This is a genomic window from Paenibacillus xylanilyticus, assembly GCF_013359935.1.
Taxonomy (GTDB): domain Bacteria; phylum Bacillota; class Bacilli; order Paenibacillales; family Paenibacillaceae; genus Paenibacillus; species Paenibacillus xylanilyticus.
In genome coordinates this window covers 172,861-230,531 of record NZ_JABMCB010000178.1, presented here as the reverse complement: position 1 = coordinate 230,531, position 57,671 = coordinate 172,861, and the positions used below count along the sequence as shown (strand labels likewise).

51 protein-coding genes (1 of these 51 running past the window's edge) are annotated in these 57,671 nt (G+C 49.0%); 31 read left to right on the top strand and 20 right to left on the bottom strand.

Features of this window, described 5'->3' with window-relative positions; genetic code table 11:
* The 4 genes in view from HP552_RS13335 to HP552_RS13320 are tightly spaced (at most 55 nt apart) and all read left to right on the top strand, a layout consistent with a single transcriptional unit that may run on beyond the window.
* A protein-coding gene (locus HP552_RS13335) for an ABC transporter ATP-binding protein (protein WP_175395935.1) crosses the window boundary here: on the top strand, positions 1–393 show its 3' portion. The gene continues 621 nt to the left of window position 1, outside the view; only the last 393 of its 1,014 coding nucleotides appear in the window; its start codon lies beyond the left edge, outside the window; it ends in the stop codon at positions 391–393.
* Between the two features lie 55 nt (positions 394–448).
* Positions 449–1,519, top strand: coding sequence for an ABC transporter substrate-binding protein (locus tag HP552_RS13330; protein WP_175395934.1), 1,071 nt, complete (start codon positions 449–451; stop codon positions 1,517–1,519).
* Entirely contained in the window at positions 1,476–3,284 is a 1,809-nt protein-coding gene (locus HP552_RS13325) for an ABC transporter permease (RefSeq protein WP_246310870.1), read from the top strand. Before HP552_RS13330 ends, HP552_RS13325 begins: the two co-directional genes overlap by 44 nt.
* On the top strand, positions 3,281–4,792 hold the full coding sequence (locus HP552_RS13320) for an MBL fold metallo-hydrolase (RefSeq protein ID WP_175395933.1): 1,512 nt from the start codon (positions 3,281–3,283) through the stop codon (positions 4,790–4,792). Before HP552_RS13325 ends, HP552_RS13320 begins: the two co-directional genes overlap by 4 nt.
* Before the next feature lie 66 nt (positions 4,793–4,858).
* Here the strand turns inward: HP552_RS13320 and HP552_RS13315 are convergent, their stop codons facing one another.
* Together HP552_RS13315 and HP552_RS13310 are read right to left on the bottom strand one after the other, a co-directional pair.
* Positions 4,859–5,422, bottom strand: a complete 564-nt coding sequence (locus tag HP552_RS13315) for a GerMN domain-containing protein (protein ID WP_175395932.1) — start codon at positions 5,420–5,422, stop codon at positions 4,859–4,861.
* Positions 5,423–5,457: 35 nt separating this feature from the next.
* Positions 5,458–6,873: an N-acetylmuramoyl-L-alanine amidase gene (locus tag HP552_RS13310; RefSeq protein WP_175395931.1), complete on the bottom strand. Its 1,416-nt coding sequence runs from the start codon at positions 6,871–6,873 to the stop codon at positions 5,458–5,460.
* A gap of 326 nt (positions 6,874–7,199) precedes the next feature.
* Here HP552_RS13310 and HP552_RS13305 point away from each other — a divergent pair, with 326 nt between their 5' ends.
* Both HP552_RS13305 and HP552_RS13300 read left to right on the top strand, forming a co-directional pair.
* Positions 7,200–8,426 (top strand): anhydro-N-acetylmuramic acid kinase, encoded by a 1,227-nt coding sequence (locus HP552_RS13305; protein WP_175395930.1) that lies wholly within the window; start codon positions 7,200–7,202, stop codon positions 8,424–8,426.
* A gap of 124 nt (positions 8,427–8,550) precedes the next feature.
* A complete protein-coding gene (locus HP552_RS13300) occupies positions 8,551–9,390 on the top strand; it encodes a MurR/RpiR family transcriptional regulator (RefSeq protein WP_175395958.1) in 840 nt (279 codons plus the stop codon).
* A 152-nt stretch (positions 9,391–9,542) separates the two neighbouring features.
* On the opposite strand, the gene murQ is transcribed toward HP552_RS13300, so the two are convergent.
* A complete protein-coding gene (gene murQ, locus HP552_RS13295) occupies positions 9,543–10,448 on the bottom strand; it encodes an N-acetylmuramic acid 6-phosphate etherase (RefSeq protein ID WP_175395929.1) in 906 nt (301 codons plus the stop codon).
* Between the two features lie 22 nt (positions 10,449–10,470).
* A complete protein-coding gene (locus HP552_RS13290; protein ID WP_175395928.1) occupies positions 10,471–11,433 on the bottom strand; it encodes an N-acetylglucosamine kinase in 963 nt (320 codons plus the stop codon).
* Between the two features lie 354 nt (positions 11,434–11,787).
* Here HP552_RS13290 and HP552_RS13285 point away from each other — a divergent pair, with 354 nt between their 5' ends.
* The 7 genes from HP552_RS13285 (at position 11,788) to nagZ (ending at position 19,983) form a co-directional block, all read left to right on the top strand.
* The gene (locus HP552_RS13285) at positions 11,788–13,140 is read left to right on the top strand and encodes an ABC transporter substrate-binding protein (protein ID WP_175395927.1); all 1,353 of its coding nucleotides are present in this window, start codon (positions 11,788–11,790) and stop codon (positions 13,138–13,140) included.
* 49 nt (positions 13,141–13,189) lie between these two features.
* Positions 13,190–14,113, top strand: a complete 924-nt coding sequence (locus HP552_RS13280; protein ID WP_175395926.1) for a carbohydrate ABC transporter permease — start codon at positions 13,190–13,192, stop codon at positions 14,111–14,113.
* Positions 14,114–14,157: 44 nt separating this feature from the next.
* Complete coding sequence (locus HP552_RS13275; RefSeq protein WP_175395925.1) at positions 14,158–14,991, top strand: carbohydrate ABC transporter permease; 834 nt, start codon at positions 14,158–14,160, stop codon at positions 14,989–14,991.
* 234 nt (positions 14,992–15,225) lie between these two features.
* Complete coding sequence (locus HP552_RS13270) at positions 15,226–16,335, top strand: ABC transporter ATP-binding protein (protein ID WP_175395924.1); 1,110 nt, start codon at positions 15,226–15,228, stop codon at positions 16,333–16,335.
* A 49-nt stretch (positions 16,336–16,384) separates the two neighbouring features.
* Complete coding sequence (locus tag HP552_RS13265; protein WP_175395923.1) at positions 16,385–17,095, top strand: hypothetical protein; 711 nt, start codon at positions 16,385–16,387, stop codon at positions 17,093–17,095.
* On the top strand, positions 17,095–18,273 hold the full coding sequence (locus HP552_RS13260; RefSeq protein ID WP_175395922.1) for an exo-beta-N-acetylmuramidase NamZ family protein: 1,179 nt from the start codon (positions 17,095–17,097) through the stop codon (positions 18,271–18,273). The genes HP552_RS13265 and HP552_RS13260 overlap by 1 nt, the downstream gene beginning before the upstream one ends.
* Before the next feature lie 57 nt (positions 18,274–18,330).
* The gene (gene nagZ, locus HP552_RS13255; protein WP_175395921.1) at positions 18,331–19,983 is read left to right on the top strand and encodes a beta-N-acetylhexosaminidase; all 1,653 of its coding nucleotides are present in this window, start codon (positions 18,331–18,333) and stop codon (positions 19,981–19,983) included.
* Positions 19,984–20,116: 133 nt separating this feature from the next.
* On the opposite strand, the gene HP552_RS13250 is transcribed toward nagZ, so the two are convergent.
* On the bottom strand, positions 20,117–21,541 hold the full coding sequence (locus HP552_RS13250; RefSeq protein WP_175395920.1) for a serine hydrolase domain-containing protein: 1,425 nt from the start codon (positions 21,539–21,541) through the stop codon (positions 20,117–20,119).
* A 235-nt stretch (positions 21,542–21,776) separates the two neighbouring features.
* On the opposite strand from HP552_RS13250, the gene HP552_RS13245 reads away from it, so the two are divergent.
* The 7 genes from HP552_RS13245 to HP552_RS13215 all read left to right on the top strand — a co-directional run bounded on the left by HP552_RS13245 (position 21,777) and on the right by HP552_RS13215 (position 28,689).
* Positions 21,777–23,750 carry a methyl-accepting chemotaxis protein gene (locus tag HP552_RS13245; protein WP_175395919.1) on the top strand — a complete coding sequence of 658 codons (1,974 nt, stop codon included), beginning with the start codon at positions 21,777–21,779 and terminating at the stop codon, positions 23,748–23,750.
* A 274-nt stretch (positions 23,751–24,024) separates the two neighbouring features.
* The gene (locus HP552_RS13240) at positions 24,025–25,227 is read left to right on the top strand and encodes a DUF2087 domain-containing protein (RefSeq protein ID WP_175395918.1); all 1,203 of its coding nucleotides are present in this window, start codon (positions 24,025–24,027) and stop codon (positions 25,225–25,227) included.
* Positions 25,228–25,443: 216 nt separating this feature from the next.
* A complete protein-coding gene (locus HP552_RS13235; RefSeq protein ID WP_175395957.1) occupies positions 25,444–26,175 on the top strand; it encodes an AzlC family ABC transporter permease in 732 nt (243 codons plus the stop codon).
* Positions 26,166–26,495, top strand: coding sequence for a branched-chain amino acid transport AzlD family protein (locus HP552_RS13230; RefSeq protein WP_175395917.1), 330 nt, complete (start codon positions 26,166–26,168; stop codon positions 26,493–26,495). Before HP552_RS13235 ends, HP552_RS13230 begins: the two co-directional genes overlap by 10 nt.
* 108 nt (positions 26,496–26,603) lie before the next feature.
* Positions 26,604–27,410 (top strand): NAD-dependent epimerase/dehydratase family protein, encoded by an 807-nt coding sequence (locus HP552_RS13225; RefSeq protein WP_175395916.1) that lies wholly within the window; start codon positions 26,604–26,606, stop codon positions 27,408–27,410.
* Between the two features lie 106 nt (positions 27,411–27,516).
* Positions 27,517–28,173, top strand: coding sequence for an SGNH/GDSL hydrolase family protein (locus HP552_RS13220; protein ID WP_175395915.1), 657 nt, complete (start codon positions 27,517–27,519; stop codon positions 28,171–28,173).
* A 168-nt stretch (positions 28,174–28,341) separates the two neighbouring features.
* Positions 28,342–28,689: a KGG domain-containing protein gene (locus tag HP552_RS13215; protein ID WP_062322363.1), complete on the top strand. Its 348-nt coding sequence runs from the start codon at positions 28,342–28,344 to the stop codon at positions 28,687–28,689.
* 107 nt (positions 28,690–28,796) lie between these two features.
* Here HP552_RS13215 and HP552_RS13210 read toward each other — a convergent pair whose 3' ends face one another.
* Positions 28,797–29,114 (bottom strand): hypothetical protein, encoded by a 318-nt coding sequence (locus tag HP552_RS13210; RefSeq protein WP_246310869.1) that lies wholly within the window; start codon positions 29,112–29,114, stop codon positions 28,797–28,799.
* Positions 29,115–29,448: 334 nt separating this feature from the next.
* Between HP552_RS13210 and HP552_RS13205 the strand changes: the two genes are divergently transcribed.
* The 3 genes from HP552_RS13205 (at position 29,449) to HP552_RS13195 (ending at position 34,602) form a co-directional block, all read left to right on the top strand.
* Entirely contained in the window at positions 29,449–31,377 is a 1,929-nt protein-coding gene (locus HP552_RS13205; protein ID WP_175395914.1) for a heparinase II/III domain-containing protein, read from the top strand.
* A gap of 113 nt (positions 31,378–31,490) precedes the next feature.
* Positions 31,491–33,383, top strand: coding sequence for a glycosyl hydrolase (locus tag HP552_RS13200; protein ID WP_175395913.1), 1,893 nt, complete (start codon positions 31,491–31,493; stop codon positions 33,381–33,383).
* An 82-nt stretch (positions 33,384–33,465) separates the two neighbouring features.
* Positions 33,466–34,602: a glycoside hydrolase family 88 protein gene (locus tag HP552_RS13195; RefSeq protein ID WP_312884290.1), complete on the top strand. Its 1,137-nt coding sequence runs from the start codon at positions 33,466–33,468 to the stop codon at positions 34,600–34,602.
* Positions 34,603–34,885: 283 nt separating this feature from the next.
* Here the strand turns inward: HP552_RS13195 and HP552_RS13190 are convergent, their stop codons facing one another.
* Positions 34,886–35,500 (bottom strand): class I SAM-dependent methyltransferase, encoded by a 615-nt coding sequence (locus HP552_RS13190; protein ID WP_175395911.1) that lies wholly within the window; start codon positions 35,498–35,500, stop codon positions 34,886–34,888.
* Positions 35,501–35,722: 222 nt separating this feature from the next.
* On the opposite strand from HP552_RS13190, the gene HP552_RS13185 reads away from it, so the two are divergent.
* Complete coding sequence (locus tag HP552_RS13185) at positions 35,723–38,095, top strand: Ig-like domain-containing protein (protein WP_175395910.1); 2,373 nt, start codon at positions 35,723–35,725, stop codon at positions 38,093–38,095.
* A gap of 295 nt (positions 38,096–38,390) precedes the next feature.
* On the opposite strand, the gene chrA is transcribed toward HP552_RS13185, so the two are convergent.
* The 6 genes from chrA to HP552_RS13155 all read right to left on the bottom strand — a co-directional run bounded on the left by chrA (position 38,391) and on the right by HP552_RS13155 (position 42,588).
* Positions 38,391–38,936: a chromate efflux transporter ChrA gene (gene chrA, locus HP552_RS13180; protein WP_175395909.1), complete on the bottom strand. Its 546-nt coding sequence runs from the start codon at positions 38,934–38,936 to the stop codon at positions 38,391–38,393.
* A gap of 3 nt (positions 38,937–38,939) precedes the next feature.
* Positions 38,940–39,527, bottom strand: coding sequence for a chromate efflux transporter ChrB (chrB, locus tag HP552_RS13175; RefSeq protein WP_175395908.1), 588 nt, complete (start codon positions 39,525–39,527; stop codon positions 38,940–38,942).
* A 12-nt stretch (positions 39,528–39,539) separates the two neighbouring features.
* Positions 39,540–40,034 (bottom strand): chromate efflux transcriptional regulator ChrS, encoded by a 495-nt coding sequence (gene chrS, locus HP552_RS13170; RefSeq protein ID WP_175395907.1) that lies wholly within the window; start codon positions 40,032–40,034, stop codon positions 39,540–39,542.
* A gap of 259 nt (positions 40,035–40,293) precedes the next feature.
* The gene (locus HP552_RS13165; protein ID WP_175395906.1) at positions 40,294–41,403 is read right to left on the bottom strand and encodes a PAS domain-containing sensor histidine kinase; all 1,110 of its coding nucleotides are present in this window, start codon (positions 41,401–41,403) and stop codon (positions 40,294–40,296) included.
* Positions 41,396–42,046 (bottom strand): response regulator, encoded by a 651-nt coding sequence (locus HP552_RS13160; protein ID WP_175395905.1) that lies wholly within the window; start codon positions 42,044–42,046, stop codon positions 41,396–41,398. Before HP552_RS13160 ends, HP552_RS13165 begins: the two co-directional genes overlap by 8 nt.
* Before the next feature lie 65 nt (positions 42,047–42,111).
* On the bottom strand, positions 42,112–42,588 hold the full coding sequence (locus tag HP552_RS13155; protein ID WP_175395904.1) for a GAF domain-containing protein: 477 nt from the start codon (positions 42,586–42,588) through the stop codon (positions 42,112–42,114).
* Positions 42,589–42,963: 375 nt separating this feature from the next.
* On the opposite strand from HP552_RS13155, the gene HP552_RS13150 reads away from it, so the two are divergent.
* Complete coding sequence (locus HP552_RS13150; protein ID WP_175395903.1) at positions 42,964–43,740, top strand: Crp/Fnr family transcriptional regulator; 777 nt, start codon at positions 42,964–42,966, stop codon at positions 43,738–43,740.
* A 109-nt stretch (positions 43,741–43,849) separates the two neighbouring features.
* Here HP552_RS13150 and HP552_RS13145 read toward each other — a convergent pair whose 3' ends face one another.
* The 3 genes from HP552_RS13145 to HP552_RS13135 all read right to left on the bottom strand — a co-directional run bounded on the left by HP552_RS13145 (position 43,850) and on the right by HP552_RS13135 (position 45,117).
* A complete protein-coding gene (locus HP552_RS13145) occupies positions 43,850–44,392 on the bottom strand; it encodes a GNAT family N-acetyltransferase (protein ID WP_175395902.1) in 543 nt (180 codons plus the stop codon).
* Positions 44,393–44,519: 127 nt separating this feature from the next.
* Entirely contained in the window at positions 44,520–44,675 is a 156-nt protein-coding gene (locus tag HP552_RS13140) for a hypothetical protein (protein WP_175395901.1), read from the bottom strand.
* 151 nt (positions 44,676–44,826) lie between these two features.
* Entirely contained in the window at positions 44,827–45,117 is a 291-nt protein-coding gene (locus tag HP552_RS13135) for a hypothetical protein (protein ID WP_175395900.1), read from the bottom strand.
* A gap of 215 nt (positions 45,118–45,332) precedes the next feature.
* On the opposite strand from HP552_RS13135, the gene HP552_RS13130 reads away from it, so the two are divergent.
* The 3 genes from HP552_RS13130 (at position 45,333) to HP552_RS13120 (ending at position 48,944) form a co-directional block, all read left to right on the top strand.
* A complete protein-coding gene (locus HP552_RS13130; RefSeq protein ID WP_246310877.1) occupies positions 45,333–46,862 on the top strand; it encodes a DUF6359 domain-containing protein in 1,530 nt (509 codons plus the stop codon).
* Positions 46,863–47,053: 191 nt separating this feature from the next.
* Positions 47,054–47,683: a sporulation-specific diadenylate cyclase CdaS gene (cdaS, locus tag HP552_RS13125; protein ID WP_175395898.1), complete on the top strand. Its 630-nt coding sequence runs from the start codon at positions 47,054–47,056 to the stop codon at positions 47,681–47,683.
* 154 nt (positions 47,684–47,837) lie between these two features.
* A complete protein-coding gene (locus HP552_RS13120; protein WP_175395897.1) occupies positions 47,838–48,944 on the top strand; it encodes a Glu/Leu/Phe/Val family dehydrogenase in 1,107 nt (368 codons plus the stop codon).
* Positions 48,945–49,059: 115 nt separating this feature from the next.
* On the opposite strand, the gene HP552_RS13115 is transcribed toward HP552_RS13120, so the two are convergent.
* A complete protein-coding gene (locus HP552_RS13115) occupies positions 49,060–50,481 on the bottom strand; it encodes an erythromycin esterase family protein (protein WP_246310868.1) in 1,422 nt (473 codons plus the stop codon).
* Positions 50,482–50,565: 84 nt separating this feature from the next.
* The gene (locus HP552_RS13110) at positions 50,566–51,429 is read right to left on the bottom strand and encodes a LysR family transcriptional regulator (protein ID WP_175395896.1); all 864 of its coding nucleotides are present in this window, start codon (positions 51,427–51,429) and stop codon (positions 50,566–50,568) included.
* 152 nt (positions 51,430–51,581) lie between these two features.
* Between HP552_RS13110 and HP552_RS13105 the strand changes: the two genes are divergently transcribed.
* A complete protein-coding gene (locus HP552_RS13105; RefSeq protein WP_175395895.1) occupies positions 51,582–52,634 on the top strand; it encodes an oxidoreductase in 1,053 nt (350 codons plus the stop codon).
* A gap of 65 nt (positions 52,635–52,699) precedes the next feature.
* Here HP552_RS13105 and HP552_RS13100 read toward each other — a convergent pair whose 3' ends face one another.
* Positions 52,700–53,911, bottom strand: coding sequence for an MFS transporter (locus tag HP552_RS13100; RefSeq protein ID WP_175395894.1), 1,212 nt, complete (start codon positions 53,909–53,911; stop codon positions 52,700–52,702).
* A 261-nt stretch (positions 53,912–54,172) separates the two neighbouring features.
* On the opposite strand from HP552_RS13100, the gene HP552_RS13095 reads away from it, so the two are divergent.
* Entirely contained in the window at positions 54,173–54,751 is a 579-nt protein-coding gene (locus tag HP552_RS13095) for a TetR/AcrR family transcriptional regulator (protein ID WP_175395893.1), read from the top strand.
* Positions 54,752–54,837: 86 nt separating this feature from the next.
* On the opposite strand, the gene HP552_RS13090 is transcribed toward HP552_RS13095, so the two are convergent.
* On the bottom strand, positions 54,838–55,962 hold the full coding sequence (locus HP552_RS13090) for an LLM class flavin-dependent oxidoreductase (protein WP_175395892.1): 1,125 nt from the start codon (positions 55,960–55,962) through the stop codon (positions 54,838–54,840).
* Between the two features lie 265 nt (positions 55,963–56,227).
* On the opposite strand from HP552_RS13090, the gene HP552_RS13085 reads away from it, so the two are divergent.
* A complete protein-coding gene (locus HP552_RS13085; RefSeq protein ID WP_175395891.1) occupies positions 56,228–57,613 on the top strand; it encodes a transcriptional regulator in 1,386 nt (461 codons plus the stop codon).
* The last annotated feature ends 58 nt before the right edge of the window (positions 57,614–57,671 follow it).

Sequence of the window (57,671 nt, the reverse complement as noted above, 5' to 3'; positions counted from 1 at the left end):
ATTGTAGTCATGGAAAAGGGACGGATATTGCAAAAAGGTACCCCGGAAACGATCTACGCATCGCCAAGTGATCCATTTGTTGCTTCGTTTATCGGAAAGTCCAACTGGCTGACACCGAATCAGTCCATGGTACGGCCGGAACATGTGACCTGGAACAGGACAAGCCACGATGATCTGCGTTATCAGGCAACGGTACTGAGTGTCAGTTATGTAGGAGAGCGTTATGAGATTCGGGTTCAAATGGAAGGGCTGGGCGTGTGGACCGCCTATCTGGACCGTAGGGTTCGCGTAGGGGAGCAGGTTCAGCTGTATATATCGCCGGAGCGCATCTGCCGGATGGCTGGGCATGAAGCCACCGATGTGAAGCGGGAAGTTATAGCAGCGGCGAACTAGGAAACGTGAAGTGGGAAATAGGAAATATATATAAAACCAAGGGAGATGGAATGAGATGTTGGGAACCAAAACACGGAAAAAAAGTGCAATGCTGCTGTTAACAGCGGTAATGAGTATCGGCTTGTTCGGATGCAGCACGAATTCAACGGGCGGAAACGCAGGACAATCTGCTGGGGAAGGTAGTGCGGCAGCAGCAGCGCAAACAACAGAAACAGCAGGCGGCAAACTGGTGTTGTATAGTGCGGGGCCGCAAAAGCTGGCGGATAATATCGTGAGCGGGTTCACGGCCAAAACAGGTATTGAAGTAGAGATGTTCCAGGGAACAACAGGTAAAATTCTCGCCCGTATGGAAGCAGAAAAATCCAACCCTGTGGCCGATGTCGTCATTCTGGCTTCTCTGCCTTCAGCACAAGCACTAAAAGCCGACGGTTTAACGTTACCTTATCCTGAAGCAGCAAATGCCGACAAGTTGAACAAGGACTGGTCGGATGCGGAAGGTAACTATTTCAGCTCCAGTGCTTCGGCGCTTGGGATCGTATACAATACCAAACTGGTGTCTACACCACCGACAAGCTGGGCTGAACTCGCTACACCAGCTTGGAAAGATGCCGTGAATATTCCTGATCCAACATTGTCCGGTTCTGCACTGGACTTCATTACAGGTTACCTGAGTGTGAATGGGGACCAAGGCTGGGATTTGCTGAACAGCTACAAAGCGAACGGCGTTGCCATGGCGGGAGCCAACCAGGAAGCCCTTGATCCGGTGATTACGGGTGCCAAAAGCATTGTTGCCGCTGGCGTCGACTATATGGCATATTCCTCCAAAGATAAAGGTGAACCACTGGACATCGTATATCCCGAGGAAGGGACTGTAATCAGTCCGAGACCGGCAGCGATCCTGAAGTCGAGTCCAAATGTGGAGAATGCCAAGGCGTTTATCGACTACCTGCTGTCCGATGAGGCGCAGCAGCTGGTTGCAGATGCGTACCTGATTCCTGGCCGGGAAGATATTGAAGCGACCAACCGGGCCAATCTGAAGGATATCCCGCAGCTGAAAGTGGATTGGAACTGGATGAGTGAACATGGTGATGAGACAGCGGCTCGTTTCTCCGAGATTTTCAAATAAGATCGCTGAAATCAATACTGAGGAACATTCAACAACACGTGTAACGAGTGTCTTGGTGAAGTCATGTGAGGTGAAAGCAGTGAAACCTGTTGTATTGGACAACAACCGTATTTTTCGGAGAGTGGGCGTGATTCTGGCCCTCTTTCTGCTGACTATAAGTATTGGCGTGCCGCTGCTGCTGATTTTCTGGCAAAGCATTTATCCGGATGGACAATGGGACTGGATGGCTCCGATTCGGACAATTACGGGTCATCATTTATCCGGCGTGCTGCTCAATTCCGTCTGGCTGGGCATCTGTGTTGTTGCTGGGACCACACTGCTGGCACTGCCGCTTGCCTGGATGATGGCCAAGACTCGTATGGGGCAGCATCGCTGGGTGGACGTAATCCTGATGATTCCCTTTATGACCCCGCCGTATATCGGCTCCATGGGCTGGATTTTGTTTATGCAAAAAGGGGGATACCTGCAGCAGTGGGTACCATCAGCTGAGAAGTGGAGCGAGCTATTCTTCAGTTTCTGGGGCATGGTGCTGATTATGAGCCTGCATCTGTTCCCATTTCTGTACTTGCTGTTACGGGATGCGCTGATTCGTATCGGCGGCAATCTGGAAGAAGCGGGATCCGTGCACGGGGCACGTGCGGGTTACCGGTTCAGACGCATCATTTTACCTCTGTTGTTATCTTCCTATGGGATGGGGATCATGCTTGTTTTTGTCAAAACGATTGCAGAATTCGGAACCCCGGCAACCTTCGGACGCCGCATCGGATACTATGTCATGACTTCAGAGATTCACAAATATATCTCCAGTTGGCCCATTGATTTTGGTAAGGCGACTTCACTGGCATCGGTACTGTTATCCGTGTGTCTGGTGATGTGGTACATGCAGTCATCCATGAGTCGAAGATTCACGTATCGTCTGGTGGGAGGCAAAGGGCAGCGTTCGAAACGATATTCCCTACGTGGGGGAGCCGGCTGGCTGTGCGGTCTGTATCTTGCCGTACTGCTAATCCTGTCTGTGGGTATCCCGTACTTCTCCATCATTGCTGCTTCGACGATGAAGCTGCGCGGGGCCGGGTTGTCCCTGGACAACGTAACGTTGGATCACTATCGGGATCTGCTGTCATGGGGTTCGGTCAGCATGAAAGCCATCGGCAATAGTCTGGGATTGTCACTGGCCGCTTCCACAGTTGCGGTTGTGATCGGTACAGGATTTGCGCTGGCGATCGGCAAATCCTCTTCATTCATGCAGCGTGTCATTGATCTGTTCAGTTTGCTGCCGAATACGGTACCGGGCATTGTCATGGTCGTGGGTCTAATCCTGTTCTGGAATTCTCCATGGATGCCATTTACCCTGTACAACACATACGGGATGGTTGTTCTGACGTATGTCGTACTGTTTCTGCCTTATACGGTGCAGTACGTAAAATCAAGCTTCACTCAGATTGACGGAACCTTGTTTCAGGCGGGCCAGGTATTTGGCGGGAACCCACTGTATATTCTGCGTCGCATTCTTGTACCCCTGATTATTCCCGGCATGCTGGCGGGTTGGATGATGACTTTCACCATCGCCACACGGGAGCTGGTAGGGTCGCTGTTGATTCTCCCGCCGTCGATGCAGACGTCCGCTACCTATATTTTTGCCCAGTTTGAACAAGGGCAGGTTTCACTGGGCATGGCCATGGCGGTGGTGACTGTTGGCATGACCGTACTGATGCTGCTCGGCATTGAGCTACTGAATTCGAAGAGAAAGTGGAATGCATCATGATCAAACTGAACGTATGGGGCGGGGCAGGCGAACATGGCCGCTCCGCCTATCTCCTGAGCGGAGACAGGTTTCACATTTTAATGGATTGCGGCGTGAAAAAAGAAGGCGCAGGCGAGTACCCACTCATCGAACCGGATATCGTTTCAAACCTGGATGCCGTACTGTTGTCTCACGCTCATGAGGATCATTCCGTTGCCATTCCATTGTTGTATAAGATGGGTTACCAGGGTGAAGTATGGACAACACGTGAGACAAGGGAGCAGCTGGATACCTATTTCCGGGCGTGGCGCAGCAACATGGAGCGCGCAGGGCATGGTCTGCCCTACGAGGAAATAGATGTGCAGTCAATACGCTATCGATATCTGGAAGATGAGGCCAAGGCTGGAATCTGGTTTAAGATGATTCCTGGTCTGCACGTGTTATGGGGGCGCAGTGGCCACCTTGCAGGATCTGTATGGTTTGCACTTGAGTTGGAGGGCAGACGGATCTTCTATTCCGGGGACTATACGTCTGAGTCCATGCTTCTGCAGGAGGATTGTGCTGCAGAGGCACTGAAATTGGCAAGCGTGTTTCGAAGCAGAGAGCGAACAGGCAGCCGTGTCAATAACCTGCTATTGTCTCAGGGCATGGCTGTCAGTGATGGCATTCAATTAGCCGGAGAGCCGCTGGCAGAAATAGCAATGTCAACGGGGATCTCTGGGTTGTCCGAGATTTCCTTGACTCCTTCGTTAACAAAAGGGCGCTTGAATCGACCGATGGATCTGGCGATTGTGGATGCTGCATACGGAACGGACCGGGATACACAGACAGACAAATTGGCACAGCTGGGCCAGACCATTCGCGAGACGATTGCTCGTGGTGGCAAAGTCTTACTGCCCATGCCCTCGGTAGGCCGTGGTCAGGAGATTATACTGTGGGCGCAAGAGCAGTTTCCGGAAGTTCCGATGATTGTGGAGCAGGGGCTGGTGGATGGCATGAAGCAACTGTTGCGTGTTCCATACTGGCTCAGAGAAAAGGAAGATCGTCTCAGGTGTCCATTACCATTAATGGATGTCATTGAACGTTTTCTGGGCGACAAATCTTGGCAGCTGCCCCAGAGCCGGGAGGATCGGGAGCGACTGCTGAATCAATATGCCGCTTCGCTATGGTTCATTCCGGATGGCATGATGCAGTCTTCACTTGCCCGTTGGTACTATAATCAACTGGCAGACAGAGAGGAGAATCTGATCCTGCTCACCGGACATGCGGCTTTTGGTACTTTTGCACAGAAGCTAATACAGAATCCCATTGAGTATGGACTTTGTGGAGTGCAGAAAATTCGTTATAAAGTTCATCAGGGCTGGCTGGATGTCGAGAGAATGCTGCAGCGTTTGCCTGCCCGGCATACTGTGCTTGTGCATGCGGACAAGGCCGAGACGGATAGACTAAGAGAGGAATTATCCAAGCAGCACCCAAGTTCCGGGAGAGCGATCCATTCCCTCTCTCCCGGAGATGAGCTCTATGTGTAAGCTATTGTAGTATCGTATCAGTTGAGGACGTCTCTGGGGACGTCCTTTTCATTTGTTTATTATGAACTATGATTCCCGTTGAATGGGATGCTCCAGTTCCGAATGCCCCATTAAGCTATCTACGGCTTCACCATCCACCAGCACATCCAGACGTTTGACTTCATCAAATTGAAACATCGTTGTAGTCAAAGCTTCCAACGCCAGCAATTCTCCACTGGTGCCCAGCTTGGCTTCATCCGGGATATGAACATCCAATGTCACTGTGTCCTCAGCAAATTCGATAGACAGCAATTCAACCTTTTCCCATAGAGAGACGAGCTGTGCATCATCGTTATTTTGCAGGGCTTCGAATGTTTTTTTGTATTTGTCGGCGTCGACGTTATCTGCGAATGCCAGCTCAACTTCTCTTTTTTTCAGTTCCAACACCTGTGTATCGGCAAAGAATACTTCAACGGTTTGCTTCTGCTCCTTGTTCGGTTCAACCTGAGTCCCACTATTATTGGGAGGCTGTACGCTTCCGGATTGTTTGGGCTCATTCGTCCCGGATTCACTCACTGGCTTCTGCGCGCACCCCACTGCAATCATCAGAATGAACGAGAAAAGTAGTACGTATCCCATCTTTCGTTTCAATAGATCACATCCTTCGATTGGTATAACGTTATATTTCATATCCCTAGATATTCCTTGATTCCATCCACTATCGCTTGTGCAGCCTTCGTCTGAACTTCCTCGGATGACATGGCTTTCTCTTCGGCAGCATTGCTCAGGAAACCAATTTCCAGGAGCACAGCTGACATGGTCGTTTCCCGAATCACCTGCAAGCTGCCATTCTTGACGCCTCTATCTTTGAATCCCAAAGCTTTCACCAAGCGTTGATGAATAATATTGGCCAGGTCCTTGCTGCCGGTTCGCTGATAATAATATGTTTCTGTACCTGATGCCTGAGGTGAAGACGTTACACTGTTGCCGTGTATGGAGACAAACACATCCGCATTTAACTGATTCGCCAGTTGAACGCGCTCGGAACGTGTAGGGTAGATATCAGTGTCACGTGTCATGACCAATTCAATATCCGGCTCGTTGAGCAGGAGAGCTTGTACTTTTAGCGCTATTGCCAGAACGTAGTCCTTCTCTGGTTTGCCCGTGATACTGATTGTCCCTGGGTCACTGCCCCCGTGACCTGGATCAATGACGACGACTTTACGTCCAGTATCGAGGACGGGAGTCACTGGCACGGGTGTGACGTTGTCTCCCGAAACGTTCAGATCGATAAGCAGCTTGTCGGCAATTACGTTTTGTTCGAACTGTACGTCTTTCACATTGTTCAACTCAACAACAATCCGGACTTGTCCGGGATCCCGTTTAAAAAGGGAATATCTTACTTCCGTTACATTGGGATATCCGCTAACGTCCAGTTTGCCATTCAACCCTTGATCAAGTGGTTGCGTCATATCACCAAAGACCGTACCAGGCAAATCCACAACCAGTCGATCCGGGTTCTTCAAGGTGGTTATCACGGGCAGCACTTTTTTTCCATCCATGGACACAACCAACTGATTATCGGCAAAAATGATGTCGGTCACATGGGTTAACGAGATGGTATCGCTATCTCCTGAATCATCGCCTGGCGCTCCATCGGTCCCTTTACTGGTGTCGGTTAAGTATACGATCTTCTCTTGGTTGTTCCACTTTACGCTAAGTCCCATCTGTTCACTGACAAACCGAATGGGCACCACCAGCGTTTTGTTTAAAATTTGCGGAGCTGTATTCAGGGTAACCTGTTTATCAGCAACTGTGGCTTGCTTCTGATCAACGTTTAGTGAAATCACTTTGTCGTTTTGCTGAATTTTTACCTGACGGGCTTGTTGATTCCAATCGACATCGAACTCCAGATTTTCCGCAACAACTCGGATTGGAATCATGACGTTCTTATTCACGATGGTCACCTGAACATCATGCGGGAGAGATAATTCCTCTCCATTCAAGAAGATTTTAGACGTATTGGCAGCGGCGTTTCCCTGAGTAGAAAATAAGAATAGAAAAAACAGGCTCAAAAACATGAGAAAAATGGGTTTCTTCATTATACACCTCTACAATATTAGAGCTTGTAACTTCACCGACATCAATTTCAAGACAACGAATCCGTGAGTGACAATTTCTCTCCCAAAATTTAACTACATTATATAAACAGCAGAATTGTAAAAATGTTTCTTTTATTGCTTTATTTAATTTATTTATTAATGGATGGTGCTTAATCTTCGCTGAATAGGAAGGGGTCTGCATACGATAGACAGACTTTTGTAATTAAATTTCATATAATAATTGACTTGTGAAATTTTATATCATATACTGGGTGAAATTATGGCAGGGTGACGTGTACATGAAGTCTGACAGGAGGTTGGAAATAATGGATACAGGCAGCTATCCAATGTGGGAACAGTACCGATTGAAGCGGGAGCATTACATCATAGGGCTGATGTCAGGAACGTCTCTTGATGGGACGGATGCAGCTCTGGTCCGTATTCTTACGGATGACAGCGGGGGAATAGAAAAAATCAGTCTGATGGATTTCGTCTGTATTCCATACTCGAATGAGCTGAGGGAAGTGATGATTCGACTGTGTTCCCCAGAGACAGCGAGAGTGGATGACCTGACGAAGGCACACTTTGGCATATCGGAGTGGTACGCACACAGTGTCATGAAATTGATTCGTTCGGCAGGCATCCCGCCTGGACAAGTGGATGCGATCAGCATGCACGGGCAGACGATATGGCATTCACCCGTTGCGACAGCATTTCCCGGGCCCGAGGGAAACCTTGAAGTGGCATCCACACTGCAAATCGGTGAATCTGCTGTTGTGCGGGAACGGACCGGGCTGCCGGTGATCGGCAACCTGCGGGCAAGGGATATGGCTGCGGGAGGGGAGGGAGCACCTCTCACGCCATATGCCGATGCTCTAATGTTTCGGAGTTCGAAGGAAGGACGGCTGGTGCAGAATATCGGCGGCATCGGCAATGTAACGGTGCTTCCAGCTGCGTCATCCCATGAAGGCATCTCTGCTTTTGATACAGGTCCGGGAAATATGGTGATGGATGCGATTGTGCGAAAGGCAACGAATGGAAGACAGCATTATGACCCAGATGGAAGCTTTGCCGCCATGGGGAAACCCGATCAGAGTCTGGTGGAGATGTATCTGGAGGATGATTATTTCAAAAGAATTCCTCCCAAAAGTACTGGACGGGAAGTATATGGTGCCGCTTATGCCGAGCATTTGATGGAAATGGCCGCTGCCCGTTCTTTATCCCTGGAAGATACCCTGGCTACGGCCACCTGTTTGACTGCGGAGACCATTGTGCGGGCTGTGGAGGACTTTGTACTACCGAATGTACCGATCTCGGCCATGCTGGCTTGCGGTGGGGGGACATCGAATGTCACACTAATGAAGATGATTCAAGGACGACTTCCGGAAGGCATTCGACTGGAGCGGACCACGGACTACGGCATACCGGATGATGCCAGGGAAGCTATCGGATTTGCACTCCTGGGACATGAAGCGTTGATGGGAAGAACGAATACACTCCCCTCAGTCACTGGAGCAAAGCATTCAGTCATCTCCGGTGCGCTTACGCTGTAGTCACCCTGGTATGGCCCATTAACAGAAAGTGGAACACAGGGTTAGTCAATTAGACTCAGGTGGAATTATAGGATAAAATGCTTGTACATGAACAAAGTACGGAAAGGTGGAGCGGATGGAAGGCATGAAAGGTGGACTTGTACGTTTACGCGCATTAATGGATGACCTGACTCCATCGGAACGAAAGATCGGGGCATATATTCTCGATCATCCGCAAGAGACGGTTCAGTCTTCAGTGGCGCAGCTGTCCGAACGGAGCGGGGGCAGCCCTGCTGCCATTATCCGCCTCTGCAAATCATTAGGGGTATCGGGGTTTCAGGAGTTGAAGCTGAAAATTGCCGGAGATTTACAGACGGGTGAACAATATCAATATACAGAGATTCGCCCCCAGGACTCCATGGAGAGCATCATCCAGCACGTATCCGCTAATAATATTCAGTCGGTGAAGGATACGGTTCATATTTTGGACCCACGCCTGGTTGAGGAAGCTGTTGATGCGCTGCACCGGGCGAAACGGATTTTTTTCTATGGAGTAGGGGCTTCCAACCTGATTGCGCTGGACGCACATTACAAGTTCATGCGAATCAATCGCACAAGCTTTTCGTTCGCTGATCCGCATATGCAGATCTCCTCCTCAACGACGCTTCGTGAAGATGATGCCGTTGTATGTATCTCCTATTCTGGAGAAACTTCAAACGTAATCTCCTGTCTGAAGCATGCTCGCGAAGGCGGGGCTGCGACAATCAGTATTACCAAGTGGGGCAGCAACACACTCAGTGGTTTGGCAGATGTACCCTTAAAGATAACTTCCACCGAAAGCGATATCCGAAGTGGAGCAACATCGTCGCGGATTGCGCAGCTGAATGTAATCGATATTCTGTACCTGGCGATTGCCAGCCGGGACTACAACCAGTCTGTTGAATATTTGGAGAAGAGCCGTCAAGCTATCCTGGAACATAAATGAAGCGAGAAAATCCCTTACTGTATTGAACAGAAGGGATTTTTTAATGGGTGAATATAGATCAACAATGTAAAAAAATTAAAGGAGCCTGGCTCAATGTCCGGCTCCTGCCAATAAATAAGATACGCGAGCTACACGGTACACTTCGTGTCCTGTCAGGAAGATTCTGCAATGGCTGTACGGACGAAGCCGTCAGCCAGATCCAGTCTCCGCTGGGCTTCCGATGCATCTACGTTTGCCATTAGCATAACGATTGCCGTTTTTACATGCCCGCCGGCCGCAGCGAAGGCTTGCTCTATATCGGTTTGATTCGCTCCGGTGGCAAGGTGGATCATGCGTTTGGCCCGGTGGACAAGCTTCTCGTTGGAAGGGTTCAGATCGACCATGAAGTTCCGGTAGACTTTGCCCAGACGGATCATGGCTGTCGTAGTCAGCATGTTCAGAATCATTTTCTGTGCGCTGCCTGCCTTCATCCGTGTTGAACCCATCACTACTTCCGGGCCCATCACCGCTTCAATACTCACATCAGCCAGGAGTGTCATCGGTGTGCCTGCATTGTTGCTCAGGCTGATGACAGCCGCCCCTTTTTCCCTCGCATGTTTCATTGCTCCGAGCACATAGGGTGTTCGCCCGCTGGCTGCAATGCCTACCACAACATCGTTATTGTTCAGGCCATGCTCATCCAGATCGGAGGCCCCTTGCGATTCACTATCTTCGGCTCCTTCCACAGGATCCTTCACGGCCCGAAAACCGCCTGCAATAATGCCCTGCACCATGGAAGGGGGCGTTCCATAGGTCGGTGGGCACTCGGAAGCATCAAGGATGCCCAATCTCCCACTGGTGCCTGCACCGACATAGAACAGCCGCCCGCCCAGTTGAAAAGCCTCTACAATCCGATCCGCAGCCTGGGCTATCACAGGGATAAGCGGTTGAATCAATTCGGCAATCCGTTGATCTTCTCTATTAATCAGTTCCATAATCGCTGCCGATGGCAGTTCATCTATATGATCCGTCTGCGGATTCGGCTGTTCGGTTAACAATGAGTTAAGCATGTGATTCATCAGTATGGCCTCCTTATCTCTTTCAAAATGATCCATGAAGGGAACGACGCAGCCTTGCCAGCTGTGCCGCACCTACCGCCGGAGAAGGGGCATCCGCACGGTGGACAAAGCCGAGCTCACCATAAGATGCTGATAGTTTGTGTATAAATTCGCTGCGGAACAATGCAGAGTGACGGAACAGTGACCCTGACAGGGCGACCTGAGCGGATTCGAACGTGATATGGCGGGCGATCAAAGCTTTGGCTGTATTCGCCAGCTGTCCCGCTTCATCCGTAATGATTATCCTGGCAACCGAGTCGCCGTGATCACCAGCTTCAATCGCAATACGGGCAATAGATGCAGTATCGGACTTTCCCCAGCCGGATTGGTAGACTTTCTTTTTCAGCTCAGTGGCAGTGTGCAAACCCAGCTCTTGCAGAATGAGTGGAGTTAACTCGGTTGGGGGAAGAATGCCATCATGACTCTGCATAACCGCTTGAAGTGCCCGTTGTCCAATGCGATAACCACTGCCTTCATCCCCAAGAAGATGCCCCCAGCCTCCAGCGCGGTATCGTTCCCCCTTCGGGGTGAACCCGTACACGATGGATCCTGTACCGGATATGCATAAGACCCCATGTGTATGCCCCAGTGTGGCCATAAGGGCGATCTCACCCTCAGATACCACCCAAACTGGACAGGCCTCCATATCCTGAAGACGAATGTGTTTCATATGATCATTTACGGCTTCAGCAATCATCTGCCTCTCCTGTGCACTATCAACACCTGACATACCAAGACATATACCTTCACAATTTGTCAATAAATCACTTCTTAGGTTAAACAGCTCATCCAACACCCGCCGCAGTTCTGAAATGGCCTGTTCAGGCAGTACGCTGTGAGGATTGGTCGGACCACCGCTGAACCTGGCGAGAATTGTGCCTGTATCGGAAATGATTGCTGCATCAGTATTGGTACCGCCTCCATCAATGCCTGCATATACTCGCAACGTGGCTCACCTCGCTTGCTTAGGTTTTCTTTTTACATAGTATAGAGGCATGAAATGAAAAAGTAAAATTAAATTTTATGTTAAAAAATAATGTTGAATTTTTATTTCACAGCTCATATAATGAACTCAATCTACAATTTTGGAAGGATTTAATACCGTTAATGTCAACTAAGTTGACGTTAATATTGCATTTAAGTGATTGAGCCTGCGTACTGCCAGGTCCGGTCTACAGGGAGGTGCGGTTCCTTACTGCCACACGGTAAGAGTGGTTCATCATTTCATGTTGGAAGATCTCAAAGGGGTAGCAAGTTGGCAAAGGAATAATCGGGAAAGACCCGCAAAGGAGATGAAGGGATGAAAAAGAAGAGTCTGGTATGGGCAATGCTGTTGATGATGGTCTGGGTTACGGCCTGTGGGAACAGTGGAGGTGCTGCTTCGGACGATCCGAATGCGGAGGATACAGTAACGGTATGGACCTACCCGGTGCATGGAACTTATGAAGACGAACTAAAAGATCTGATTGCCGATTTCAATAAGGAACACCCAAACATTACCGTGAAGACGGAGATGCTCTCCTGGGCGGAAGGGCCGAAAAAATTCGATGTTGCTCTGAATGCGGGGAACCCGCCGGATCTGTACTTTCACAGTGTGGACGGAACGTACGTAAATACAGGGCTGGCGCTCGAACTGGACAGCTACCTGACTCCTGAGATTAAGGAAGATTATCTGCCAGGTACACTGGAACTGGGACAGATCCAGGGCAAACAGTACGGCTTGCCTCTATATCAATTCCAATGGGCATGGGGTGGTAACAAACGCATTCTGGAGGAAGCCGGCATTGACTGGAAGTCCATTCAGCAAAATGGCTGGACCTGGTCCGAATTCAATGAAGCAGCTGCCAAGCTGACCAAAACGCTGGATAGTGGAGCTAAGCAGTACGCACTCGTTACTGACGGCACTTCACTTGATTTCATTGAAATGCTCTCCCGTAATAACGGCATGATCGACGTCCTCGACAAAGACGGTACGTTCCAATGGAATGATGGACGGATTCTGGATACACTCTCTTTCATCAAAAATCTGATGGATCAAGGTTATATGCCAAAGGAAACAGCAGCGATTGCCCCGGCGAAACGGACGGATATGTTTTATGCGGGTGAAACAGCGATGATCTCCAAAGCCATTCCTTATTATGATGTGATGATTCAGAACCGTAACAAGGATATTGATGATGGCAAAGTGCAGGGAGAGAAAATCGATTTTGTCCTGCTGCCTGTACCGCACAGTGACGATCAATCTGCAGCATCAACGATGGGTGGCGAAGGGTACGTAGCCTTCAAACAGAAGAAGGACAAAGGCGAACAGCATGCCAGGAATACGTTCCTGGTCATGGAGGCACTGAGTGGTGCGAAAGCCGGGAACTCTGCCAATGAACTGGCGCTCCCATTCGTAAGACAGTCCCAAGTTGACCTGTTTGAAGGGAAAGAACTGGGTCAACCGGACAATCTGGATGCTGCGAAAGTGATGGCCGAAAATATTGCCATGCCGGTTGTGCTGGAGCTGGACATCGACAAAGCCTCGCAGCAAAAGCAGTTCAAGGAGCAGGTTGTAAAGCCGAATATTCAGGCTCTGTTCTCAGGAGAGAAGACACCGGAACAAATTGCAGAAGACTTCAAAAGTAAAGGCCAGCAGATGTTCGGACAATAAAACATAACGCAAACGCAAAACCACCATGATTAGGAGAGGAGGATTCGCCATGCAGACCGCCCTTGCGCCAAAACCGTCCGCGCCCCGGACTTCCCGGGTAGCCCGGCTTTGGCGAGACTATGGGTGGGCGTATTTGTTTATTTTGGCGCCTGTCCTGCTGTTTCTCATTTTCACCCTCTATCCGGTTCTGACCGCTCTTGTGATGAGCTTCCAGAAATATAACATTATGAATTCAACGTGGGTTGGATTGGATAATTACGAGCGTCTGGTAAAAGATGAAACGTTCTGGAAGTCGATTAAAAATACAATCATCTTCACGGTGGGTACGGTACCGGTCAATATTCTCATTACATTTGTACTGTCCTATTTTATCTTCCAGATGAAAAGCAAATGGCAGACCTTTTTCAAAGCAACATTGTATTTGCCCGCTGTAGCATCCGGAGTAACCATCTCCATCGTGTGGCTGGCGATCTTTGATCCTACCGATTCGGGGCTGTTGAATCGCTTTCTCGGTCTGTTCGGACTTGATCCGGTGATCTGGCTGGGCCAATCGGGAACGGCACTCTTTTCACTCATCCTGATGAACTGGCTCGGATCGCACGGTGCAGGCATTATTCTGTATCTTGCAGCGATGGGTGGCATTCCAAAATCACTGTATGAAGCGGCAGACATTGACCATGCCAGTGGATGGACCCAATTCAGCAAAATAACCTGGCCGCTACTTAAGCCAACAACGCTGTATCTGCTCGTGACGGGTGTGATTACGTCTTTTCAAGTATTCATCTCCGTATATCTGATGACACAGGGCGGGCCCAACTTTGCGACAACGACAATTGCCTATCTGATCTACGAAACGGCGTTTAAGTTCTACGAGTTTGGATTGGCATCGGCACAGTCCTTCGTACTTGCGATCATTATCATCGTCATTTCTGTTATCCAGTTCAAGTATTTCTCAAGTGATATTGAATATTAGGCATATTGATATGTTGCATCTAGCATCCGGGGGTGAACAAATTCATGAAAACTACTCAGAAAAAGACGCTGCTTGTCGTTGCATCCATTCTGCTGGTGGCCTGGGCACTGGTGACCATTATTCCGATGTACTGGATGCTTGTCGGTTCGGTGCAGGACACCACGATGTCTGCCTCTTTCAAGCCGCAGATGATTCCGGAGCAGCTGTCGCTGTCGCCGTATGAACGTTTCTTTGCCAAAACCGATGCGTGGCGCTGGCTCTATAACTCACTGCTGATTTCGGTCATTCTGACGGTGACAAATGTGTTTTTTGCCTCCCTCGCGGGATATGCGTTTGCCAAATTGAAATTTCCGGGCAGTCAGGCTGTATTCTGGGTTTTGCTCGGCACAATGATGATTCCGGCTCAGGTTACGCTGATTCCCTTGTACATTCTGATGGTCAACGTGTTTGACCTAGGGGATACGTACACAGCTATCATTCTGCCTGCTGCTGTTAGCGTGGGCAACATCTTCTTAATGAAGCAGTTCATGTCGACACTGCCAACATCACTGATTCATGCGGCTCGCATTGATGCCTGCAGCGAGTTCGGCATCTTCTGGAAAGTGATTCTGCCCATGGCGAAGCCAGGGATTGCAGTGCTCGCCATTTTCACCTTCGTGGCTTCATGGAATGAATTTTTCTGGCCATTCCTGATCACCAATTCGAATGAGATGCGAACCATTCAGGTGGGGCTGGCTTCGTTCGTATTTGCCGAATCAACCGATTTTGGTGCCATGATGGCAGGGGCAACGATTGGGGCTCTGCCGATGATCATTCTGTTCTTCTCATTGCAGCGCTACTTCCTGCAGGGAATTACGATTGGTGCGGTTAAAGGCTAACTACTATATATGTTCAACTAACCATTTACACAATAACGGAGAGGACAGAAATAATCTGAGGAAGCGAAGCGTTCGCCTTTATCACCGGATTTTTCCCTTTTCATAAAAGAATCAAAGAAATACGGGGATAACAGCGATAGGAAGGTTGTTCTGTCATCGGATTGCCAGTGTAAATACTCATTAGTTGAGCTTATATAGTTGAGGACAAGTGACAATGTAAAGGGGGATCTACCTATGGCACGCGTGGAGTTTCGCCAAGTGCGCAAAGAATTCAAAGACGATCATAAAGGAACGTTCACGGCTGTCGCCGGCTCGGACTTTGTTATAGAAGATAAGGAATTTGTGGTGTTTGTGGGTCCTTCGGGCTGCGGCAAAACAACGTCACTGCGAATGATCGCCGGATTGGAGAAGCAGACGAGCGGCGATATTGTCATCGGCGACCGGATCGTCAACGATCTGCATCCGAAAGATCGGGATATCGCGATGGTATTTCAGGATTATGCACTTTATCCGCATATGACGATTCGAGAAAATCTGTCCTTTGGCCTGAAAAATCTGAAAAAGCCTAAGTCCTATATCGATGAACAGGTACAGAATGCTGCCTCCATTCTTGGGCTTGAGGCGATGCTGGAACGCAAACCGCGTGAGCTGTCTGGTGGTCAACGCCAGCGGGTGGCGGTGGGGCGGGCAATTGTCCGTGATCCGCAGGTGTTTCTGTTCGATGAACCGCTCTCCAATCTCGATGCGAAGCTGCGGGTGCAGATGCGTGTGGAACTGGGTGAGCTGCACAAGCGGCTCGGAGCCACAATTGTATACGTTACGCATGATCAGGTGGAAGCCATGACACTTGGGGAACGCATCGTGGTCATGAATCATGGTGACATTCAGCAGGTGGCTTCGCCGAAGGAGCTGTATGCGAGTCCGCGCAACATGTTCGTTGCCGGATTCATTGGTTCCCCTGCAATGAACTTTATTGATGCCCAGATTGAAGGGACGCAGGTCGTGGTGGAAGGAGCGTCATTCACCTTGCCGGTAGATGTGCTTGTCCGTCTGCAGAGCCACCAGGGCAAACGAGTGATCCTTGGTTTGCGACCGGAGCATATTTTTGGAGATGATGTTGCGCCTAATATACCTAAGGATCACATGTTGCAGGCTCGGGTTCAGGTTGTGGAGCATCTGGGGTCGGAAAATCTGGTGTATTTCCATCTGGGTGCACGCACCGTAACGGCCAAAGTTCACCCGGAGACACATGCATACGTAGGCATGGACAAAAACTTCGTGCTGGACTTGCGCAAGGCACACTTTTTTGATCCGGAGACGGAGTTGGCCATTGGTCGGGAGTAGTCGATCGGTAAGAGCAAAGTGAGGAACAGCAAGAAAGGGGAGATGCGGGATGCGTAAGCTAAGTGAGGTGCTGGTCAAATCAGGAGTGGAAATCTACCGTGATATTATTCCTGTTGCCTTGTACAGTGTGGTCAGTTCAGTGGTGCTGGTTCCAGTTCTGATGCTGGCTCCGCTGCCAATCGCTATCATGCTGCTCGCTGTAGTCTATATGCCCATCGTTTTTGGTGTCTGCTACGCGGTACATCACAGGTTGGAGCGGAAGGAACGCCGTAATAGCATTAAAGATCTGTGGGCCGGTATGCTGAAGGGATTCGTACCAGGTGGTGCAGTAGGTATCCTTTTTGCCGTGCTTGGCTTCATTCTGTGGTCAACGTGGTGGTATTACGGGGGACAGGGAGGCATGATGGGGACAGCGGTGGGTGTTTTCCAGACGTTCTTCGTTCTCATGGCCCTGATGTCACAGTTCTATACCTGGCAGCTTGTGCTGCAAAAAAACATGGGCATCGTCCAGGCAATGGGGGAAAGTGTGAAGCTGTTTTTCCGCCATCCGGGATATACGATGGGAGCCTGTTTCCAGGCCCTGTGTCTGACAGCATTGCTGGCGTTGACGGTCGTTGGTTTTGGAGCATTGTTCGCAGGCATGTTCGCCATCTATCAGCATAAGGTTGCTTATAATGTGCTGGAGCCTGAAGATGAACCCAACTTGTCTGTTGGCAATGATCGTCAACATACGGGGTGGATGAGTCAGGGGAATGTGTGATGAACAGAGGGAATCATGTAAGAACGGGTGCTGACCGATTGTCCGACGGTCTTTCCCATCCATGGTTAAAGGATGCCCGAATTGGTCTGATGACGAATCCAACCGGCATTACGGCTGGTTTTGTCTCGACAGTGGAGGTGTGTGCCGGATTGCCAGATGCTGAGCTGACCGCGCTATATGCTTGTGAACATGGGCTGGACGGTGAGCTCCAGGCCGGCGTTCGATTCGGGGATACGGTGCATCCGCGTCTGGGGATCCCTGTGTTCAGTCTCTATGGAGAGCACAAGAACCCGACGCCAACCATGCTGTCCGAAGTGGATACCGTGCTGTTTGACATCCAGGATATAGGTGTTCGTTACTACACGTATGCCTCGACTCTGATTCATATGATCGAAGCCTGTGCCGAAGCGGGCAAACGAATGCTGGTGCTGGACCGTCCTAATCCCCTCGGAGGCAGCGTAGTGGAAGGTGGCGTGCTGAATGCGGGATATGAGTCGCTCGTCGGTGCTTGGCGTGTTCCGGTTCGCACCGGATTGACAGTCGGTGAGCTGGCCCTTCTGGTGAACAGTGAGATGGAGGTCCCCTGCGAACTAGAGGTAATTGCGATGGATGGATGGAAACGCAGCATGGAGTTTACGGATTGTCAGCTTCCCTGGATGCTGCCATCCCCTAACATGCCGACGCTGGATACAGTCAAAGTATACGCGGGCACCTGCCTGTTCGAAGGCACCAATATATCGGAAGGCAGGGGGACAACCCGTCCGTTCGAGTGGATTGGTGCTCCGTGGATGGATGGCGAGCAGCTGGCTGCGCGGTTTCGGAGTCACGGACAAAAGGGAGTACATGTGCATCCCGTGTACATGTCTCCGACGTTCTCCAAGCATGCAGGCGAGCTATGCGGCGGTGTCCGCATTTTCGTAACGGACAGCAGAGAGTTCCGGGCAGTGGAGACAGGACTGGTGCTACTGCATGAACTGGCTTCACTCTACCCGGATCAATTCCGCTTCCTTGAGCCACCTCAGCCTGGTTCGAGATATTTTATGGATTTGCTGACGGGAGGCAAGGAAGTCAGGGAAGGTATACATGACCGGGGAGAATTATATCGTTTGATTGAAGTATGGAATGCACAGGCGAAGGAATGGAGAGAGCGGCGCAAGCCGTTTTTGTTATATCCATGAGAAGTGCAATCATGCATTGCATCATGAGGGATGTTAGTCATCGGGAGGAGGCATGGAATGAATGCGCTAATAGAGCAGTACCAACAGAAGCTGAAACGAATGACGCTGCGTGAGAAAATTGGACAAATGCTGCTGTGTGGTTTTCATGGTACCGAAGCGAATGGAGACGTAGAGCGCCTGCTGCAAACTTACCCGATTGGTGGCGTGATTTATTTTGCACGCAACATCGAGTCGCCAGAGCAGGTGGAGCGGTTATCTGCCGGATTACAGAAAATTGCCACCGAGAGTGGTCATCTCCCCCTTTGGATATCCATTGACCAGGAGGGGGGTATGGTGGCTAGGATTACAAATGGGATTGCCTTGATGCCGGGACAGATGGCGATTGCTGCTGCGGGGTCCACCGAGGATGCGTATGAAGCGGCATATATCAGCGGACTAGAGCTAACATCCATGGGGATTAATATGAATTTTGCTCCGGTATTGGATATAAACAATAATGCTGCCAATCCTGTCATCGGTGTGCGTTCATTCGGCGAGTCGCCTCAAATGGTTGCGGATTATGGGGTGCAGACCATTGCAGGAATTCAAAAGGCCGGTATTGCTGCGACAGCGAAACATTTTCCGGGGCATGGAGATACGGATACCGATTCTCATCTGGATCTACCCGTAATCGCACATGACCGGGAACGGGTAGAGCGGGTGGAGCTTGTGCCCTTCCAGGCTGCCATCGCAGAAGGGGTCGATGCGATAATGTCGGCCCATATTTATTTCCCGGCACTAGAACCCCAGCGTCTTCCTGTTACGCTATCCCACACAGTATTAAGTGGACTGCTGCGGCAGAAGCTTGGCTATGAAGGCATCATTGTGACCGATTGTATGGAGATGAACGCCATTGCGGTTCATTATGGCACGGTTGAGGCCGCTGTGATGGCGGTTGAAGCGGGAGCCGACTTAGTACTAATCAGTCATACGGCTCAGCTTCAGGTGGAGGCTTTTGAAGCGTTGGAAGCAGCTGTGAAGAGCGGGCGGATAAGCGAGAGCCGCATCGATGAATCCGTTGCCCGCTTGCTAATGCACAAGGGGAAACGCGGGCTGCTGGAAATGGGAATGGATGTAACCGCCAAGGCGGAGGTGCATAATGAGTTAACCTCGACCGAAGGGCCAGAGCGCAACAGTTTGCAGCATCAAGAGGTGGCGAGGCGTATTAGTGAGAACAGTATTACCCTGGTACGTGATCAACTGGATATGCTGCCGTTGAAGCCGGAACGAACGCTGGTGATTACCATTGCTGCATCGGTGACCACAATTGCTGACGAGCAGCTGAACCAGGCTGTTACGCTTGGCTCTGCATTATCGAGACACGGGCTCAATGTTGTTGACCTGACCGTAACACCGGAGGAAGTCGCAAGTTCCTCTGCGCGTCTGCTTCAGGCTGCGGAAGAGGGAAACATTCGGCAGATCGTAGTGGGGACCTATAATGCGGGCAGTCCCTCTGGTGATCCGCAGTGCAGGCTGATAGGCTGGCTTCAGCAACTGGGCAAACCGCTGGCTGTTGTCGCGCTGCGGAGTCCCTATGATTTGCTGGCACTTCCTGGTGTGCAGGTCTATGTTGCGGCTTACGAAAGCCGCCCGCTTGCCATGGATAGCGTTGCCCGAGCAATGATGGGGCATATTCCTTTTAACGGAAAGCTTCCGGTGAATCTGATTTGAATTGTATTGAATTGCATATCCTATTTTCTAAATAGGACTTGAACCAAATTGGCTCATCCCTGCAAATGGCAGTATACTAACTCAAAGAGACGACCCTTAATCAGGGTCGTCTCTTTGAGTTAGTATAAGTTGATTATTGCAATTGCAATGCCTGGGCAGTGCGTGCCTCGACTTCATCCATGAGGGAGGTCATGTCCATTCCGGCGTGGTTGCCAAGAAGAATGATAGTAACATCATTTGAAAGATTACGAGAGAAGGCTGTGGCAAAGCCGCCTCCACTGCCATTGTGGAAGACGGTACGATTATCGCCGTTTTCCTTGAGAATCCAGGCGTAGCCATAATTTTTGTCCGAGTATGGCTCGTACATCTGTTCAATCGTTTCCTGGCTCAGGATCTGATCCGTGTACAGTGCCCGGTCCCATTTCAGCATATCGTCCACGGTCGAATAGATCGTCCCTGATCCCGATTGTGAAACATAATAAGGAGCAGGTACCCATTGATTACCTTCCGCAACGAAACCACTGATTGTCTTGACCTGCCGGGATGCCTCTCCGGAGTTTTTCATGCCGAGCGGCTGCAAGATCGTCTGCTTAACGTAGTCGGCATAACTCATGCCGGATACCTGTTCAATGACATAAGCCAGGAGCACGTAACCGCTGTTGCTGTAGAGATAGGCGGTGCCTGGTTCAAACTTCAGTGTTTTATGCCGGATTTCTTCTACCGTTTCTTCCAGCGAGGTTCCTTCACCCCGGCCAAATGCGGATGGAAGCCCGGAGGTTTGGGATAACAGCATATGCAGAGTCATCTCATCGCCCTTTGGGATACCAGAGATATATTTGGAGATTGGATCCTGTACATTCAGCTTGCCTTCTTCCGCGAGGCTGAGAATGGAAGCTGCCGTGAAAGACTTGCTCAGTGAAGCAATTCTCGTCTTCTGATCCGGACGGTTCAGCGTCTTTTCATCAGCCAGGCCATATCCCTGGCGAAGCAGTACTTCGCCATCGCGAGCAATGAGGGCCATGCCGGGGAATTGGATTTCACGCAAATAAGCGTCCACGCTGGTGACTTCGCTGTCCAGCAAACTGACCTTATCCGTTTGGATGTTCACACTCAGCTGACCTGAAGCGGTGCGTCCGACCTTAATATCTGCCTTCAAGGCATTTGCAATAGGACGAACAGGCACCATGAGAGTACCCCTAACCGTACGGGAGTTCACTCCTGCACCCAGACGGACATGGTTGACTTTGATCGAGTCGCTGCCAGCCTGGTGAACCAAAGTATCCCTTCCAACGGTGATGGTAGCCGTTTTGGTACGGTTATTCCATTTCAAGGAACCTTTCACCGATTGGACGACATCCCTTAAAGGTACGTACGTTGTTCCTTTATAGATCTGAGGTATATTCTTCCAAGATTGTGGTTCACCATTAACTTCAATAAGAACTGCTTGAGTATTCTGGGCAGCCGATATGGATGTGCTGAATTGTCCCAGCACCGGGCCTGCAACGAGAATGAACGCGAGCAGAATACGAAATAGGGATAAGTATGCCGACTGATGCACATGAAGCGATTTACGTGTGATGTGGATCCTCTCCTTCCAGACTTTTCATAGATAACCAGCTTACGCAATATTGTAAACGATCTCGTAGAGGGGGTCAAAACGGATGGAGAGCCAGCAAACTTAAGAGCCTAACAGAAATAATGGAATTTCGACGATATTTAGTATTCATACATAATGTTTTCATGATGTTCGTCCGATAAAAAGAAAGGTGAAGATGATGATGGGGGATAGTTAAATGAAGAAAAGGTTTCAACAATGGTTTGTGCCAACCGTAAAAAAACGTCTGATCGCTGCACTGCTCCTGTTTTTGATCGTGCCAAGCATCACCGTTGGTTGGTTATCTTATGATAAAGCCGCAGAGCGGGTCAGGGAAGAACTCCTGCATTCTGCACAGGCCAAAACAGAGATGCTCAGTTTACAGATTGATCAGATGCTCAACATGGAGAAGGATAACGCCGCACAGCTCGCTGCGGGTTTTACTTCTGAGGATGTTATTAATAAATCACCAGCACTGCAAAAACAAATGGATCATATGTCCCAAACCCATAAAGAACTGGGCGTACTGACGATTGGTGCCGAGGATGGAAGCTGGATGAAGTCTCCTGATCCTGGACAACAGATCTATGATCCACGGGAACGCAGCTGGTATACGATGGGTATGGCAGCGAGTGAGTCTATCATTTCGGACACATTCCAGTCGGCAACAACAGGAGAGTGGGTTGTGACTGCTTCTGCCAAGCTGGCTGACGGTAAAGGTGTATTTGGAGCCAACGTAAGTCTTAACCACTTGAAAGAAAACGTAGATCAGATTCATATTGGTGAAAAAGGAAAGCTGTATATGCTGGACAATGGCGGGAAATTCCTGTTCCATTACAATATCGAATCGGGTGTGCAGTCAGACCAAGATTATATTAATCAAATGTATACTAGCGACAAGGGAACCGTGAAGTATACGTATGAAGGACAAGAAGTGGAAGCTGTATATTTCACCAACCCGGCGACGGGATGGAAAATTGTCGGTGAAATGCTTCCTTCTGAAGCAGATGAAGCGGTTAGACCGATTATGATTCGAACCTACACACTTGTGGGAAGTTCATTGGTCATTGGAATGATCCTGCTCATATTCATCATCCGAGGAATTATTCGTCCGCTGCAGCAGCTGACCCAGGCCGCATCCAAGGTAAGCGCCGGGGACCTTACGGTTCACGTAGGGCTGAAACGGCGGGATGAGTTTGGACAGCTGGGAGACAGTTTCGATACCATGACGACTTCACTGCGCAATGTTCTTGGAGAAGTGCACGATACATCAAGCCAGCTCGCAGCATCTTCCGAGGAATTGATGGCCAGTTCGGAACAGACGTCCAAAGCAACGGAACAGGTCGCTGAACTGATGCAGAATGCAGCAGAAGGAACAACCAAACAAAACGACAGTCTTGCGGCAACAGGGCAGCTTGTCGGAGAGATGTCCATTGGAGTCAAAGAGATCTCCTCAAGTGCAGAGGAAGCAGCCCGCATTGCAGGGGAGGCATCGGTCAAGTCTGAAGCCGGGATGGTTACTGTGGAGGAGGCAGTCGCTCATATTCAGCAGGTCAATGAAGAGAGTGAAGCTATGGCAGCAGTTATTGAGGATCTCCGGGCGAAAAATGAAGAGATTGTTCAGATCGTTGCCGAAATTACGACGATAGCCAAACAGACCAATATCCTTGCATTGAATGCAACCATTGAAGCAGCACGAGCAGGAGAGCAAGGGCGCGGATTTGCCGTTGTAGCGAATGAGGTCAAAGCTTTGGCACAAAATTCGGGCAGCTCTGCTGAGCGCATTAATGAATTAATGCTTGAAATGCAGGAGAGAACGTACGCGGTACAGTCTACCTTTGCACGCACAGGGGAAGGCATGATCAAAGGTTCAGAGCTTATTACGGAAGCAGGGGATGCATTCCGCACGATTCGTGATGCTGTGCAGCTTGTTGCTGCACAAGCCGGAGAAGTGTCCGCAGCCTCTCGTCAGATCGATGGTGGAATGAACCACGTCACCAAAGCAGTGAATGATACCATCGTATTATCCGATCAGATTGCTTCCGGGACGGAAGATGGTTCTGCCGCTGCACAGGAGCAGCTTGCCACGATGGAAGAAGTTGCAGCTTCATCTGCCGCTTTGTCCCGAATGGCTGAAGATCTGCAGAGCATGATCGAACGCTTCAAATTATAATCGGATGCTCAGCTTTACCGAAGCTGGCGACAATTTAGACTACAGGACTTAAAATCCTGTAGTCTTTTTCTTTTTTGTCTGTAGAGGATATGTCATGACGTAAGAAACCAACTTAAGGTTATCACTGCCTAGGCAGGGGCCTTTTTTCAGTGAACCAGTTTATATGAATTGACATAAAACAAACAAAAGTATATTATATCTATAAATAAACAAACAAATTAAATAATTCTGTGTTTGATTATAAGCATGTAAAAGAAGTAAAGGAGATCGTTCAATGAAATCATCGGAACCATTGTTGCAGACGGCCACGCTCGAAGAGATCAAGCGGGGATATCTCACAGAAGGGCCAACATTCACATGTATCTGCTGCGGCCATAAAACGGAAGCGGGCATCATCTATCCCGAGGAAGGTGTCCTCTATGAAGCAGAGCGTTATATGCGTGTTCATATCGAGAAGACTCATGGGTCGGTATTTGAATATTTGTTGGAGTTGGATAAAAGTGTGACGGGCCTGTCTGATGTGCAGCGGGGGCTGCTTGGCCAGTTTTATGAGGGGAAGAAGGATACCGAAGTGCAGAAGGCGCTTGGGATCGGAAGTGCCTCCACCATTCGTAATCATCGGTTTGTGCTGAAGGAGAAAGAGCGGCAGGCGAAAATCTTCCTGGCATTGATGGAACTGCTCAAAAGCAAGGATGACTATGCGCCTGCCGAACTGGTCTTGCCTGTCACAAGACAGGTGCATACGATCAACGCCAAACAATTTGATATTTCGGAACAGGACCGGGAAAAAGTGCTTGGCAAGTATTTCCCTGAAGGGACAGATGGTCCCCTGTCGAGTTTTCACATGCAGCAAAAGCATAAATTCATTGTTCTTACTGAAATTGCCAAACGGTTTGAGCCGGACCATCAGTATACCGAGAAACAGGTTAATGAGCTGTTAAAACAAGTTTATGATGATCACGTGGAGCTAAGAAGGTATTTGATTGACTACGGATTCATGAATCGTAAAGAGGATGGAAGTCAGTACTGGCTGAACCTTTCAGCTGAGATTGAGCAGAAGAAGAGTGACAAGAAATCAGAAACGGGAAGCGGGAAAGGAGAGAACGAAGAAGTGAATCGGCGCAAGGAACTTCAGGAACAGGCCAAAGAGGTCAAGACGGAAGCGGGAATTTACCAAATCCGCAATGAACGCAACGGTAAAGTCTTTTTGGACAGCACATTGAATCTCAAGACGATTAATGGTCAGAAGTTCATGCTGCAAATGGGCAGTCATCTGAATAAACAGCTGCAGGCTGAGTGGAATGAATATGGGGATGATGCATTCACCATTGAAGTGCTGGAAGTATTGAAAAAAGAGGATAATCCCTATTTCGATACCAAGGATGCCCTGGCCAAATGTCTAAATCGCTGGATGGATCAGCTTGAGCCACACGGTGAACAAGGATATCACGGAGATAAAAAAGACTCTGGTGAGTAATCATCAACAAGAGATGTCTCCAGCTATTTGAAGTCCATTACTTTAAAAGGTAATGGGCTTTTTGTATGCCATATAGATCCCATCTGTTCTGTGAAAAAGAAATCTGTCTCTCCCTCAATATCTCATCTTGTGGTATATTTCTGAATTAATATAAAGGACACTAACAAACATCACCCAAAGGGAAGAGAAGGAGTTGCAGCAGAATTGAATAAAACAATGCCCTTGGCATCGGAACCACAAGACATCATGGAAACTTCGGACAATGCCACCTTTATGCAGGGAGTAAAAGATTGTATTCCAACGCTACTGGGGTATCTTAGCATCGGTTTTGCAGCGGGTGTAATCGAAATGACCGCAGGTCTCAGTCTGGCAGAAACAGCCCTGCTGAGTCTGATTCTATATGCAGGTTCGGCCCAGTTCATTGCCGCAGGCATGCTGGCATCGAATGGATCGGCAGCAGCCATCATATTCACCATATTCTTTGTCAATTTGCGTCACTTGTTACTCAGTGCGGCGGTCTCCCCGTATTTCAGGCATCTGACTCCACTCAAAAACATGTGGATTGGTTCCCTGCTCACCGATGAATCGTTCGGAGTAGCCATGACACGTGCAGTTGGCCGCCAATCGTTGAGTGAACGGTGGATGCATGGATTGAATATTACAGCATATCTGAATTGGTTCGCGGCCAACATGGCAGGTGCTTATTTTGGGCGCTGGATTACGAATCCGGAGCAGTATGGGCTGGACTTTGCCCTGCCTGCCATGTTTATCGGCCTGATCGTACTGCAGTTAATTCATCGAAAAAACAGAAAGCTGCACATCAATGTAGCGGTAATCTCGGTAGTATGCGTTGTATTCGCGAGCATGGCCTCCTTGGGCAGCATGAGCGTAATAGTGGCTGCAGTCGTCGCAGCAACGATGGGAGTTGTGATGGAAAGATGGAAGTAAGATGGGATGTTTTTTGGATCATTATCGGGTCTGCATTGTTGACCTTTATTCCCCGGGTGCTGCCGCTGATGCTGTTCAGCAAAATACAGATTCCGGTATGGCTGCTCCGCTGGCTGGAATATGTACCGGTAGCCGTAATGGCAGCCCTGATTGGTCAGGAGCTCTTTATGTCTGGCAGCCAACTGGTGCCGCTCACAAAAAATGCTGCGCTATGGGCGGCCCTGCCTACCTTCGTCGTGGCGATCTGGACCCGAAGCCTTCTAGGTACCGTTCTTGTTGGAATTGTAGCGATGATGATTCTGCGATACTGGATGGGATAGAGGACTTCATGTGTACAGGTAATTCCTTCAGGTTAACGGTTAATAATGTTCTATAGACATATATTGGGTTGAACTTAATATCCGTCACCAATGAAGGGAGCGAGATGAATGGAGCATACGAGGAAAAAGTTGTTGATCACTGGAGCTGCGGGCGTCATCGGTCGCAGTCTCCTGGAAGGTCTGAGGGGCATGGGTAAGTATGATATTGTTGCGGCAGACCTGAATGATGATCCTGGGGCAGGCATAGTAGCAATGGATGTCACGGATGCGGACCGTCTGAAAGAACTAATGCAGGGAGTGCATACGGTGCTGCATATTGCATGGGCCAAGGATGAAGAGGACTTCTTGGGCAAAGTTCTGCCTATCAATGTAACCGGAGCTTATCATGTATATGAAGCAGCACGAATGAATGGGGTTCAGCGCGTAATTTTTGCAAGCTCAAACCATGCCACCGGCTTTTATCGAACAGGAGAAGATATTGAAGTGGATGATCCGTATCGTCCGGACAGCTTCTATGGCCTCAGCAAATGTTATATTGAACTGCTCGGCAGATATTATGTGGACAAATATGACCTTTCTTCATTCAACATCCGAATTGGCAACTTCTCGGGGGATGATCACCCGCATTCCGAGCGTTCGGCACATATCTGGATTTCGCCCAGGGATATGGTGCAGCTCGCCGTGTGCTGTATTGAGGCCAATCCGGAAATGAGATATCTCAATCTGTATGGAACTTCCGCAAATACCGACAATTATTATGATATAGGTTACCTGGAGGAGAAGATAGGATACCGTCCGGAAGATGATGCGGCGGAGCTATGGGAAGAGGCGAAGCGCAGGGGCGCACCGGATAAGCAGGATGAAACCAAGTATCAGGGCGGAGGATATGTGGCCAAAGACCAGAAAGGCGTTTAGTTGCAGATTTTGAAAACGCTATTTTCTATTGTTCCTGAAAGGGATAAAATGGAGACTGTAGGATTAAGGTTTCCATTTTACATAAGAGGAAGGAACGGTTTGAATCATGAGTACAAGTCCATCCGTAATATTGTTTCAGGGAGACTCCATTACAGACGGGGGAAGATCGCGGAATGATGATCCGAATCATTTTCTGGGGCACGGCTATGCCTATCTGATCTCAAGCAGATTGGGTGCGGAGCTGGCTGGGAAGCAGCCACGCTTCTACAACAGGGGGGTCAGTGGGGATCGGGCATCCGATCTGTATGCACGCTGGAACGAGGATACGTTCAGCCTGAAGCCGGACCTGATCAGCATTCTGATCGGTGTTAATGATGCCTGGCGTACAATGAATGGTGAGCCCAGTGGGGTTACAGACCGTCTTGGACGGGCATACCGACACTTGCTGGAGGAAACGAAGGAAGTGCTGCCCGGTACGGGTCTTGTGTTGATGGAGCCCTTTATTTTGAAAACCGGAGCTACGGTGGAGAGATGGGATATGTGGCAGGAGCGTATCGGTCAGTATCAACGTCTTGTTCGCGAGCTTGCCACTGAATTTGGTGCTGTGCTGGTTCCGTTACAGGATGTATTCAATCAGGCCACTGAAAAGGCTGACGCATCCTATTGGTTATGGGATGGCGTACATCCAACGGCAGCCGGTCACGAGCTAATCGCCCGTCAATGGTTGTCTGTCGTACAGAATAGTCCACTTAAAATTCAATAAAATAGAAGCAGAGGGTCTGTTGCAGATCTTCTGCTTTTTTTACATCAGATATCGTGAAAAATATAGAAAAATGACATATTTAGAAATCTTATGTTTTAATCCCAAATGAGAGGGTAATTAAAAAGCGTAGCACACTATACTCAATACCCGATAAGGAGTGAATTCAAAATGGCACAAAATAACCAAAACGGAAAAATGAGCCGTGAAGAAGCAGGACGTAAGGGTGGAGAAGCAACCTCCAAGAATCATGATCAGGAGTTCTACCAAGAGATTGGCAGCAAGGGCGGAGAGGCAACCGCGAAGAACCATGACAAAGATTTTTATCAGGAGATCGGCAGCAAAGGTGGGGAAGCAACTTCGAAATCCCACGACCGTGAGTTCTATCAAGAGATTGGACGGGAGGGCGGAAGCGCCCGGGGCAATAATGATGGAAACGATGATCAAGATGGCAAAATGAGCCGCGAAGAGGCAGGGCGCAAGGGTGGACAAGCCCGGTCCCGTAATCGGAATAATTAATCAATTGAATAGAAATATCATATAATCCAAGCAAACAAGGCCAGATCTCACCTGTGGAAAAGGGTGAGTCTGGCCTTGTCGTTTGTTAGAGCTGCGCACTTAACGGGTCAGGCGATATGTGGTTCAATCGCTTGGCGATAACTGAACAGGGATTCATCAATGATGGTGCGCAAGAAAACGGGATCCATATCAAATAGCAGGGATTCTGCATAACGCCAGGCGTTTTCTTCAATACGCAGCCGAATTTCTGCCTGCTCAGAAACTGTAAGAGGTCCATCGAGGAGGTTGGACAGATCCACCAATTCCACATCCTCGGCATGCCCCAGTTCATGAGCCAGAATGACATAAATATAAGCCTTTAATGGAGCCAGCGAACCAAACAGCATTCGGCATTGCTCCATAATTTCTTTTTTATATAAATACACGGTGTGGCTTCCCATGTGATATTTACCACCGACGAGACGACTGTCCGGAAAATGGGGCTCAACATGGACAAGCGCACGGCTATCGGAGCGATGCAGCAGTTCAGTTACAGCCTGATTAAATAATTCAGTATTCAGTATGGTTCACCTGTCCTCATAATGGAATAAAATACATAGACAATGAGTACCGACATACCTTTTACGAGAAAAACGTCTGAAAAGTTTCAGTTATTTTCATTATTTATTTTTTTTACAAAAGTATTCGTCCGAACTCCCTTCATTTTTGCTAAACTATGGGCTAAAATGAAATCGGTTACATAAATAGGGAGGAATTATTATGACAGTTCACCCTGGATTAAATTGGACGGCCGATTACATCATGATGGCCATGAGACATGGAGCAACCCGTAGTTTGGAGTACATCTATCGTTGGAAAGACAGATTGGCTGACACGTTGAATGATCCCGACTATGCCTCCTTCTGGTCAGATCTAGAAGTATATGAACAGAGGGCGGGTACGGAGAACCTGCCTGAACTATCCTTTTCCCTATATCGTCAATTCAGGGAGACAGGTGAACGTCATGCGTATGAGCTGGCCTATTTTGAGCGGCGGGGAAGGCTAACTGCACTGGGATTACTGGTCGCTGCATCCCCGTCTGCCGAGCGCCTGCACGTACTGGAGGACCTGATCTGGAGTGTCTGTACCGAACACACCTGGTGTCTGTCCGCTCATGTACCTGAAGGGGAAGAAGCTGGCGCGAGAGAACATATCGATTTGTTCGCTGCAGAAACAGCACAAATGCTTGCAGAGATTATTATCATGTTGAATGACATTTTGGACGAGCGTGTGGTCAAGATGGTGCGTGCTGAGATAGAGGGCAGGATCTTCACCCCGTTGTACCGAGAGCAGCGGACTTACGGTTGGGAGAACGCGGATCACAATTGGTCAGCAGTGTGCAGCGGCGGCTGCGGGATTGCGGCTCTCCTTCTGTTGGAAGATGAGCAGCTGAGGACCAGAGCGGTGCAGCAGACGATTCATTCCATGAGTGCCTTTTTGAGCGGTTATGGATTAGATGGGGGATGCGCTGAAGGTATCGGTTACTGGGTATACGGGTTTGGATTTTATGCGTATTTTGCAGAGATGCTGCGAATATTCAGTGCAGGGGAACTGGATATGTTGTCTGATCCCAAAACGAGAGCCATTGCGGCTTTCCCCGGAAATATTCATCTGTCGGGCGGGGTGTTTGTCAATTATTCGGACAGTCGTGAGCGGGAGACGATTCCGCCTGGGCTGCTTTCTCTGTTGTCCAAGCGGCAGCAGATTCAATTCAACATGGAGCATCGCATCCTGCTTCTGACCGAGGACCCCTGCCGCAGGTGGGCCCATACTCTGCGCAATATACTCTGGAGTAATCAGGCTCTATTTGAAGAAAAAAGTGCAGCAGAGGAGCCGGCAGCCTTCGTTAACCTGGAGGATCTGACGTGGCTTATAACCCGAGGGACACTGGCAGCAGGAGATCAAGAGGAAATGACAGCAGCCTTTTCGGTAAAGGGCGGTCATAACGCAGAGCCCCATAATCATAATGATCTGGGACACTTTATTCTTCATGGCGGAGGAGAAAACATTCTCTGTGACCCAGGTTCAGGCGAGTATACTCAGGCCTATTTCGCACCTGGCCGGGAAAGCATTTTCCAAATTGGCTCTCAGGGGCATAGCGTCCCGGTCATTGAAGGAGCGGTTCAACAATCAGGGCGGCAGGCAGAAGCGAGCGTAATGTATACCAGGCAATCGTCGCCGCAAGGGATAGAGGTCGCATTTGATTTGACGTCGGCTTATCCAGAGGCACCAAGACTGGCAAGATATATCAGGCGTTTGAGCTGGAGCGGCCCCTCTGGAACCTCCGAAGCGGAGCTTCTCCTTGAAGACCATTATCAGTGGCAGCAATTCCCTGATCCCCGGGAAGAGGGACAACGGCTTGAAGAACCGCGAGTCGTTGAGCATTTTGTCAGCCGAATTCATCCTGTCATGCAGGAAGCAATGGTCCAGTGGGAAGGAAACAAGGCAGTTGTGACCCTGCATTACGATGCTGAACTATGGGATGCATGGGTGGAAGAGGTAGAAACTGTGGATCACGACCACCTGCCCCTGAAATTTTACCGGACGGCATTAACCTTACGGGAAACGGCGGATGACGACAGGGTGTCCCGGGATCATTTTGCAGCGGAGACTTGGTGCAGATTAAGATTCACTATACATTCAAGATAAGGCATAAAAGCAGTAGACAGATAAGGCCGGTTTAATGTAACGGAAACCTGATGACGACTCAAACCAATTCAGTCCCATATTGAAGTGGGGATCGGAAATGAGGGTGATTTGTTTTGTTAACGTATACATCGGATGCAGGATATCCATGGAAAGATGAACTGGAGAGGTTCCGAACAGAGGTGGACCAGGCCAAGCATGTAGAACCTAGTGGATGGAATCGGGCGCGTAAAATAGCACTCATCGAAAACATTGTACGTGCCTACTCGGGATATCAGCAGGAGAACGGTGCCATTTTGGATCCCTTCTCTGATCGGGAGCGCTATTATTCCACACCAGCCTATGCATTTGCAGCTGCTGTTCTGGTAAAGGAGGGCCGGGCTGATCTGCTCACCTCGGCTGCAGCTGCGCTGACCCACAGTATCTCACTGGTTGTTCGCGGCGAGGTTCCGGACAATCATGCCGACTTCTTTCCCATACTTATGCTAAGAGCCTACGTGCTGCTAAAGCCGCTACTGCCTGAACAAGCGACTCAATGGGCAGCCGGGCTGAAACAGATTGAACCGGAAGAAACCTATGTATTTACAATGTCCAAAATGAACAACCCCAACCGGATGATTAACTGGAATGCAATCATGATTTCAGGTGAATACCTTCGCTACCGCGAGCAGCTGGCGAGTGAAGGGACCGAATGGATGGATCATTATCTGGAGAGCTATCATCTGCCGCGTTTTACAGCGCTGGGATTGTATCAGGATGGTCCGCTGGATCGCCCAAACAGTCCGCTTGCGTACGATATTGCTACCCGCTACCACTTGGGTGTCATGCTGGACGCCGGATATGATGGAAGATGTGCATCTTCCCTGGCTGAGTCCACCCGGCGCGGGGCTTTCACTTCGCTCCTGACGTTATCTCCACTGGGTGAAATTCCTCCGCGGGGACGCAGCTCACAGCATCAATGGAATGAAGCGGCGGCTGCGTATGTGTTCTCCAGTCATGCCTCAGCTGCGAAGCAGATGGGTGATCCCATGATGGCAGGCGTATTTGCTCGTGCAGCCAATCTTTGTTTTGCTGCCGTGGACCGGTGGAAAATGAAGGACGGCCGTCTGCATATCGTTCGGAACCGGTATGCTCCGGAAATACGCCACGGATACGAGATATATACCAACCATACGTGTTACACCCTGTGGACGGCTGCGGCACTGGCCAATGCATACCTGTGTGATCCGGGAGATGAAGTGGCTGAATTACCCATTCCGTCAGAGGTGGGGATGCGAGTCCTTCAGATGGACGGCTGGTTTGAGACGATTACGGCTTCAGTACCGGGCCAGCAAATGGTATTACATACGGCTCTGAATGATCCATATACGGTTCCCGGACTGGTACGGATTCACCAGCAGGGGCTCCCAGGACTCATTGGCCCGGCTGCTGCTGGACATACCGAGTCCGGATTCACTGAATTTTCAGAAGGGGAAACCCTGCCGATCAGTTATTGTCCGGCCTGGCGGACACCGGATGGTCAGTGGCACAGCCTGGCTGCAGGTATCCCTTCCGGATCGGAATATAATCGGGATACCGGAATCAACCCTTCCGATGGAGGGGGAGCTATCGTTTTCAACGTGGAAGAGGATGAGGGGCAGGAAACCAACAGGTTTACGGTAGACTGGATCGGTCCATTGGTCGGACTGAAGTCCCTTCGGGCGTATTATACACAGCAGCCGGGTTTGTTAACAGTCACATATGAGTTCGAAGGGGAGATTGAAGCGGCCGGAGCTGTTATCCCGCTGATGTTCAGCGATGGAGAGGAGCAGGCGGTCATCACCGTCTCCGGTGATCGTGTTCGGAGTGAGTTCCGGGGAGCGTATGTGGAATCAACCGTGCTTAATGAAGGAGCGGAGATTCGTCTGCAAAATTATACCGTGGCTTCTCGCAATGGTATGTTAAAGGAAGCACGGATGGTCTTGAGCGATAGTCAGCGGATAACGTTTACGGTTCGTCTGGGACAATGATGTGAGTCTATCCAATTTATATATATGAAGCAACGTCACGTGTGAGGGCAAGAAGAGGATATGATAAGAGGAGGCAATGCTCGTGAATACATCAACATCGGTAACATGGGTGGAAGAAGCATGGCGGCAGGGAGCGGACAAAACACTCCGGAATGCACAGCGAATCAAGGATACTTTTCCGCATATCTCCCCGCAGGGAACGTATGACCGGAATGATCCCGAGTGGTGGACAGCCGGATTCTGGCCAGGGCTGTTGTGGCTTGTGTATGGAGAATCTCCGGACGACGGAGCCGTCGCCCCGTTGTCCCGCATTGCCGAAAGCTGTGAACGGCAGCTGGAAGGCTGCCTCCGTAATCCTGATTCGGTGGACCATGATCTGGGATTCATCTGGCTGCTTAGCGGCGTAGCATCCTACCGCCAGACGGGCAGTATGGACAGCCGGCGGCGGGGGATGCTTGCAGCCAATCTGTTTGCCGCTCGGTTCAACGTGCGCGGCCAGTTCATCCGTGCCTGGAACTTCAACTCGTCCACCATGGATACACGCGGCGTAGCCATCATTGACAGCATGATGAATCTGCCGCTGCTCTACTGGGCATCCGAGCAGAGCGGAGACCCCCGCTTCCGCTTGCTGGCGGAAGCACATGCGGACACCGTAGCGCGTGAGTTCATCCGCGCGGACGGGTCCATCTGCCACGTGGTGGAGTTCGACCCACTCACGGGGCAGAAGCTGTGCGAGCATGGCGGACAGGGCCATGCTCCAGGTTCCGCCTGGGCGCGGGGCACCGCCTGGGCGCTGCATGGTTTTGCGCTGTCTTACCGGTATACGGGCGAAGCCCGCTATCTGGAGACAGCGGAACGCGCGGCCGATTTCTTCCTCGCCATGCTTGGCGAAGATATCGTGCCGTTCTGGGATTTTCGCGCACCAGCGGAGCATCAGGTGGCGTGGGACTCGTCCGCCGCAGCGATTGCCGCGAGCGGTCTGCTGGAGCTGGCGAAGCTGTCGCCGCGCGGAGAGGCATATGCCGCAGCGGGGGAGCGCATCGTGCGCGGCCTGCATGAGCGCTACAGCTCAGGCGAGTCAGCGGCGGAAGAGGGGCTGATCATGCAGGGAACGGTGCATTACCCGGAAGGGCGGGGGTTGAATGTGCCGATCATATACGGCGACTATTTCTATATGGAGGCGCTGGCGAAGCTGCGCGGGCGTCCAGGTTTATTTTAAGGCCAACATTTCGGAAATTGAATTATCCAATGATCGCGCCGATCATAGGGATGAAGAAATGAAAGGGCGATCTGCCTGATTCCTTTAAATCAGCATTTTGCATCATTCGATTCCACTCGCTCCGGGGTACAGTATATAGACGAATAGGACCATTTCGATCTATATATATATTAAGATTGGAAGTCGCTTATTAGATTTATGCAAAATGCTCAAATAAGAAACCACCTGACGCAGTCCAGTTTCCATTGGACTGTTGTTGGGTGGTTTTTCTCGCTTGCTCCATTTAGTTGTTTTTGCTTGAAGGAACGCGTCTAAGGATGACGAAGTCAGCTGAAGATTGATCGGGATATCGCTGAGGGATGATCTCTTGCACCTTGAAGTCGGGATAATCGAACAGGTAATGGAACAGGTTCCGATCCTGAATGGTGGCGACACCCGGATTGCCGTTTTCTTTCAACCGTGTGTACAGGACCACCCATTCTTTCGATGAATGCAGAATATCATAGAGCGTATTGCGGAAATCGGTCTCATCGGTGATGTGGTAGAGTACATCAAGGCAGACCGTAAGGTCGGCCATCAGAAAGCCCCGGTTAATCCACAGACCAGGTGTATAGAGCATGAAGCTTTTGGAGGAATCGGTGGCAAACTTCGAGGCGCACAGGCGCACCGAAGAGGCAGCGACATCTACACCCAGGTACTCTTTATAGTTCATATACTGCAGCTGATTGCCGTCCCCACACCCAAACTCGATGACACTGGCAATGCCCTCTCGCTGGATCAATCGGTTCACGACCTCGGCCTTGAATTCAGCCAGAACCCCGTAAGACCCACGTCCAGAAGTTTCCCCGGAACGGTATGTTTGCTCCCAATATCCGATGTAATCAAAAGGCTGCCGCATGTTTCCCCTCCCATCACGTACGATTCAGTTGCTCGCGCTTATGAGATAGCAATATAGATAGGTTATGCGGAATGCTGGCAGGTATGATTCCTTGGGAAAAAGACAGTTTTAAGCATTCATTTCCAATCATTTTCCTGAAAAATCGCTGAAAGTCTAAACATCTGGAAAGAACTTGCCGACATTAACTTTAAGGAAAAAAATGATGATAATCGGGGGGAAATGATGTTAAAGCCAAGATTGACCAAGTACATGGTGATGATGCTGGTATTGGTGCTGAGTATTTCCAACGTAGGCTTGGCCGCTGCGGCAGATAAGGAACTGTCCAAGATTGTAGTTTCCAAAAATGAAATGTCGCTCGAAGTGGGTGATTCCAGTTCCGTTACGGTAACGGGTGTGTATTCTGATAATACGTCGGCTAACGTAACGATCAATACATCCTGGAGCAGCAGTGATACTTCGATAGCAACTGTATATAATGGCGCAATTACAGCCAAAAAGGACGGTACTGCAACGATTACGGCAGAGTACCAGAACCAGACACAGACTGTTCAGGTGAAGGTGAGTAAGAAGGTCAAAGCCCTTTCGAAAAATGTACAGACATTGGATCTGCGTACTGGGGATACCAAAGATATTATTTTAACAGCCACGTACAGCGATAATGAAATCAACGAAAATGCTTCTCAAATGGCAGAATGGTCTACCAGTGATGAGAAAGTTGCTACCGTGGTGAACGGTAAAGTAACCGGACAAAGTGCTGGTACAGCAGTTATCACAGCAAAAGTAGGCAGCCAAAGTGTAACAGTAGATGTTAACGTTGAGGTTGTTAAGCGCGTAGATGTGGATAAGAAGCAGGTTAATCTGCTTTTAAACAAAAGCGAGGGTGTTAAATTAACGGCGACTTATCCAGATGGCACGACCAAAGATGTCACGGCCCTGGCCGAATGGACGTCTAGTAACGAGAAAGTAGCAGATGTGTTAAAAGGTGAAATCACAGGATATTCGGCAGGTTCTGCCACAATCACAGCCAAATACGGAACCAAATCCGTATCTGTAGATGTAGATGTAGATCTGACAAGCAAACTGAGTGTGGAAAAACAAAGTATTTTCTTCCGCTTGAGCGAGTCCAACAAAGCAGCCAATGTTGTTTTAACCGCTTCCTATCCAAACAGCAGCGATGTGAATGTAACAGAACAAGCTACATGGACTTCCAGCGATGAGAAGGTTGCGACTGTGTTTAAAGGGCAAATTACAGCCATTAGCGCAGGTTCGACCACAATCAAAGCATCCTATAGCGGCAAAACAGTGGAGATCGCTGTTGATGTAGACACGGCTAGATATCTGGATATCAAGGATGTTGATGACAAGCTCGCAATGAGTGTTACAGGTGAAAATAGAACCAAGCAATTAAAAGCGAGTGCAGAATACATTGATGCAAGCACAGAGGACGTAACTTCCAAAGCAACATGGACGTCCAGCAATGCGGATGTTGTTTATGTATCGAATGGGGAACTGATCGCCTATAAAACAGGTACAGCTAATATTACAGCAGCATACGGTGGGAAAACCGTCAAGTTTACTGTGAATGTAGACGTTCCTGATAAGTATGAAATGGACAAGAAGAAAGCTTCGGTAGCCGTTGGTGGTACATTCTCCGCTAAAGTACTGGCTGTATATGGCGATACCTCCAAAGATGTATCTGAAGATGCAGAGTGGAGCAGCAGCAGCGAGAAAATTGCTGAAGTGGATAGCAAAGGTGTAGTAACGGGTGTCGCAACGGGTAAGGCGACCATTACAGCGAAAATTGAAGGCAAAACGTTGACACTGCCCGTTGAAGTAGGCATGGCCAGTGGTTTGGAAGCGGATGAAAACTTTGTGGTGCTTTCCGCTAAGGAAACACAGCAAATTGTACTGACTGCAACCGATGAAGATGGATTGACTCAGGATGTTACATCTGAAGCAACATGGAAATCAAGCAATTCACGCGTAGCAGATGTGAAAAAAGGCGTTATAACTGGGAATAGCAGTGGTAAAGCCAACATTACCGCAGAATATGGTTCACAAAAGGTAACCATTCAGGTTGAAGTGGATGTCATTTCACGAATTGAAGCTTCGGAGCCGGCCCTTTCACTGAAATCCGGTGACACAGCTGATCTTACTGTCATTGCGATCTTGAGTGACGGTAGCGAACGTGACGTTACGGACAAAGCCGAATGGAAAACCAACAGCTACAAAGTAGCCCAGGTAACCAAAGGCAAAGTAAAAGCCATTGGTTCAGGTAAAGCGAAAGTAACTGCAAAATACGGCAGCAAGTCCGTAACTGTGGCCATCGATGTAGATACTTTGAAATATCTGCAAACCGATAAGGTAACCCTGACCATGAAACCGGGTGACAAAGTTACCGTGGTGGCAACAGCAACGTATGCGGATGGCAGCGAAGCAAATGTGTCCAAACCGGCACTCTGGAAGTCATCCCGCATTGCAACAGCAACGGTGAAAGATGGCATTATCCAGGCTAATGGTAAAGGTAAAGCAACAATTACGGTAAGCTATGCTGGGGTGAAAACCAAAGTGACGATCGTAGTTGAAGCGAAATAAAGCTTGTTTTTAATGTGAACGTGAAGTGTGTAATTTAATAAACGGTGGTGACAGCATGATGCTGGCGTCACCGTTTTTTTGTATGGATATTCGTATACTGTTCTTGCGTCTTGCATTCAGAGCAACCTGTCGTGTTAGCCCGCCAGGTTATTTATTGGGGATAAACGGTCAGTGCCAAAGCATAAGGGGGTTCATGTAAATAAAAATAAGCTACGGATGCCGCTGGGCATCTGTAGCTGAAAAAATAAATTTATCTTTAAGTTCAATCCGTAATCAGTCATCCCTGATTAATTACTTACATCGTATGGGACAGAACAAGCGCACCGTATGCAAAAGCAATCACAATTAGAATAGCGGGATGCAGCTTGGTCTTGGTCATCACCCATAACGAAATCCCGGCGATGATTAGTGTCTGCCAGATCCCGATGGAAGCGGTAGATACTTGGCCGAATTCCCAAGTGAGCAGAATCATGAGCACTGCGATGACCGGCTGCACAAGCAGTGTCATACCTTTCACTTTGGGTGAAGTACGATACTTGTTCAACAGGCGAAGCAGCAGGATCAGCGCGGCTGCCGAAGGTACAATCGTGGCAAAACTGGCGATAACCGCCCCGAACCAGCCAGCCACCTGATATCCGACAAATGCGGCAATCTTGGTTGCGATTGGACCCGGGAGAGCATTTCCGATCGCGAGCACATCGCCGAATTGCTCTGTCGTCATCCATTTATAATGGTTGACCACTTCTTCCTGCATTAGCGGGATGGAGGCAGGACCGCCCCCGTATCCCAATATATTCGCTACGAAAAATCCCCAAAACAACTCCCACCACGTCTGAAGCATCGTTTAGGACACCTCCTTGTCGGAGCTGCGCTTGGACTTGAAGCGCTGAACCAGATCCAGGTGAAACACCCCATAGCCAAGAAAGACGGCTACTACAATTCCGGGATGAATATTCAGCAGCTGCAATAGAACAAACGCGATGACGCCAAACAGGACGGCAAAGGTTTTACCCAGTCCGGACCATGCCTTTTTGGCAAATTCATAAGCCATCATGCCCAGCATCACAAAGATCACTGGGCGGACGGCTGCCACCATGCCTGCAACGATCTTCGACTCACGCAGCGCGTACATGGAGCCGAGCAGAGCGATGATGGCAATACTTGTTGGCAAAATGTGTGCAAGTACAGAAACGATGGCGCCGAGCACGCCTTTGGTTTTATAACCGAGATAAGCGGCCATCTTGGTCGCAATAGGTCCTGGCAGCGCGTTGGCAATCGCCAAAATCTCGCCAAATTCCTCATCACTCACCCATTGGTAACGGGTGACGGCTTCATAGCGGATCAGCGGAATAACCGAAGGACCGCCGCCATAACCCAATATCCCGGTTCGCACCATACCCGTAACAAGACCGGTGTAATCTTTCCAACCCATGCTGTTTTCCTCCTACAGTCTCATGCCCATTCGGCTTTTATATCGTTTTAACAACAACTGAGATTCGACCTTCACGATACCAGGCATCTTATAGAGCTTCTCCAGCAGAAACTGCTCCATCTCTTCCATGTCTGCAAAAATACCATGCATATGCAGTGTACTTGGGCCTGTCATATGGTAGAGGCTGGTCACTGCCGGTTCATCGTCCAGCTTCTCGGCCACTTCGTCCAGGAAGGGCGGCTCCACATCCACATTAAAAAAAGCGGAGACCTGAAGCCCAACCTTACCTGGATTGATCACTACCGTGAATCGTTCGATAATGCCTTTTTCGGATAGAGCATTGATACGAGCCTGAACGGCCACACGGGACAAACCGATCTGCGTACCCAGATCCGTGTAGGAGATCCGGCTGTTCTGGTGCAGAGCGGCTATAATTTTCCGATCGATCGCGTCCAGATTGTACATTTGCGGGATTTCTCCTCCTTTGGAGGAGCGTTTTTCTGACATGATGGACCATCCTTTTCGTTCTGTATATGGAATATAAAATGTTAACCTTCAACAATACAATTTGCATGCAGCATTCATATTTTAATGACGAATCGTAATTGGAGTCAACATATTTATCCATCATATTGAATTTATCCGATTATGAGCTTTCATTTTGTCATTTGTACCAAAAAATAAACCCAAAGAGGCCGCTCTTGGAATAAATCCATGAGCAGCTTTTTTCTCTAGGCAGTGGGCAAGGGCCCACATTCGAACCTGTCTAAACACTTCTGGGCAGATAAAACGTAATGCTTGTACCTTCACCAGGCTCGGAAGATAACGTCAGCGTTCCTCCAGCACCGCGAGCACGTTCTTCCATACTGAACAATCCGACGCCATTGCCTGCGGTTTGCACATTGAACCCGGCACCTTGATCCGCAATAGTTACAACCGTGCCTTCCTGTGAATCTTCCACGGTTACCTGTGCTTCGGCGACATCGGCATACTTGGCGATATTGGTTAGTGCTTCCTGGATAATTCGGTACATCGCGATCTCCCGATTCATTTCCAGCCGTCTGCGCAGGTTGCATTTCAGATCCACTTCAATGCCGTAGTGGCGGGTATAATTCTCAATATAAGTACGGATGGCTGGAACGACACCAAGGTCATCGAGTACGGAAGGTCTGAGTTCCCAGGCCATGCCCCGTACATCTTCCATAATCCCGGTGACCTGCTTACGCAGAGCTTCCACACCGGAATGGGGCTTGTCAGCCAGGAGCTGATCCATCTGAATCACGAGCGAGAAGAGACTCTGTCCGATTCCGTCATGCAGCTCGCGGGAAATTCGGCGACGTTCCTCCTCCTGAATATTCATGACCTGGGTCATCATCGTCTGCAACTCGCCTTCCACCCGTTTCAGCTTCGTCACTTCACTGCGGACAGCCAAATATTGATAAGGTTCCCCGTCATTGTCGAGAAAAGGCACAATCGTTGTATTCACCCAATAGTGGCTGCCATCCTTCGCGCGGTTACGAATTTCCCCGTTCCATACTCGTCCTGAAGAGATGGTTTCCCAGAGGTTTTTCATGAACGTTTTGCCATGATATCCGGAATTGATGATCCGGTGGTCCTGACCAATCAGTTCCTCTCGTTGATATTGTGAAATTTCGCAAAATTTATCGTTCACGTACTGGATTTTTCCTTTGCGATCCGTGAGGGCTACGATGGAGGACTCATCCAGTGCAAATTTCAGATCACTAAGCTGGTGCAGTGAACCTTTCAGTCTGCTGCGAAACTCGTCATCGGTGATGTGGTTATCCAGCTCATCCAGCAGCTGCAGTACAGGCTGTTCCGCAAGTCCGCTAAGTCTGTTTTCGCGTGCACTACTCAAAGTTTAACAGCCCCTTTTTCATCGCAAACTTGACCAGTTCAGGTCTGGTCCGCAGGCCCAGCTTCTCCATCAGATTGCTTTTGTGGGATTCGACCGTTTTGACACTGATGACCAGATGCTCGGCAATTTCCTTGTTGGCGTAACCTTTCGCGATCCAGGACAAGATTTCTTTCTCCCGCTCGGAGAGGGTGTCATATGGACCGGCGTTTTCTTGTTTGGATTTGTCCAGGTATTCACTCATCAGCCGTTTGGTGGCACTGGGATACAGATAGGCACTGCCATCTGCTACGGAGCGGATAGCTGCTAGCAGCTCCTCGTGTGGTGCGCTCTTGAGAATATATCCGGAAGCTCCGGCATGGATCGCACGGAACAGATACTCTTCATCGTCATGCATGGTCAAAATGAGAATGGCCACGTCCGGCATCAACTTTTTCAATTCGGCGGTAGCGGTTAACCCGTCTTTGCCTGGCGGCATGCTAAAATCCATCAATACAACATCCGGCTTCAATTCCTGTGCCTTGGCAATGGCTTCGTCTCCATCTGCTGCATCGCCCACGATCCGGATTTCATTCTTGCCGTCCAGCAGGGCAATCAGCCCGGAACGTACAACGACATGATCGTCGACAACCAATAATTGAATCACTAGTTTTCCCCCTGTCCGCTTGCTTGGTTCTATCATCATGATACCAAAAAAAGCCACCCAGAGGTTTAATCTCTGAATAGCTCTTCTTCCTTCTGTACTTCCAAGGGGCTTATCCGTAAAGAGTGGGCTCCAACGGTTTGGGCTGCCAGCTCCGCTTGCCGGATGATGTCCGGTGAGAACGTGCAGGGCTGTCTGCTGCCAACAAGCAGCACCGCATCAGGTACGCTGCCCTCGTGGAACACAGGCACGGCTATGGCACATAGCAGCCGCTCCGCGATCATCAACGGACAACGGCCCGGCGTACTGGCATTTGTGGATCCTTCATCAGACAGGGACGTGCGGCCTGTCCTAAGAGCTGTACCCACAAGGTCTTGTCCCGGACGCATTTCCATGCGTGTTACGCGTTCGTTGGTTTCACCGGAGGTATATTTCCAGCGCAGCATGGACCTGGACAGACAGGCAAGTCCGCAAAAATCGGCGGATGTGTTCAGGCGCAGATTGTTGATCATCTCCTGAATGCCGGACGGCAGTTCATCGTGCATGAGAGACACTTCCTTTTTGGAATGATACCGTTAGCTTAGACTCGGTGAAATGGATATCGTTAACCTTTGACCAAGGTGTCCTGAAATATATATTTGTATGTTAGTTCTATTGTAGTCCCATTCGTCCGGGTTGTAATTCAGGGAATCCCCCGATTTCGGTTCTGCAATGTACTGATCTTGGTTAACAGACGGCCCTCAATCCTTATGCAGCAAGAGCTTTACTACATGACAACATGAGTATGCCATCATAGGATGTGACTTTTCTCACAGCAAATTCAGGGAATTTATCAGCCAGGTTCAGGTAATCCCCCGATAACGTTCCCGCCGGTTTCGCGATAAGATAGATTCATAAGGAAACACGAGGGGGACGAACAAATGGGTACGGTATTTATAGAAAGAACAACCCAAGCGACAGAACGGGAACAGGCGGAGGGAAGCAAGATGACACGGGAGACAGGCGGAATACTTTCGTTCGTAACAGCTGAACAGTGGGCCTGGATTGAGGCCAAAATGCAGCCTAAACGGGTGAAGTCGGGGTATAGTCTCTTTCTGGAAGGTGATGAAGCCGGATATCTGTACTACATTCGTTCGGGGCGCGTGAAAATGACCAAATCGACGGAGGACGGCAAGGAAATCATTCTCTCGATTCAGCAAAAAGGGGATCTCATCGGTGAGTTCGGCGGTATTGGCGGGCTGAATCATAGCTATAGTGCCGAGATGACGGAGAAAGGTGAACTTGCAATCATCTCGCTCAGTGATCTGGAAAGTGTGCTTAGTAAACATGGAGACCTTGCCTTGAAATTCCTGCAGTGGATGGCACTTTCACAGCGCATTACTCAATCGCGTTTCCGGGATCTGCTGCTCTATGGCAAGGCTGGAGCTCTGGCTTCGACACTGATCCGTGCCAGCAACTCGTATGGCAAAATCACTCCTGAGGGGATCGTACTCGAGATGAAATTGAATCATACGGAGCTTGCGGAGATGATTGGAGCTACTCGGGAGAGTGTGACACGGATGCTGGGAGCATGGAAGGAACAGGGTACGCTGGACACACTGGATGGCAAATTGATGATTCGTGATCTGGCAGCCCTGCGCTGTATGTGTGGGTGTCCCACATTCCCAAGCTGCCCAGCGGAGTTATGCCGGCTTTAGTTCGCCAGAGTTTTCGATCCATATATTAAATCTTCATTGGCGATTGGGGTCGTTACGGAGATAAAAAAGCTGATATCGGTATCAACCGATATCAGCTTTTTTAAGTGCTTTAATCTTGACGAACTAGGCTCGCATATTCCCTGGCGAGGATCGAATAGACCAACGAATCGTGAAATTCTCCCTTGTAAAACCAGTGCTCCCGCATCATTCCTTCATACTGCATGCCGATCTTCTGCATCACTTTCTCCGATGCCTTGTTGTTCGGCCGACATTTGGCATAGATTCGATGCACACCGAGTGTGTTAAAACCCAAACCGAGCAATGCCAGGCTCGCTTCGGCAGCGTAGCCTCTCCCCTGATACGTTGGATTCATCACATAACCCATCTCCGCATTGGTGCCTTCCGTGTATATGCCTACGCTGCCTACCAGCGTACCATCTGTTTTCAGGCAGACCGCAAGGTCGAATTGGTTTCTTGGCTCATCCTGTTGTGTTAGCAAAACCTGTTCAATGTAAGCCGTGGTATCTTGTTCCGTGTTGGGTCCCCATGCCGTATACCTGGTTACTTCAGGTGATATGGTGTACGTATGTATGCTTTCCCAGTCGTCTATGCGAATTTCTCGCAGGGTCAGCCGTTCTGTCTCCGCTTGCATGTCATTCACTCTCCCCGGGTCCATGATTAAGTCCATTCTACCTGTATCCAGATCACGATTGAAACAAAAAAATAACCCACGATAGATTCAGATCTGAATCTGTCATGAGCCATTTAACATCGATATGTTATTGTGGTTGTTTACATTGAACGGCAGGATAAGTATAAGCCAGCTTGCGAATGATTTCTTTTTGCCACTTCGTATCACCCAGGGTTGTTGCCAGGTTCAGAAGATCCAGATAATCGTCGAGCTGCAGTGATGCTTTTTGCAGAGTTGTATTCATATGATGTTCGTTCCCCTTTAGCTATATGATCGAAAATTCATGTAAAGTTGATTGGAATGAGAGACAAGATCAAGAATGATAATCATTATCACGTATAAGTTTATTATGCTATGAATTCAACCAAAAATCAATGCCGAGTCACTGATTTGCCTTAATTTTTTTTCGAGAAGAGGCCCATCCATAACAGATATGGGATGTATACACCCAGATAAGCAGACGGATAAAGGAACCAGCCATTCAGCAAAAAATGGTGAATTTCAGTGGTAAAGGTGGTCATATGTGCATTGGTGGCATACACATCTCCGGCAATGACCGTGGCTGCACTATAGAAACAGAGGAGAGCCAGGACATGAAACAGCCGCTCCACCATCCGGGAACGAAGAGCAAGAAATACCATCATCAGAGGGACGATGATCAGAAGCAGCAAAAAGATAAACTTCATGGTATGTGTCTCCTTTATCATGTGTTTGGTAAATAGTATGGGCAGGTTAATTATGCAGCAAACTTTTTTCAAAAATTTTACATAAACAAAGAGGAATTCATCATATGAAAGATTAAATTAAAATGGACAACCCATTAAAAGGTAAATCCGAGGAGGAGAAGGAGAACATGAAGAAGGCGTTATGGCAGCACTGGATCGGGGCATTCCTGGTCTTCATGATGATGACAACTGCATTGCTTGGGCCAGGTTTACAGAGTCCGGTACAGGCTGCAGCAGCACCACTTACCGTATCTCAGGCTATTGCTGCTCAGAGCGGTGGAGGAACGGCGACTGTCGAAGGTTATATTGTTGGTCATGCCACCGGTTCGCTTACAGCCAAGTTTACGTCTCCTTACGCCAATGATTTTAACTTTCTGATTGCGGATTCCCCTTCAGAGAAGGCAAACGCTAAATTATTGGATGTGCAAGTTTCCTCATCATTTCGCTCGCAATATGGACTGGCTACCAATCCGGGTCTCGTAGGCAAGAAGGTCATCGTAACCGGATCACTTGGTGCTTACAACAGTTATGCAGGACTCAAAAATCCAACTTCCATCTCCCTTTCTTCCGGAACAACCAATCCAGACCCTGATCCCGAACCGAACCCTGGCACGACGCTGCCCGATGGCACAGGCAAAAAAGTATTGTTCGACAACACCCATGCCCAAACTGCCGGAGCTGCGGACTGGATCATTGATGGAGCATTTTCGGACTTTGCAAATGGTTTGCGAAACGCAGGCTTTGCCGTGGATCAGCTGGAACGCAGCATCCCGTATACATTCGGTGAGCAGGCCATTACCTATACTAAATTAAAAGATTATGATGTCTTCGTTATTGGCGAAGCCAACGTGCCATTCAAAGCGACAGAGCAGGCTGCACTGCTGCAATACGTACAGAATGGCGGCAGCGTGTTCTTCATCTCTGATCACTATAATGCAGACCGCAACAAAAACCGCTGGGACTCCTCCGAAGTATTTAACGGATATCGTCGCGGGGCATTCCTGAACCCGGCTAAGGGGATGTCTTCGGCAGAAGCCGAATCCCCAGCCATGCAGGGGGTTACTAGCTCGGACTGGCTGGCAACAAACTTCGGCATCCGTTTCCGCTACAACGCACTTGGTGATGTGAATGCCACGGATATCGTTGCTCCGTCACAGTCATTTGGAATTACAAGCGGAGTGAATGCAGTAGCAATGCACGCAGGATCCACGGTGGCTGTTATTGATCCAAACAAGGCCAAAGGATTGGTCTATGTTCCAAGCGGTGTGTCCAAATGGGGCAACGCGGTCGATCAGGGCGTATACAATGGCGGCGGACGTGCTGAAGGTGCATATGCAGCCATAGCCAAGGTAGGTGCAGGCAAGGCAGCATTCATTGGTGATTCCTCTCCTGTGGAAGATGCGACTCCGAAGTATTTGCGTGAAGAAACGGGTGCTTCCAAAAAGACCTATGACGGATTCAAAGAGGCTGATGATGCCACGTTCCTCGTCAATACCGTGAAATGGCTCGCGGTAAAAGAAAGCTATACGAGCCTGTCACAGGTGTCTGGTCTGACATTAGACACACCGACAAGCCTGCTTGCCATCGAAGCTCCGGCTGCATCTACAGAACCGCAGCTCGAGCCATGGTCAGCTCCGGCTGCAGGGTACAAATGGTATGATCCAGCTACGTTCAGGAAAGGATCTTATGGCGCAGTTACTCCATAATTTCTAACATCTCAACGTTGTGAGTAAAGGATTTTTGGATTGAAGCCTGTTTGTAGCGGTAACGTTGCAGACAGGCTTTTTCTGTGCACAGCATAGTGAACGGTGAATTTCTTTTGGTATAAATGAACATTGCCAGGGGAAATGTATAGGTTAACTATGTTGGCATGCAGAATAGAAGGGGGAGGCTCCGAATGATGAACCGGCAAGCAGATTGTGATAGCTCGTCCATGAGACAAAGGCTAAAGGAAGATCTGCATCGTGTAGCGGATCGGATGAATCTGACGTTATCCCGTTTTGACAATGACAGTGTCTGTCTGCTGGGGCAGTTCGCCGAGATTCGGACCGAGATCAAGCAGATTGAGGTACTTGCTTCTTCTTTTTATCTGGATTGTTACCTGTCTCCCTTCACCGAGAAGTTTGCTGAGCTGACCGCTAGTGTACAGCATCTGTCCGATCGAAGATATGGTGCTCTTATTGTCATTGAACGCGAGGTGCCTCTTGACCCTATTATTCATTCAGGCGTTGTGATTGATGCAAAAGTTACTCATGCACTGCTTGAATCACTATTTATTCCGGGTGCGCCTCTGCATGATGGAGCGGTTCTGATCCGTGGCAACCAGATCGTCTCTGCAGGCAATGTCCTTCCACTGTCACAGGCTGTAGCAGGGGAACGTAAAATCGGAACGCGTCATCGGGCCGCACTGGGGCTGAGTGAACTGACGGATGCCGTTGTGCTCGTGGTTTCCGAGGAGACCGGACAGGCATCTTTTGCCGTAGAAGGGGATTTGCATCCAATCAACGTGGTCGAGACGCTCCATTAATGCTGCTCGAAAATGAACGCTTTTTGCAAAAAGCGACTCTTACATAGTGATGTGATTTTGCACATTCTTGGCTTATCTAGGTACAATAGAGGATGGCAAAAATAAAGAAACCTTGCGAATTGCCCGCAAAAATGGTTGGAGGAGACGGTGAAACATGAGTTGGTTTGAAGTAATGGAACACCATGATTATGAGGAACTGGTCCTGTGTCAGGACAAAGCTTCCGGGTTAAAGGCGATTATCGCCATTCACGATACAACACTTGGCCCTGCACTGGGCGGCACTCGGATGTGGACGTATGCTTCAGAAGAGGCTGCCATCGAAGACGCACTGCGCCTTTCGCGGGGGATGACATATAAAAATGCCGTATCCGGCTTGAATTTTGGCGGCGGTAAAGCCGTTATTATTGGCGATCCGCGCCGTGACAAGAATGAGGCCATGTTCCGTGCATTCGGAAGATATATTCAAGGTCTGAACGGACGTTATGTAACTGCAGAAGATGTGGGAACTTCGGAAGAAGACATGAACCTGATCTATCAGGAGACCGATTATGTAACAGGCATATCCCCAAGCTACGGTTCGTCGGGGAACCCGTCTCCAGCAACAGCATGGGGAGTATATCGGGGGATGAAGGCGGCAGCCAAAGAAGCATTTGGCACGGATCTGCTGGAAGGCAAAACGGTCGCCGTTCAAGGCGTCGGAAACGTGGCCATGAGTCTGTGCAAATATTTGTACGAGGAAGGTGCCCGCTTGATTGTGACGGATATTCACAAGGATTCCGTGAAGCAGGCAGTGGATCGCTTCGGTGCAGCGGCTGTAGATCCGGCGGACATTACGGGCGTGGAATGTGACATCTATGCACCGTGCGCCCTTGGTGGAACGATTAATGATGATACGCTTAAAACACTCAAAGCCAAAGTGGTTGCAGGGTGTGCCAACAATCAGCTGCTGGAGACCCGACATGGAGACAAACTGCATGAGATGGGCATCGTATACGCTCCGGACTATGTGATTAATGCGGGCGGAGTCATCAACATCGCAGATGAATTGAATGGATACAATGCAGAGCGTGCGTGGAGCAAGATCGGAGAGATCTACGCCAGTTTGGAGAAAATCTTCGAAACGTCCCGTACCGAAGGCATCGCCACTTATATTGCCGCAGACCGTCTGGCCGAACGCCGGATTGAGCTGATGAAGAATACACGAAGCACCTTTCTGCAACAAGGTCATCATGCACTGAGTGCCCGGAGATTGCGCGGGTAAATCAGTGATTACCTTGAATTTAGGCAAGTGATATAGCTCCTTAACAGAAGCAAAAAAAAGGCAGGCATCCCAAATGGGATCCTGCCTTTTTTGATAGATGCACAGCGTTAAGGGATTACTTTTGCTGCTGCGCTTGGTCTTTGAATCCGCCTTTATAAGTGGTCGTTGGTGCCTTGACCTTATCAATTAACAGAATGCCATCGTATTGTTCTGCAGGGATAAAGTTCATCGACATCGGATGAATCACTTCATCCACCATGCCATCCTCGGCAGCGAAGACTGGGCGGGACAACCAAGATGCAGCACTTGTAGCGTCTATAGCTTCGGAGAGATCAATATATGTATTACGGTAACCAGACTTCATCAGCGTATACTCCAGGCTGCCACGAGGCATGGGAGAGATATCAAACGTTTTGCCTGTGGAAATCTCGCTCGCTTGCCCTTCGTTCATATAGAGTCCAATCACATACATGTCGTCCTGCAGTTTTTCATGCATTATTTCGCCCATGCTCTTGAAGCTGGATTGCCAAAGGTCGGAATTTCCATCGCTTTCTCCAATCGGGGGATTAAGGATGGTCGATGTGCTCTTGGCGAGGTGGTCATTATGAGCCCAGAGAATGAACTTTTTGTCCGGATACATCACGTCCATCAGCCATTCCAGATTGTCCGCCATGGCACGATCGCGGAACTCGTAGCTCTCCCGTGTATCGTAGGCTGCCATCTCCATGAATTTGGTCCGGTCATTCAGGACGCGGATCATCATGTCAGCCAGTTTCGGGTTGTCCGGGAATGACTTAACCAGCTCCGGTTTGTGTTCGTTGATCCATTGAACCAATTTCTCATATTGCGGCGTATAGGTATCCTTCACTTGATGGATGGCCGCTTTGAACTCCGGATTGTTGTCGCTGTCGATTCCATACGTATTAAGGACGGCGTACAGATCCGTGATGCCCTGCATCTCAAAAGCATAGTACTCTTTACCTCTTTCGGGGTCGATACTTCCAATCCAGTCACTGATAAATTGCGTTAAGTACCCGGTCGTGAACTGCATGTCGTATCCGGCCAAAATCAGGGGGTGATCCGTTTTGCTCTGTTCCTGCACATACTCGTAGAGACCAAGCGTTTCCTGTGAGTGCCAGATTGGGAAAATGGAGAGCTCCATCATCTGGGCAGGTGTCAGATTCGCTCCTTGTTCATAAGCAACAGCTGCATCTCCCATGCCCGACTCAAAGGCAATAACGTCATAGCCCAGTTCTTCATGTAAAAATTTAATCATGCGCGTTTTGATGGCACTGTACTCGGCAACCCGGTGAAAGTTCTCTCCAAGGCTAACAACTTTCTTGTCCTGCAGTAATGGCTTCAGGAAGGCCAGGTCACTATAATTATCCGATGTCAGGGATTTAATCTCATGGGCATGCTCCTGGACCCACTGTTCCTTGGCAATAGGTGAAGCTGCCGCTGAAGCGGTGCCGGTAATCATTGCGAGGGCCATACCGAGTACGGCTGTTTTTTGAATAAGATGATGTTTCAGGTTCATATTAATTATCCTCCGTATGAATGATGTGTTGAAATCCATAATCGAAGGATAACGGCCAATTCTAACGAAAGTATAACGTGGACATTAAAATGTAATGCATTTCTGATTCAGCAGTTTCACGAATTGATCCAAAGCACTGCTGACATACCGATCCTCCCCGCGAACAAAGGTGGTTGTAGTGTGGGTGAACTTTTCGGCCAGATCGTGTACCGAGTACACTTCCGGCTTCTTGTGAATCACACTGCAAGGCATAATCGTATAAGCAATCCCGGACTCCACACAGCTGAGCAGGTTCTCCATGGTACTGACCTCGATCATATTGCGGGCAGACAACCCTTCTTCCTCCAAAAACATTTCCGTAATTTCACGATAGGGACAGCCCTGAGGGAAAACCACCCATGAGACCTGGCATAGGCTCTCTGTGGGGGTTTCCATACGTTTAGAAATAATGTGTACCGTATCCTGCATTTCGTATTCCACTTTCAACCCTTCTTTAACACAGGCACCGCTGATGAACGCACCATCAATCTCATATGCCTGTATTTTGTGACGCAGCACTTTGGGCGAAGTGGCGTTCACCAGTGAGATGGAAACCTTCGGATACGTGACCTGGTATTCGTTCAGTATCTCCATGAAGCGGCTTGACGCAGCCGTCTCCACAATCCCGATTTTCAGTGTTCCGGAAGGCTCCCCGGGATCCATCATATCCTGTTCCAGATCATGCAGCAGGTTACGGATGCGAGCGGCATATGCAATAAACTGCTCTCCTTTGGCTGTGGGGACCACACCCTTGGGGAAGCGGTTGAATAACTGCACCTGGTATTCCTGCTCCAGCTTTTTGATGCGGGTGGTGACATTGGATTGGGCATAGTTTAATTCTTTGGCGGCTTGCGAGATTTTGCCTGACCGTCCGACTGCGAGAATGATATCGATATCTGATAATTCCATACGTAATCCTCCTGATTGCGGGATTTCTCCGAAAAGCCAAATTGAAGTCCTTATGATATCTCTCACAGAGATACTTCCATATATTCTAATCATTTTACGATATGCCTGAGCCGTTCTACAATATCCCTAATTACGATGAGAGAAGGGATAGCATGAACAATCTTATAAAATTACTCAACCCGGTTACGATCAACCAATGGAACCTTAGAAACCGAATTGTGATGGCTCCGTTAACGAGAGGGTTTGCGAATGATGAGGATGGCACAGTAACAGAAGAGATGGTGGCATACTATGAGCAGCGTGCCCGGGATGGTGTGGGATTGATCATTACGGAGGGAGTTAACCCCAACCTGGCGGGTAAAGGAACCTATGGCATACCTGGGCTGTATACGGAAGCACAGACCGTTTCATGGAAAAGGGTTACGGAAGCCGTTCATAGACATGGAGGTACGATCATAGCGCAGCTGTGGCATGTCGGCAGATTGTCCCACTCCGATCTCATCGGAGGAACGCCGCAGGCACCTTCGAGCATTCAGGCCGAGGGCAAGGTGCATAAATTGCACAAGCCATATCAGGTTCCCGAAGCGATGTGCATACAGGATATTCAGGATACGATCCAGCATTTTCAGAATGCTGCTCGCAATGCGGTGCTGGCCGGATTTGACGGGATTGAGCTGCATGCAGCTCATGGATATCTGATGGATCAATTTATCAACGAGAAGACGAATCATCGAACAGACGAATATGGAGGCGGGATCCAGGAGAGATTACGTTTTTTGAAAGAGATCATTCTGGCGGTAAAAAAAGAAATCAGCGTGGATCGCATTTCAATCCGATTTTCCGAGAAAAAAGACGATGATCCATCCTATGCTTGGACAGACAAGGCGGCCATGATTGATGCTTATCTTAACCTGTTCCGTGAGACGGGCATTACAATTCTGCATCCTTCAACCGACCGCTATACAAGAGCCTGGGCAGGGGAGAAGACCTTTCATGAAGTGATCAGGCAACAGTGGGAGCATACGATTATTGGGGTGGGGAATCTGGATGCTCAAACGGCAGAGGAAGCCTTGAATGAGGGGATCATTCATCTCGCTGCGTTTGGCAGGCCCTTTATTGCCAATTCCGATCTGGTGCACAGATTGCATGCAGGTGAGCCGCTGGTGGAGTACGATGTGAACAAGCATTTGCCTGTTCTGATATGAAAAAATAATGAAAGGGCAGCTCTAATCCTGGGGATTAGACTGCCCTTCTATGTTGAGTGATGCAGTTATGAGTTGCTGACAACGCCGGTTTTCTTTTCCGTAAAGTAATAGCCGAGCGCCAACAGTGGCATGATCAGGCCGATCAGTGTCGTCAGACTCCAGCCTCCCGATGCGTAGGACCAGCTTCCAAGCGATGAGCCAATGGCCCCTCCGATAAAGAAGATCGACATAAAAATTCCGTTTACCCGTCCTCTCGCTTCATTCGCGAGGGAGTAGATGATGCGCTGTCCCAGAACGAGATTGCCGGAGACTGCCATGTCGAGCGTTATGGCGACAATGACCAGCAGCACAAGAGAAGCGGTAGAGTGCCCCTGGAATACATAGGCAAGACCGAAGGAGAGAGCGGCAATCACCATGGCAAGTCCGGTTAGTATCTTGGTCAAGCCTTTGTCTGCCCATCTGCCTGCAATAGGTGCGGCAATGGCTCCTCCTACACCAGCCAGTGCAAACCAGGCAATTCCCTGCTGGGTCATGCCAAAATCATGAGCGAGCCGCAAAGGCACGATCGTCCAGAACAGACTGAAGGCGCCAAACAAGCTGGCTTGGTACAGTGCCCGGCGACGCAGCATGGGCAAGGTTTTCAGCAGGGTGCCCAGTGAAACAATAAGCTGACCGTATTTCATTGCAGGGTGAGGCTGACGTACAGGAAGAGCACGTGACAGGAGCAGGGCTAACAATGCAATGACAATGGCAGAGGAAATGAAGACAGCCTGCCAACCGAATGCATCTGTAATGAAGCTTGCGATGGGGCGAGCCAACATGATACCGAGAAGAAGTCCACTCATGACATTGCCAACAACGCGTCCGCGCTGCTCTTCCGAGGTAAGATAGGTAGCGTATGGTACGAGAATTTGAGCGACGACGGAACCTATGCCGATCACCAATGACGCCGTCAGAAATAGTAAAGCATGAGTGGAGAACGCAGCTGCAGCCAAGGCAACGACTAGTAAAATCAGAAAGGAAGTTACGAGCCGCCGGTTCTCCATAATGTCACTGAGGGGTACGATAAACAGCAATCCGATGACATAACCAATCTGGGTTAACGTTACGATCAATCCTGCAGCAGCAGACGATAACCCTGTTGTTAAACTGATCGGGCCGATCACCGTTTGAGCATAATACAAATTTGCCACAATAAGTCCACAAGCCGCAGCCAAAAGGAATATCAGCCAACCCGGAATCTGTTTTGCCTTCGTATCGTGTTTCATGTTCATCATTATCATCCTCCACATGGTATTAGATTAGTTTCATTATGGGTCAATGCAGCTTGAATCCTTAATTTCTAAACGTGTCGTTCACTAATTACAAACATATAATAAACGATACGTTTAGTATTGTAAATAGGCATAACTATTTTATTCTGGGTAAGCAGCAATCACGAGAAGGCGGAACTGTTTATGTGGTGGGCATTTTAGTATAATGAACGTATCGTTTTTAAGAAAATTTGATGGTGATGGTTACCTCAAGGAGGGATTCAGATGACAGCCAAAAGAGGACGTCCCCGCAACATGGAAACCCAGAATGCCATTCTTGCAGCCGCCTATGAGCTGCTGCTGGAGCATGGTTTTGCAGCGATTACGGTTGAAAAGATAGCGGAGCGTGCTCAAGTGAGCAAAGCGACGATATACAAATGGTGGCCCAACAAAGGGGCTGTCATTATGGACGGATACATGTCTGCCATGACAGCAAGATTGCCTGTCCCGGATACAGGATCGGTATTTGAAGATGTACGCATTCATGCGAGCAATATGATTCAATTTTTGACGAGTCTGGACGGTAAGGCTATTACTGAGATCATTGGAGAAGGACAGTCAGATCCAGGTCTTGCGGTAGAATATCGGACCAGATACATTCAGCCTCGTCGGCGTGAAGCGTGGGGAATTATAGAGAAAGGTGTAACGCGAGGTGAATTAAAAAGTGATTTGGACATCGGCTTGTGCATCGATCTCGTTTACGGGCCGGTTTTTTATCGCATGTTGGTGACTGGCGAACCGATGGATAGTGAGTTTGTAGAGAGACTTTTGAATTCTCTGTTTGCAGGGATTAAGTCCACTTAAATAAAAGAAAAGAACGTCGAATAAGGGAGGAACAGGGTGATTCTCACGAATCACCCTGAATTTGATATGTGTATCTGAGTGAGGACTTATATCTGGAATGTAGGGGAGATGGCTGAGGGCCATGTGGCGGAAGAATGGGAGGCAGGGGAAGGTATTTGCCGGCTTAATACCGGGGGATCGTTCCATACCGAATTCGGTAATTCACGTCGTAATACGGGCGCTACGTCCTGGGCAAAGCGCTCAACCTGCTCTAGCTGCTCGCTATGACTGAGTCCATCTACGCTGATGCTGAGCACCTGATGTCCAAAAGCGGCATGGTAATCCATGATTTTCACAATAACCTGTTCAGGACTACCAATGAGCACAGGACCGCGAGCGATGTTATCCTCCAGGTCTGTGAAGGGTGACTGGTTGTGCTGGGCGGCAGCGGTTGCGTGAAAAGCATTATAATAAGGCGTATAGCGACGAATCGCTTCCTCACGTGTATTCGCAAGGTACAGGCTCCCCGCTCCGGAACCGATCACCGCACGATTCGCATCATGACCATAATAATCAAGACGTTCCCGATAGTGGTCAATCAACGCTTTGTATTTTGCCTGTGGATGAAAAGAATTCGAGGAGAAGAGTGGTTCGCCGTATTTCGCTGCCAGCTCGGTGGAGAGTGTACTCGATGCGCTGCCATGCCAGATCGGAATGGATTGTTGGAGAGGGCGCGGCCAAGTGGTAACATCGTGGAGAGGCGGGCGATACGTTCCCTGCCAGGTTACATTCTCCTCCGTCCACAGGCGCTTTAGCAGCTCATAGCGTTCACCAAGTGAAACCCACTGTTCCTCCTCACGAATGCCAAACAGCGGATAGTGCCGAGGGTCATTGCCTTTTCCGATGATCATCTCCAGCCGCCCACCGGATAATTGATCTAGTGTTGCATAATCTTCGGCAACCCGAACCGGATCCAACACGCTGAGCACAGTGACGGTTGTTAGCAAACGAATGCGGGAGGTAGCAGCAGCTACAGCGGTCAGTACAACAGGCGGCGAGGATGACAGAAAAGGCGCACCGTGCCGTTCCCCAATTCCATATGCATCGAAGCCCAAACGCTCGGCCAGTCTGGCTTGTTCCAGAATGTTATGGAATTTCTGTTGTGCGGTCAGTGCTTCACCGGTTACCGCATTGGGGAGGTTCATCATGAGGCTAAACAAGGCAAATTTCATCTGACCTTCTCCTTGAACGGAATTGGCGAATCTGTTTTGTTTAATCCTATGGAAATAGTAGGATATTATGAGTTGAACTTACTTTAACATGTCCGCTCCTATTCTTCTAATGGATTTTTTCTATAAGACGGGATATATTCAGCAAAAATGTCTAAATGTGAAGGAAATTGCCACGATTGTTATTGACCGCTGTAAAATTTAGGATTAAAATTGTGCATATCATATAAATTCAAATTTCTGGATTTTCATTGTGGAGGTGGGAGACATGGAACCTACAACTACGATACGCTCAAATATTGAGGATTACATCAGGAAACAAGGGTATACCCTACAATACTTTGCTGATATATCGGGGGTTAACGCCGGGACTTTAAGTGCGATTATCAAAGGGACACGGCCGATTGCCATGGCTCAATTGGACCTCATCACCCAGGGCATGAAGCTGGAGGAAGGCCACTTCTACGAAATATATGGTGCTGAATGTTTTGTGGAATCTGCGCCGCACTGGCGAAGGTTGGAGCCGTTCCTGCTGCGCTGTGCCGAGCTGGACAAGCTGGACTGTATACAGAGGGTAATTCAGCAAGTGACGGATGATCGCTCTTATGTTTCCGAATTGTTTGAGCTGGCCGAGTCCATGTTTGAACGCGGACAGAAGAAGGCTGCGCGGATGTTGTACGAATGTGTTGCCGAGTGTGAGAAGTACCAGCACTCCGAACGTCTGGCGTTGTGCCAGTATCGTATCTTCACCTTGTCTCTGGGCCAGGACCAGCATGAGAATCTTAGAGCAGCCGTTCACTTCGAGCCGTATATTAACCGGCTGGACGAAGAGCGACAGCTGGATGCAATCAAGGATCTGGCGAATACATACTCCGCTCTCCGCTATTGGGACAAGTTGTTCACACTGGCTGATGAATTGGGTCGTAAAGCCGAAATTATACAAACTTACACCAAGAAGAATGTAGATAAAGCAAGCAGGGTAACTTCATATCCGTTGTTTGTGTACAAAGCCTATTCAAGCCTGCTCAAGGCAACTGCAAGTGAAAGGTTAGGCAAGTATGAGGAAGCTTTACGCTATACAAAGGCATACGCAGACTTAATTAAAATTATAGAACCTGATGATGAGGATATTTTTTATATTATTAAATTCAAAGGTTGGGAAGAGGCCAATACGTATCTCTATCATTTATTAATGGGAGATAAAAATGTTCTGCCAGCCTATGTCGATTTTATTGAAAGAAATCAAAAAGAGTTATTACCTGCCCTGGTTAACATCATGGAGGCAGCGAACAAGTATGATATGGACGTGGATGAGGTTCTTGATAAATTTGGTGTTCAAATGACATCGGTAGATACCTTAATTCAAGGTTATAGTAAACAAGTCAAATTGGATCTTTATATAACTTTTTTAGTTGAATTGTCCATATATCACCTTGCTCGTGGTAGATACGAGGAAGGCATGAAACAACTTATGGAATGTTTAGCTTCTGCTATAAAGATAAACAATCAATCTGATATTATTCATTGTGTGGCTCTATATGAGAAGTATAGAAATAAGGCAAGTAAGGAAATTGAAAGTCAATATCATTCATTAATGACGGAGGTAGAGAATTATTATGAAAAAAAGGAATATCCTGTATATAGTCTTGCTTAGTTTCTTTCTCATTACCCTTCCCCTGGAAGGTTCAGTAACAAATACATCTCCTATGCAC

Bases quoted from the DNA above. Each gene is read 5' to 3' on its own strand.
- chrB (WP_175395908.1), bottom strand. From the start codon at position 39,527: ATGGGTTGGAAAGATTACACCGGTCTTGTTACGGGTATGGTGCGAACC.
- HP552_RS13105 (WP_175395895.1), top strand. From the start codon at position 51,582: ATGAACAATCTTATAAAATTACTCAACCCGGTTACGATCAACCAATGG.
- HP552_RS13235 (WP_175395957.1), top strand. From the start codon at position 25,444: ATGCCCTTGGCATCGGAACCACAAGACATCATGGAAACTTCGGACAAT.
- HP552_RS13230 (WP_175395917.1), top strand. From the start codon at position 26,166: ATGGAAGTAAGATGGGATGTTTTTTGGATCATTATCGGGTCTGCATTG.
- HP552_RS13330 (WP_175395934.1), top strand. From the start codon at position 449: ATGTTGGGAACCAAAACACGGAAAAAAAGTGCAATGCTGCTGTTAACA.
- HP552_RS13225 (WP_175395916.1), top strand. From the start codon at position 26,604: ATGGAGCATACGAGGAAAAAGTTGTTGATCACTGGAGCTGCGGGCGTC.
- HP552_RS13215 (WP_062322363.1), top strand. From the start codon at position 28,342: ATGGCACAAAATAACCAAAACGGAAAAATGAGCCGTGAAGAAGCAGGA.
- HP552_RS13100 (WP_175395894.1), bottom strand. From the start codon at position 53,911: ATGATGAACATGAAACACGATACGAAGGCAAAACAGATTCCGGGTTGG.
- HP552_RS13280 (WP_175395926.1), top strand. From the start codon at position 13,190: ATGCAGACCGCCCTTGCGCCAAAACCGTCCGCGCCCCGGACTTCCCGG.
- HP552_RS13095 (WP_175395893.1), top strand. From the start codon at position 54,173: ATGACAGCCAAAAGAGGACGTCCCCGCAACATGGAAACCCAGAATGCC.
- HP552_RS13135 (WP_175395900.1), bottom strand. From the start codon at position 45,117: ATGAAGTTTATCTTTTTGCTGCTTCTGATCATCGTCCCTCTGATGATG.
- murQ (WP_175395929.1), bottom strand. From the start codon at position 10,448: ATGAATCACATGCTTAACTCATTGTTAACCGAACAGCCGAATCCGCAG.
- chrS (WP_175395907.1), bottom strand. From the start codon at position 40,034: ATGTCAGAAAAACGCTCCTCCAAAGGAGGAGAAATCCCGCAAATGTAC.
- HP552_RS13325 (WP_246310870.1), top strand. From the start codon at position 1,476: ATGGTGATGAGACAGCGGCTCGTTTCTCCGAGATTTTCAAATAAGATC.
- HP552_RS13115 (WP_246310868.1), bottom strand. From the start codon at position 50,481: ATGAACCTGAAACATCATCTTATTCAAAAAACAGCCGTACTCGGTATG.
- HP552_RS13285 (WP_175395927.1), top strand. From the start codon at position 11,788: ATGAAAAAGAAGAGTCTGGTATGGGCAATGCTGTTGATGATGGTCTGG.
- HP552_RS13150 (WP_175395903.1), top strand. From the start codon at position 42,964: ATGGGTACGGTATTTATAGAAAGAACAACCCAAGCGACAGAACGGGAA.
- HP552_RS13220 (WP_175395915.1), top strand. From the start codon at position 27,517: ATGAGTACAAGTCCATCCGTAATATTGTTTCAGGGAGACTCCATTACA.
- HP552_RS13260 (WP_175395922.1), top strand. From the start codon at position 17,095: ATGAACAGAGGGAATCATGTAAGAACGGGTGCTGACCGATTGTCCGAC.
- HP552_RS13305 (WP_175395930.1), top strand. From the start codon at position 7,200: ATGGATACAGGCAGCTATCCAATGTGGGAACAGTACCGATTGAAGCGG.
- HP552_RS13185 (WP_175395910.1), top strand. From the start codon at position 35,723: ATGTTAAAGCCAAGATTGACCAAGTACATGGTGATGATGCTGGTATTG.
- HP552_RS13090 (WP_175395892.1), bottom strand. From the start codon at position 55,962: ATGAAATTTGCCTTGTTTAGCCTCATGATGAACCTCCCCAATGCGGTA.
- HP552_RS13085 (WP_175395891.1), top strand. From the start codon at position 56,228: ATGGAACCTACAACTACGATACGCTCAAATATTGAGGATTACATCAGG.
- HP552_RS13190 (WP_175395911.1), bottom strand. From the start codon at position 35,500: ATGCGGCAGCCTTTTGATTACATCGGATATTGGGAGCAAACATACCGT.
- HP552_RS13205 (WP_175395914.1), top strand. From the start codon at position 29,449: ATGACAGTTCACCCTGGATTAAATTGGACGGCCGATTACATCATGATG.
- HP552_RS13240 (WP_175395918.1), top strand. From the start codon at position 24,025: ATGAAATCATCGGAACCATTGTTGCAGACGGCCACGCTCGAAGAGATC.
- HP552_RS13275 (WP_175395925.1), top strand. From the start codon at position 14,158: ATGAAAACTACTCAGAAAAAGACGCTGCTTGTCGTTGCATCCATTCTG.
- HP552_RS13270 (WP_175395924.1), top strand. From the start codon at position 15,226: ATGGCACGCGTGGAGTTTCGCCAAGTGCGCAAAGAATTCAAAGACGAT.
- HP552_RS13155 (WP_175395904.1), bottom strand. From the start codon at position 42,588: ATGCACGATGAACTGCCGTCCGGCATTCAGGAGATGATCAACAATCTG.
- HP552_RS13120 (WP_175395897.1), top strand. From the start codon at position 47,838: ATGAGTTGGTTTGAAGTAATGGAACACCATGATTATGAGGAACTGGTC.
- chrA (WP_175395909.1), bottom strand. From the start codon at position 38,936: ATGCTTCAGACGTGGTGGGAGTTGTTTTGGGGATTTTTCGTAGCGAAT.
- HP552_RS13320 (WP_175395933.1), top strand. From the start codon at position 3,281: ATGATCAAACTGAACGTATGGGGCGGGGCAGGCGAACATGGCCGCTCC.
- HP552_RS13310 (WP_175395931.1), bottom strand. From the start codon at position 6,873: ATGAAGAAACCCATTTTTCTCATGTTTTTGAGCCTGTTTTTTCTATTC.
- cdaS (WP_175395898.1), top strand. From the start codon at position 47,054: ATGATGAACCGGCAAGCAGATTGTGATAGCTCGTCCATGAGACAAAGG.
- HP552_RS13300 (WP_175395958.1), top strand. From the start codon at position 8,551: ATGAAAGGTGGACTTGTACGTTTACGCGCATTAATGGATGACCTGACT.
- nagZ (WP_175395921.1), top strand. From the start codon at position 18,331: ATGAATGCGCTAATAGAGCAGTACCAACAGAAGCTGAAACGAATGACG.
- HP552_RS13110 (WP_175395896.1), bottom strand. From the start codon at position 51,429: ATGGAATTATCAGATATCGATATCATTCTCGCAGTCGGACGGTCAGGC.
- HP552_RS13265 (WP_175395923.1), top strand. From the start codon at position 16,385: ATGCGTAAGCTAAGTGAGGTGCTGGTCAAATCAGGAGTGGAAATCTAC.
- HP552_RS13145 (WP_175395902.1), bottom strand. From the start codon at position 44,392: ATGCAAGCGGAGACAGAACGGCTGACCCTGCGAGAAATTCGCATAGAC.
- HP552_RS13245 (WP_175395919.1), top strand. From the start codon at position 21,777: ATGAAGAAAAGGTTTCAACAATGGTTTGTGCCAACCGTAAAAAAACGT.
- HP552_RS13140 (WP_175395901.1), bottom strand. From the start codon at position 44,675: ATGAATACAACTCTGCAAAAAGCATCACTGCAGCTCGACGATTATCTG.
- HP552_RS13130 (WP_246310877.1), top strand. From the start codon at position 45,333: ATGATGATGACAACTGCATTGCTTGGGCCAGGTTTACAGAGTCCGGTA.